Source organism: Ruegeria sp. CDSA033 (assembly GCF_059612305.1).
In genome coordinates, this window is the sequence record NZ_JBXWQI010000013.1 from 53862 (window position 1) to 111301 (window position 57440).

53 protein-coding genes (2 of these 53 cut by a window edge) are annotated in these 57440 nt (G+C 57.2%); 25 read left to right on the plus strand and 28 right to left on the minus strand.

Annotation, left to right across the window (positions count from 1 at the left end):
• The 6 genes from AC2FLA_RS16210 to AC2FLA_RS16235 form a co-directional block, all read left to right on the plus strand.
• On the plus strand, nt 1-405 hold the end of the coding sequence (locus AC2FLA_RS16210; protein WP_496723516.1) for a FliI/YscN family ATPase. It extends 930 nt beyond the left edge of the window; 405 of the gene's 1335 nt are visible here — the last part of the coding sequence; its start codon lies beyond the left edge, outside the window; its stop codon occupies nt 403-405.
• Between the two features lie 87 nt (nt 406-492).
• Nucleotides 493-1329 (plus strand): flagellar motor protein MotB, encoded by an 837-nt coding sequence (locus AC2FLA_RS16215; protein WP_496723518.1) that lies wholly within the window; start codon nt 493-495, stop codon nt 1327-1329.
• A 99-nt stretch (nt 1330-1428) separates the two neighbouring features.
• On the plus strand, nt 1429-2724 hold the full coding sequence (locus AC2FLA_RS16220; RefSeq protein WP_496723520.1) for a flagellar hook protein FlgE: 1296 nt from the start codon (nt 1429-1431) through the stop codon (nt 2722-2724).
• Nucleotides 2725-2758: 34 nt separating this feature from the next.
• Nucleotides 2759-4210: a flagellar hook-associated protein FlgK gene (gene flgK / locus AC2FLA_RS16225; protein WP_496723522.1), complete on the plus strand. Its 1452-nt coding sequence runs from the start codon at nt 2759-2761 to the stop codon at nt 4208-4210.
• A 2-nt stretch (nt 4211-4212) separates the two neighbouring features.
• Nucleotides 4213-5220 (plus strand): flagellin, encoded by a 1008-nt coding sequence (locus AC2FLA_RS16230; protein WP_496723524.1) that lies wholly within the window; start codon nt 4213-4215, stop codon nt 5218-5220.
• Nucleotides 5217-6311: a flagellar basal body P-ring protein FlgI gene (locus tag AC2FLA_RS16235; RefSeq protein ID WP_496723526.1), complete on the plus strand. Its 1095-nt coding sequence runs from the start codon at nt 5217-5219 to the stop codon at nt 6309-6311. The genes AC2FLA_RS16230 and AC2FLA_RS16235 overlap by 4 nt, the downstream gene beginning before the upstream one ends.
• Before the next feature lie 62 nt (nt 6312-6373).
• Here the strand turns inward: AC2FLA_RS16235 and AC2FLA_RS16240 are convergent, their stop codons facing one another.
• From AC2FLA_RS16240 to AC2FLA_RS16275, 8 genes are read right to left on the minus strand one after another with little or no spacing between them, the layout of a single operon-like run.
• Nucleotides 6374-7018: a DUF1523 family protein gene (locus AC2FLA_RS16240; protein ID WP_496723528.1), complete on the minus strand. Its 645-nt coding sequence runs from the start codon at nt 7016-7018 to the stop codon at nt 6374-6376.
• 11 nt (nt 7019-7029) lie between these two features.
• Nucleotides 7030-7296 (minus strand): hypothetical protein, encoded by a 267-nt coding sequence (locus tag AC2FLA_RS16245; protein ID WP_058276531.1) that lies wholly within the window; start codon nt 7294-7296, stop codon nt 7030-7032.
• Nucleotides 7297-8634: a DUF6638 family protein gene (locus AC2FLA_RS16250; protein WP_496723530.1), complete on the minus strand. Its 1338-nt coding sequence runs from the start codon at nt 8632-8634 to the stop codon at nt 7297-7299.
• Entirely contained in the window at nt 8631-9119 is a 489-nt protein-coding gene (locus tag AC2FLA_RS16255) for a hypothetical protein (RefSeq protein ID WP_496723532.1), read from the minus strand. The genes AC2FLA_RS16250 and AC2FLA_RS16255 overlap by 4 nt, the downstream gene beginning before the upstream one ends.
• Nucleotides 9120-9148: 29 nt before the next feature.
• Nucleotides 9149-11083 carry an AAA family ATPase gene (locus AC2FLA_RS16260; RefSeq protein ID WP_496723534.1) on the minus strand — a complete coding sequence of 645 codons (1935 nt, stop codon included), beginning with the start codon at nt 11081-11083 and terminating at the stop codon, nt 9149-9151.
• A gap of 22 nt (nt 11084-11105) precedes the next feature.
• Nucleotides 11106-12224 (minus strand): hypothetical protein, encoded by a 1119-nt coding sequence (locus AC2FLA_RS16265; protein ID WP_496723536.1) that lies wholly within the window; start codon nt 12222-12224, stop codon nt 11106-11108.
• Between the two features lies 1 nt (nt 12225).
• A complete protein-coding gene (locus tag AC2FLA_RS16270) occupies nt 12226-12561 on the minus strand; it encodes a hypothetical protein (RefSeq protein WP_496723538.1) in 336 nt (111 codons plus the stop codon).
• Nucleotides 12561-13640 (minus strand): hypothetical protein, encoded by a 1080-nt coding sequence (locus tag AC2FLA_RS16275; protein WP_496723540.1) that lies wholly within the window; start codon nt 13638-13640, stop codon nt 12561-12563. Before AC2FLA_RS16275 ends, AC2FLA_RS16270 begins: the two co-directional genes overlap by 1 nt.
• Nucleotides 13641-13924: 284 nt before the next feature.
• On the opposite strand from AC2FLA_RS16275, the gene AC2FLA_RS16280 reads away from it, so the two are divergent.
• The 3 genes from AC2FLA_RS16280 (at nt 13925) to AC2FLA_RS16290 (ending at nt 18306) form a co-directional block, all read left to right on the plus strand.
• Nucleotides 13925-15400, plus strand: coding sequence for an NAD-dependent succinate-semialdehyde dehydrogenase (locus AC2FLA_RS16280; RefSeq protein WP_496723542.1), 1476 nt, complete (start codon nt 13925-13927; stop codon nt 15398-15400).
• Between the two features lie 128 nt (nt 15401-15528).
• Entirely contained in the window at nt 15529-17712 is a 2184-nt protein-coding gene (locus AC2FLA_RS16285) for an esterase-like activity of phytase family protein (protein WP_496723544.1), read from the plus strand.
• A gap of 156 nt (nt 17713-17868) precedes the next feature.
• The gene (locus AC2FLA_RS16290; RefSeq protein WP_496723546.1) at nt 17869-18306 is read left to right on the plus strand and encodes a hypothetical protein; all 438 of its coding nucleotides are present in this window, start codon (nt 17869-17871) and stop codon (nt 18304-18306) included.
• A gap of 338 nt (nt 18307-18644) precedes the next feature.
• On the opposite strand, the gene AC2FLA_RS16295 is transcribed toward AC2FLA_RS16290, so the two are convergent.
• From AC2FLA_RS16295 to AC2FLA_RS16320, 6 genes are all read right to left on the minus strand, one after another.
• Nucleotides 18645-19112 (minus strand): Hsp20 family protein, encoded by a 468-nt coding sequence (locus AC2FLA_RS16295; RefSeq protein WP_113789186.1) that lies wholly within the window; start codon nt 19110-19112, stop codon nt 18645-18647.
• Nucleotides 19113-19234: 122 nt separating this feature from the next.
• Entirely contained in the window at nt 19235-20050 is an 816-nt protein-coding gene (locus tag AC2FLA_RS16300) for a trypsin-like serine peptidase (RefSeq protein WP_282152863.1), read from the minus strand.
• A complete protein-coding gene (locus AC2FLA_RS16305) occupies nt 20047-20841 on the minus strand; it encodes a trypsin-like serine peptidase (protein WP_496723549.1) in 795 nt (264 codons plus the stop codon). The genes AC2FLA_RS16300 and AC2FLA_RS16305 overlap by 4 nt, the downstream gene beginning before the upstream one ends.
• A gap of 118 nt (nt 20842-20959) precedes the next feature.
• Entirely contained in the window at nt 20960-22276 is a 1317-nt protein-coding gene (glcF, locus tag AC2FLA_RS16310) for a glycolate oxidase subunit GlcF (protein WP_496723551.1), read from the minus strand.
• Between the two features lie 4 nt (nt 22277-22280).
• Nucleotides 22281-23381 carry an FAD-binding protein gene (locus AC2FLA_RS16315; RefSeq protein ID WP_496723552.1) on the minus strand — a complete coding sequence of 367 codons (1101 nt, stop codon included), beginning with the start codon at nt 23379-23381 and terminating at the stop codon, nt 22281-22283.
• A gap of 25 nt (nt 23382-23406) precedes the next feature.
• Nucleotides 23407-24855, minus strand: a complete 1449-nt coding sequence (locus AC2FLA_RS16320) for an FAD-linked oxidase C-terminal domain-containing protein (RefSeq protein WP_496723554.1) — start codon at nt 24853-24855, stop codon at nt 23407-23409.
• A gap of 80 nt (nt 24856-24935) precedes the next feature.
• Between AC2FLA_RS16320 and AC2FLA_RS16325 the strand changes: the two genes are divergently transcribed.
• Together AC2FLA_RS16325 and AC2FLA_RS16330 are read left to right on the plus strand one after the other, a co-directional pair.
• Nucleotides 24936-25646, plus strand: coding sequence for a DUF599 domain-containing protein (locus AC2FLA_RS16325; protein WP_496723556.1), 711 nt, complete (start codon nt 24936-24938; stop codon nt 25644-25646).
• 35 nt (nt 25647-25681) lie between these two features.
• Complete coding sequence (locus AC2FLA_RS16330) at nt 25682-26029, plus strand: hypothetical protein (protein WP_496723557.1); 348 nt, start codon at nt 25682-25684, stop codon at nt 26027-26029.
• A 3-nt stretch (nt 26030-26032) separates the two neighbouring features.
• Here AC2FLA_RS16330 and AC2FLA_RS16335 read toward each other — a convergent pair whose 3' ends face one another.
• The 4 genes from AC2FLA_RS16335 to AC2FLA_RS16350 all read right to left on the minus strand — a co-directional run bounded on the left by AC2FLA_RS16335 (nt 26033) and on the right by AC2FLA_RS16350 (nt 28911).
• The gene (locus tag AC2FLA_RS16335) at nt 26033-26518 is read right to left on the minus strand and encodes a flavodoxin family protein (protein WP_282170872.1); all 486 of its coding nucleotides are present in this window, start codon (nt 26516-26518) and stop codon (nt 26033-26035) included.
• Nucleotide 26519: 1 nt separating this feature from the next.
• Entirely contained in the window at nt 26520-26990 is a 471-nt protein-coding gene (rlmH, locus tag AC2FLA_RS16340) for a 23S rRNA (pseudouridine(1915)-N(3))-methyltransferase RlmH (RefSeq protein WP_496723559.1), read from the minus strand.
• A 44-nt stretch (nt 26991-27034) separates the two neighbouring features.
• The gene (gene rsfS / locus AC2FLA_RS16345; RefSeq protein ID WP_496719492.1) at nt 27035-27394 is read right to left on the minus strand and encodes a ribosome silencing factor; all 360 of its coding nucleotides are present in this window, start codon (nt 27392-27394) and stop codon (nt 27035-27037) included.
• A 164-nt stretch (nt 27395-27558) separates the two neighbouring features.
• Nucleotides 27559-28911 (minus strand): mechanosensitive ion channel family protein, encoded by a 1353-nt coding sequence (locus tag AC2FLA_RS16350; protein WP_496723561.1) that lies wholly within the window; start codon nt 28909-28911, stop codon nt 27559-27561.
• Nucleotides 28912-29013: 102 nt separating this feature from the next.
• Between AC2FLA_RS16350 and AC2FLA_RS16355 the strand changes: the two genes are divergently transcribed.
• The 7 genes from AC2FLA_RS16355 (at nt 29014) to leuB (ending at nt 35269) form a co-directional block, all read left to right on the plus strand.
• Entirely contained in the window at nt 29014-29112 is a 99-nt protein-coding gene (locus AC2FLA_RS16355; RefSeq protein WP_108861670.1) for an isopropylmalate isomerase, read from the plus strand.
• A gap of 52 nt (nt 29113-29164) precedes the next feature.
• Nucleotides 29165-30568 carry a 3-isopropylmalate dehydratase large subunit gene (leuC, locus tag AC2FLA_RS16360; RefSeq protein WP_496723563.1) on the plus strand — a complete coding sequence of 468 codons (1404 nt, stop codon included), beginning with the start codon at nt 29165-29167 and terminating at the stop codon, nt 30566-30568.
• Between the two features lie 37 nt (nt 30569-30605).
• Nucleotides 30606-31160 carry an HdeD family acid-resistance protein gene (locus tag AC2FLA_RS16365; RefSeq protein ID WP_282152873.1) on the plus strand — a complete coding sequence of 185 codons (555 nt, stop codon included), beginning with the start codon at nt 30606-30608 and terminating at the stop codon, nt 31158-31160.
• A gap of 42 nt (nt 31161-31202) precedes the next feature.
• A complete protein-coding gene (gene leuD / locus AC2FLA_RS16370; protein WP_058276554.1) occupies nt 31203-31808 on the plus strand; it encodes a 3-isopropylmalate dehydratase small subunit in 606 nt (201 codons plus the stop codon).
• A gap of 332 nt (nt 31809-32140) precedes the next feature.
• Nucleotides 32141-32971 (plus strand): hypothetical protein, encoded by an 831-nt coding sequence (locus tag AC2FLA_RS16375; RefSeq protein ID WP_496723566.1) that lies wholly within the window; start codon nt 32141-32143, stop codon nt 32969-32971.
• On the plus strand, nt 32968-33999 hold the full coding sequence (locus tag AC2FLA_RS16380) for an endonuclease/exonuclease/phosphatase family protein (protein WP_496723568.1): 1032 nt from the start codon (nt 32968-32970) through the stop codon (nt 33997-33999). The genes AC2FLA_RS16375 and AC2FLA_RS16380 overlap by 4 nt, the downstream gene beginning before the upstream one ends.
• A 166-nt stretch (nt 34000-34165) precedes the next feature.
• Nucleotides 34166-35269: a 3-isopropylmalate dehydrogenase gene (leuB, locus tag AC2FLA_RS16385; protein WP_108861675.1), complete on the plus strand. Its 1104-nt coding sequence runs from the start codon at nt 34166-34168 to the stop codon at nt 35267-35269.
• Nucleotides 35270-35317: 48 nt separating this feature from the next.
• On the opposite strand, the gene AC2FLA_RS16390 is transcribed toward leuB, so the two are convergent.
• Complete coding sequence (locus tag AC2FLA_RS16390; RefSeq protein WP_496723570.1) at nt 35318-37504, minus strand: transglycosylase domain-containing protein; 2187 nt, start codon at nt 37502-37504, stop codon at nt 35318-35320.
• Nucleotides 37505-37763: 259 nt separating this feature from the next.
• Here AC2FLA_RS16390 and AC2FLA_RS16395 point away from each other — a divergent pair, with 259 nt between their 5' ends.
• Together AC2FLA_RS16395 and AC2FLA_RS16400 are read left to right on the plus strand one after the other, a co-directional pair.
• A complete protein-coding gene (locus tag AC2FLA_RS16395; RefSeq protein ID WP_058273036.1) occupies nt 37764-38102 on the plus strand; it encodes a P-II family nitrogen regulator in 339 nt (112 codons plus the stop codon).
• A gap of 33 nt (nt 38103-38135) precedes the next feature.
• Entirely contained in the window at nt 38136-39446 is a 1311-nt protein-coding gene (locus AC2FLA_RS16400) for an ammonium transporter (RefSeq protein ID WP_496723572.1), read from the plus strand.
• A 53-nt stretch (nt 39447-39499) separates the two neighbouring features.
• Here AC2FLA_RS16400 and AC2FLA_RS16405 read toward each other — a convergent pair whose 3' ends face one another.
• The 3 genes from AC2FLA_RS16405 to sseA all read right to left on the minus strand — a co-directional run bounded on the left by AC2FLA_RS16405 (nt 39500) and on the right by sseA (nt 41982).
• Nucleotides 39500-39796 carry a YciI family protein gene (locus AC2FLA_RS16405; protein WP_496723574.1) on the minus strand — a complete coding sequence of 99 codons (297 nt, stop codon included), beginning with the start codon at nt 39794-39796 and terminating at the stop codon, nt 39500-39502.
• A gap of 147 nt (nt 39797-39943) precedes the next feature.
• Nucleotides 39944-41128 carry an amino acid aminotransferase gene (locus AC2FLA_RS16410; RefSeq protein WP_496723576.1) on the minus strand — a complete coding sequence of 395 codons (1185 nt, stop codon included), beginning with the start codon at nt 41126-41128 and terminating at the stop codon, nt 39944-39946.
• The gene (gene sseA, locus AC2FLA_RS16415) at nt 41128-41982 is read right to left on the minus strand and encodes a 3-mercaptopyruvate sulfurtransferase (protein WP_496723578.1); all 855 of its coding nucleotides are present in this window, start codon (nt 41980-41982) and stop codon (nt 41128-41130) included. The genes AC2FLA_RS16410 and sseA overlap by 1 nt, the downstream gene beginning before the upstream one ends.
• A gap of 606 nt (nt 41983-42588) precedes the next feature.
• Between sseA and AC2FLA_RS16420 the strand changes: the two genes are divergently transcribed.
• Nucleotides 42589-43695, plus strand: coding sequence for a peptidoglycan-binding protein LysM (locus AC2FLA_RS16420; protein ID WP_496723580.1), 1107 nt, complete (start codon nt 42589-42591; stop codon nt 43693-43695).
• 131 nt (nt 43696-43826) lie between these two features.
• Here AC2FLA_RS16420 and AC2FLA_RS16425 read toward each other — a convergent pair whose 3' ends face one another.
• Nucleotides 43827-44381 (minus strand): helix-turn-helix domain-containing protein, encoded by a 555-nt coding sequence (locus AC2FLA_RS16425; RefSeq protein ID WP_496723582.1) that lies wholly within the window; start codon nt 44379-44381, stop codon nt 43827-43829.
• A gap of 106 nt (nt 44382-44487) precedes the next feature.
• On the opposite strand from AC2FLA_RS16425, the gene ilvD reads away from it, so the two are divergent.
• Entirely contained in the window at nt 44488-46320 is a 1833-nt protein-coding gene (gene ilvD, locus AC2FLA_RS16430; protein WP_113789217.1) for a dihydroxy-acid dehydratase, read from the plus strand.
• A 115-nt stretch (nt 46321-46435) separates the two neighbouring features.
• A complete protein-coding gene (locus AC2FLA_RS16435) occupies nt 46436-46885 on the plus strand; it encodes an NUDIX hydrolase (RefSeq protein ID WP_496723584.1) in 450 nt (149 codons plus the stop codon).
• Nucleotides 46886-46894: 9 nt separating this feature from the next.
• Here AC2FLA_RS16435 and AC2FLA_RS16440 read toward each other — a convergent pair whose 3' ends face one another.
• Complete coding sequence (locus AC2FLA_RS16440) at nt 46895-47713, minus strand: sulfotransferase family protein (RefSeq protein WP_496723586.1); 819 nt, start codon at nt 47711-47713, stop codon at nt 46895-46897.
• A gap of 144 nt (nt 47714-47857) precedes the next feature.
• On the opposite strand from AC2FLA_RS16440, the gene AC2FLA_RS16445 reads away from it, so the two are divergent.
• Nucleotides 47858-49435, plus strand: a complete 1578-nt coding sequence (locus AC2FLA_RS16445; RefSeq protein ID WP_496723588.1) for a DUF5928 domain-containing protein — start codon at nt 47858-47860, stop codon at nt 49433-49435.
• 45 nt (nt 49436-49480) lie between these two features.
• Here the strand turns inward: AC2FLA_RS16445 and amaB are convergent, their stop codons facing one another.
• Together amaB and AC2FLA_RS16455 are read right to left on the minus strand one after the other, a co-directional pair.
• Nucleotides 49481-50977 (minus strand): L-piperidine-6-carboxylate dehydrogenase, encoded by a 1497-nt coding sequence (gene amaB, locus AC2FLA_RS16450; RefSeq protein WP_496723590.1) that lies wholly within the window; start codon nt 50975-50977, stop codon nt 49481-49483.
• Between the two features lie 18 nt (nt 50978-50995).
• Entirely contained in the window at nt 50996-52102 is a 1107-nt protein-coding gene (locus AC2FLA_RS16455; RefSeq protein WP_496723592.1) for a saccharopine dehydrogenase family protein, read from the minus strand.
• A 418-nt stretch (nt 52103-52520) separates the two neighbouring features.
• Here AC2FLA_RS16455 and AC2FLA_RS16460 point away from each other — a divergent pair, with 418 nt between their 5' ends.
• Nucleotides 52521-56156 (plus strand): flavoprotein, encoded by a 3636-nt coding sequence (locus AC2FLA_RS16460; RefSeq protein WP_496723594.1) that lies wholly within the window; start codon nt 52521-52523, stop codon nt 56154-56156.
• Here the strand turns inward: AC2FLA_RS16460 and AC2FLA_RS16465 are convergent.
• Nucleotides 56153-57316, minus strand: coding sequence for a hypothetical protein (locus AC2FLA_RS16465; RefSeq protein ID WP_496723596.1), 1164 nt, complete (start codon nt 57314-57316; stop codon nt 56153-56155). The genes AC2FLA_RS16460 and AC2FLA_RS16465 overlap by 4 nt on opposite strands.
• 16 nt (nt 57317-57332) lie before the next feature.
• Nucleotides 57333-57440, minus strand: partial view of an adenylate/guanylate cyclase domain-containing protein gene (locus AC2FLA_RS16470; protein ID WP_496723598.1) — the 3' end only. 3156 nt of this gene lie beyond the right edge of the window; only the last 108 of its 3264 coding nucleotides appear in the window; its start codon lies beyond the right edge, outside the window — the gene reads right to left on this strand; the stop codon is at nt 57333-57335.

Genomic DNA, 57440 nt, shown 5'->3' on the forward strand with positions numbered 1-57440 from the left:
TTCAGTGTTTTGGTCGCAGGATCGGACATGGATGAGCCAATCGCCGATATCCTGCGCGGTGTTCTGGACGGCCATATCGTCCTGAGCCGCGAGATTGCCGAACGTGGGCGGTTTCCGGCGATCGACCTCAGCCGCTCTGTCTCGCGCAGCTTGCCCGGTGCGGCCACAGAGGAAGAAAACCAGTTGATCTCGCAAGCCCGCCGACTGGTTGGCAGCTATGAACAGTCCGAGGTGATGATCAAAGCCGGGATCTATTCCGAGGGTTCCGATCCGCTGTTGGATCAGGCCGTGCGCGTGCATGATGAGCTGGACGCCTTTTTCGCCAAGCCCGAAACGGATGGAATCAAAAACAGCTTTGATCGCCTGCAACTGATCCTGCGCCGCGCCGGAGCCGCCTTGGTGTAGCAGCGATATCGCGACAGTTTTAAACGTTAAGCCCGCCTTAAGACCTGCACTGCTACCCCGGTAGCGGGTGATAAAAAGGTGGTGGAGATGGGTGCGCAATCCAATGCGGCGCCAATCATCATCAAGAAGAAACGTGTGTCCGGTGGCGAAGGTCACCACGGTGGCGCGTGGAAAGTCGCGTATGCCGACTTTGTCACGGCCATGATGGCGTTCTTCATGTTGATGTGGCTATTGAATGCAACGACGGAAAAACAACGCAAAGGGCTGGCGGATTATTTCTCGCCAACGATTCCCGTAAATCCGGTGTCAGGCGGTGGTGACGGCGCCTTTGGCGGCAATAACATGTTCTCGGAAAAATCCATGGTGATGGATGGCTCGGGTGCCAGCCAGAAAAGCCCGACGGTCGCCCGGCAGGCCCGCGGATCGGTTGGCGTGAACGCAGACGGCGGCAAAGAAAACCTCGAAGATTTTTCCTCTCTCGAGGCCAAGCTTTTGGGGCGCACGGGTGAAAGTCTGGTATCGGACAAGATCCTGAAACATATCGTCACGCGGGTCACCGACGAAGGCCTGGTTGTCGAGCTGTTCGATACCGAGGATCAGCCGCTGTTCGAATCGGGTACCGACAAGCCAACGGCCATGATGCGCGCGCTCGCGTTGCTGGTGGCGCGATCTTCGGACCTGGTGCAGAACTCCATTGCTGTCGAGGGACATGTGCGTGCCTCGCCGGTCGTTCTGGCGCAAAACCCGTCCTGGGACCTGTCAACGACCCGCGCTCAAACCGTGCGCCAGATGTTGCAGGGCAAGGGTTTGGCCGCCAAAAGACTGGATCGGGTCACGGGCCACGCTGACCGCGAACTGACAGCCAAAAACCCGATGGCAGTTCGCAACAACAGGATCGAGATCATTTTTCTGCGCACGCCTTAGAATTCAAAAGGGTAGAACGCATTTTACTTGTTAGCGTGCTGTTAAGGGCCAGTACGTTAGCTGTTGCATCACGTTTTGACGCAACAGAAGGGCGTGCCAATGACAATTTCCTCTTCGCTGAATGCCGGTGTGGCCGCTTTGAAGGCCAACGCGAACCGACTGGCGACCATCTCTGACAATATCGCCAATTCGTCCACCTTTGGCTACAAACGGGTCGAGACCGACTTTCACTCGATGGTCACGTCAGGTCAGGGCGGGAGCTATTCGGCAGGCGGTGTCAGAACCACAAGTCAGCGCATGATCGACCAGCGTGGATCGCTGGTCACAACGAACAATTCAACCGACCTGGCGGTGCGCGGCCGTGGCCTGTTACCCGTGCGGCCCAGCTCTCAGGTTGCATCCAACTCGAACGAAATGTTGCTAACCACAACCGGTTCGTTCCGTACCAATGAACAGGGTCATCTGGTCACGCAATCCGGACTTGTTTTGCTGGGTTGGCCCGCCGATCCGGACGGATCGATCCACAATGTGCCAAGGGATACGCCAGCTGCGCTGGAACCCGTCAAACTCAGCGTCAATCGATTGACCGGCTCGCCGACCACAAGCATGAACCTGCGCATGAACCTTCCGGCCACGGCGACAGATGCGGGCGCGCCGGGTGATGCACAGCCTTTGTCGGTCGAGTATTTTGATAATCTCGGCAAATCAGAGTCCGTAAACATTGAACTGGTCCCGACCGTGCCTGGAACAGGTTCCAGCAATGAATGGACCATGACGTTGCGCGATACCGCGTCGGGCGGTGCTGTGATCGGAGAGTACCGCCTGACCTTTACCGACAGCCGAACCGCAGGCGGCACGCTGGCCAGCGTGACTACCATTTCAGGTGGTGCTTACGATCCGGCAAATGGCAGTTTTGTGGTAAACGTTGATGGCGGGCCGATGGAGATTAATATCGGTCAGATTGGCGACAAAGATGGGATTACCCAGCTGTCGGATACATTTGCCCCCGTATCGATCACGCGCGACGGTGCCCCCGTTGCAACGATGACTGGCGTGAAGGTGGATGAAAACGGATATGTCTACGCGCAATACGACAGCGGTGTCAGCCGGCGCGTGTACCAGATACCGCTTGTCGATGTTCCCAATCCAAATGGGTTAACGGCGCTGGACAGCCAGACTTACGCCCCGTCCCGCGATAGTGGAACGTTCTTCCTGTGGAACGCGGGCGATGGGCCGACCGGCGATCTGGTATCCTTTGCACGCGAGGAATCCACGACCGATGTCGCAACTGAACTGACCTCGATGATCCAAACGCAGCGGGCGTTTTCCTCCAGCGCCAAGGTGATCCAGACAGTCGACGAGATGCTGCAGGAAACCACAAACATCAAACGTTGATCCGGGGCTTTGAGCTAGGGAAAGGACCTGTCCGATGAACATGACGACAGCATTGAACAACGCGTTGGGCGGTCTGACCGCCGCAAGCCGCGGGGCCGCAGTTGTCTCGGGCAATATCGCCAACGCCCTGACACCGGGCTATGCGCGTCGCTCGCTGGAATTGGCAACAAGTCCGATATCAGGCAACGGCGTGCGCACCGTCGGCGTGACGCGCCATCAGGACCCGGCCCTGATCGCCAACCGGCGCGATTCCGACGCAAATCTTGCTGGTACAAGCGCAATCTCAGAGTTCTACACCCGTTTTGAAAAGGCCGTGGGTTCGGTTGATGACCCCAAATCCATTGCCTCTCGGTTGACCGAATTTGAGAACGACATGACAACGGCCGCCAGCTTGCCCGATTCCAAAGTGCGGCTGGATCAAGCGGCCCGCGCTGCCCGGGATTTGGCGGACAGCCTTAACGCGGCATCCGAAGGTTTGCGTCAGGCGCGGTCGGACGCAGACAGGGCCATCGGCAAGCAGGTCAACCGCCTGAACCAGTCCTTGCAGGACATCGAAAACCTGAACAACAAGATCCCCAACATCAATAATTCTGGAGTCGATATCAATGCCTTGCTGGATCAGCGCCAAGTATTGATTGATCAAGTGAACGAGCTGATGCCGGTCAATGTCGTAGCGCGGGATAACGACCGTGTGTCGCTATATTCAAACGGCGGCCTGATCCTTTTAGAGGGGCAGGCAGCAGAATTCAGTTTTACGACTACCGGCGAAACCAAGCCGCACATGACAATTGCCAACAGCCTCTTGTCCGGTCTTGAAATGAACGGGCAGCCTGTGCGCACCGGCGGCAATAGTGCGCAACTTAGGGGCGGCGCGCTGGCGGCTCAGTTCGAGATACGCGATGAACTGGCGGTTGAGGCTCAAGTACACTTGGACACCGCCGCCCAAGACCTGATCGAACGGTTCGAGACCGCCGGTCTTGATCCGACCGTCGCGGCAACTGATCCCGGCGTGTTCACCGATGATGGCAATCGCTACGACGCAACTGCGGCAATCGGATTGGCTTCGCGCATACGCTTGAACGTGACGGTGGACCCCGATGCTGGTGGTGACAGCTGGAAATTGCGGACGGGCCTCGGCGCCGCCACTCCAGGGGATCCGGGCGATGCAACGCAGCTGAGGGCCTTTAGCGCGGTCCTGAACGATGCTCGTCCCGTTGTCGGGGCGGTATATGGCACCGGCAATATGCGAGCTGCGGAAATTGCCGAGGCACTGCTGTCTAAGGCCGGGGCAAACGCCCATGCCGCCGAGGGGCACATGACATTCGCCAAGCACTCACAACTAGAAATGGCCAAGATCGAAGCCGAACGCGGCGTGGATACTGACACCGAACTGCAAAATCTGATGCAGATCGAAAAGACATATGCCGCGAATGCGCGGCTCATCTCGACCGTGGATGAGATGATGGACACTCTGCTGAGGTTATGACGATGAATTTGACATCCATAGGTGATCTGGCGCGCGGATTGACGCTGAGAACCCGGTCGACCGAGATCAAAAATCAGATCGAAACACTGTCCTACGAATTGTCATCCGGACGGGTTCAGGACTTGTCTGGCCATTTGGACGGTGATTACTCTCATCTACTGGATCTGGATCGCAGCCTTTCCAGACTGGATGCGTTCAAAGTATCGACCGCCGAAGCCGGGTTGTTCACGGATGCGATGCAGCTGAGCCTGAACACAGTTGCCGGCGCTGTTGAGGGGATTACCGCCTCACTTCTGTCCTTTGGCACCTCAAATCAGGCAGTAACCCATGAAAACGCATCGGCTCAGGCCAAAAACGAACTGGACGCGATCGTATCCGCTTTGAATACGCGTGCCGGGGGGCGCAGCCTTTACTCGGGCACTGCAACGGATGTTTCTCCGCTTCCATCCGCAGACACGCTGATCACCGCGCTAGAGGCCGAGTTGACAGGCGCAGCCACCGTCGCGGACATCCGGCAGAGGGCAGAGGATTGGTTCAACGATCCTACCGGGTTCAATGCGGTAATTTATCAGGGATCCGGCACAAAACTGGCCCCCATGCAGATATCCGAGAATGAAAGCGTTTCAATTCCTGTGACAGCGACCGACCCAGCAATCAAAGCCGCACTTCGCGACATCGCAGTCGCAGCCGTGGTCGCGGACAGCGGCCTGAATGTCCCGATGCAACAAAGAACGGCCTTGTTCAAACAATTGGGCGTCGATCTGGTCAACGCCAAGGATCAGTTGGTGGGGCTGCGCGCCGATGTCGGCGCGACCGAGGCCCGAATCGAACAGGCGCAAACGCGAAATAATGCGGCGCGGACTAGCCTGCAAAGCAGCCGAAGCACACTGATCGCCGCGGATCCTTATGAAACCGCCACTCAGTTGCAAACCGTACAGTTCCAGCTGGAAAGCCTGTATTCGCTCACCGTTCGCAACGCGAACCTGTCGCTGGTGAATTTCCTGAGATGAGAGTTCTTGTTTTTCTTCTGATGTTGCTTCCTGGCCTGACCTCTGCCGGCGCTATCCGACTGAAAGATCTGGTGGATTTCGACGGGGTTCGCGGAAACGATCTAGTCGGCTATGGTCTGGTTGTGGGGCTGAATGGAACCGGTGACGGGCTCAGGAATTCGCCCTTTACCGAAGAGATCATGTCCAACATTCTCGAAAGGTTGGGCGTCAACGTCAACGGCGAGGATTTCCGCCCCAAAAACGTGGCCGCCGTTCTGGTGACATCAAGCCTACCGCCCTTTTCGCGCGTTGGAGGTCAGATCGACGTAACGGTCTCTGCCATCGGGGATTCCAAAAGTCTGCTGGGCGGTACGCTGATCATGACGCCATTGAACGCTGCTGACGGGCAGATTTACGCCGTTGCGCAAGGTACCGTTTTGGCAGGCGGCGTGTCGGCTGAGGGAGAGGCCGCCTCTGTTGTGCAGGGCGTTCCTACATCCGGCGTGATCCCGTCCGGGGCAAGGGTGGAGAGAGAGATAGACTTTGAACTTTCGGCGCTTACCCAGATGCGCCTTGCTTTACGAGAACCCGATTTTACAACGGCAGGCAGGATCGAGCTTGCCATCAATACCGAGTTCAACAGCGCAGTGGCCATCATGCGCGATTCCGGGACGGTTGAGCTGAACATCGCGGCAACGCAGGCAATTTCGACCGCCCACGCGCTTGGGCGGATCGAGAACATTCTGGTTGAACCCGAAACCAAGGCCCGCGTCGTCGTTGATCAGCGTTCGGGCACGATTGTGATGGGGCAGGAAGTACGGATATCCCGCGTGGCGGTCTCGCAGGGCAATCTTACGCTCACGGTCGAAGAGGCGCCGATTGCGGTTCAACCCAACCCCTTCGCGCGTGGCGAAACTGTTGTGGTGCCCAGAACAATCGCGGGAATAGAAGAAGAGGAAGGCACCGGGTTGGCTGAAATACCCGAAGCGGCAACCTTGTCCGAAGTCGTGGCGGGTCTGAACGCGCTTGGAGTGTCGCCCCGCGACATGATCGACATTCTGAAAACGATCAAAGCCGCCGGAGCGTTGCACGCCGAATTTATCGTACGCTGAGGAACTCAGATCAGCAGGTCACTGCCAAGACTGGCGGAGGGGCCAAACGGCCGCTCAAAAACTTATTTGGATTTCCAACTGTTCAGCCATTTTCGGAACCTGCCGCCCTGCTCTTCTATGGCGTCGCCGGCGGCATATAGGCCATCTTCCATATTCTCGATCACGGGATCGACCCGCGCCTCGCGAAACCGACGCCAGCGAACCCAAAGGGCCCAAACAATCGCGAAGAAAACGGTCAGGAAAATGATATTGAACCAGGGAATGATCCGAACGTCAGGGCTGTCGACTGCCCAGATCTTTACTGCATTCGGGAAAATCGAAAGGAACTCACTGCGCCAGCCATAATGGCGCACGACAACCCAACGGGGCGCCTCGGTCGTCGATTTCTGGTCCGCCGCTTCGGCTTGCAGGTTCGAGGAATTCAGCTTGAAATAGGGCGGCCAGCCCCAGCCCGTGTCTTCGTTCCGATACACCATGACCTTGCCATTGGTCTTGCGGGTCTGAATGAAAAACACATCGCGGTTTGGCGTTGTCGCATCACTGCCGACGTCATGAACCGACCAGAAGATGCTGTTCTCACCGGGGTCGATCCGTTTTTCATAGGTATCCGAAATCCGAACCACATCGTGCTGCGGAAGGGTGTAATTCAACACCGCCGCAATCGTGCCCCAGAACAGGATGATGATAGCCCATTTGACGTAACGCATCAGCGAAACCCTCACATGAAATTCGTAACATAAATCAGGATTGCGATCAGGCCCAGCGGCACCACGTAAATCCCAAGGATCAGTTTGCGTCGAAACGATCCGTCGTATTTTTTTAGCCCGCGCTGGACAAAGGCATCGCGGTCGCCAGTCAGACCCTTTTTCTCCCAATGGGCGATCAGCTTACTGCGCCGTACCCAGCGGGAATAGATTGATACGCCCACATAAATGACCGTCAGAACGACCAGCAACGGGATCAAAAAGCGCAGTGCGACGAACATTTAACTTCTCCCTACTGCGCCCCAGGGGCCGACGCGTGCGATGATGTCTTCGCTGATCCGGTCGTTACCGCTCATATCCGGTTCGTGGCCGAATAGTGCGGCCCGGGCGCCAGCCTTATCCACCTGATACTCGCGCGCAAGGAAGTCGGCAACATAGGCTTTTTTGGCCTCGGGCCAAGTCGCATAGGTGCGGTAGAACAGTTCCTTATGGCAAATGAACACCTGACGTGGGTCCAACGGGGCCAGTTCCGCCAGCAGCATGTTCACCAAGTCGCGGTTCGGTGTGTTGGTCGCCCGCAGCGTATAGAAATAGGCCGGGTGATCCGAGGTGATGCGCGGCCACGGCCCGCCATCCTTCGCCCAGCGCAGCAGTCGCGCCAGACCGTGATAGGCGTCGGGCAGACGATCCGAATGGTTTCGCGCCAGCCGTCGCATGTCACCACGATCCAACCCTGTCAGGTCAACGCCTGCATCGGCTGCGGCGTCTACGGTCAGAAAATCCATCTTTTGCTGCAAGATTGCGGCGGAATTGACACCGCGCGCCTCGATGATCGTTTCGACCAAGCCGTTAAGCCCGAGGAACTTGGCGATCTGGTTCCGCTGAGATGGGTCAAAAACGTATTTGATCGGCAAATCGTCGGTCTTTTCGCCCATACAGATCGCCGCCGGATGATCCAGATCGGGGAACAGGTAAAGCCCGCCGAAGTGCGCCGTCCAGAAGTTGCGTTGCTCGAATGTGGTGTGGCGCAGGCGGACGGGGTTGCGGGTCACGTCGCCTGTTTCCTTGGCGGTCTCGATCATCTTGGCAATCAGCACATCGTCGAACCAGGCGTCCTCTTCGGTTTTGAACTGTTCGACCATGCCCGCCAGTTGTTGCGCTTTGCGCAGAGTGCCCCCTGCGGTGTCGGCCTCGACCTCGATCTTGCGCAGGTTCAGTAGGTCGCTTGGGGTGGTGAGTTTGATGACCGAGTTCACCAGTTCTCCAGCCACCGCATCGGTGGCGGTCAGGGCAAACAGCTGCGCCTCGTTCATCTCGATGAATTCGCGCAGGATATCGCGCGAGGTCGAGAATTTGACGTTCAGCAGAGGCGCGCGTTTCTGTTCGGTCGTCAGCAGTATGAACTGCCGGTTGACTCCGTTGGGGTTGAGGTAGAGTTCGTCCTCCAGCTCAATCCCCACCTCCGGCGAATAGCCCGAGATATCGACATGGAAATCCGTCAGCGCCGTGGTCTTGCCCGTCAGATGCTGCAACGCACGGTTATACCGCTCGACCAGAGCCGGGCTGGATATATGGACGAGGTTGCCAAACATCAGGCCTTTTTTGATGAGGCGGATCATTTATCCTCCTTCTTCCTATACGGCCATCTTTTCGCCCTGCTGAAAGGATCATCCCAACCCAAAGAAAGCGCCTCGTTTCTTAGAAACTCGCTTGCATCCCAACACGAGTTGCTAAAGTGCTCGGCGTCGCTCGCACTGCATCCACCTTTGCCATGTGCAATGTCGTTTCTCAGCTTTATCGCTTTATCTATTTCTTTCCATAGTTCATGTTTCTTGTTGTCTTTGAACCAGTCACTTAGGCTCTGGCCATTCGGGCAGAAGAATTTCCACTTTTTTCTAAGCTCGTGAAAACCACCAAAACCGACCACGTCCTCAAAAAGAGTACGATCCATATCGGTTTGCATCGCTGCGGAACGCAATAAGCGATAACACACCGTTTCAAGAGAAATCGCACTATAAACAAAGCTCTCCCGAACAAACCCTAAGTCGCGTAGTTCGTCTGCACGATTTTTTGCCGCCTCGAATCCGGGACCTATTGCGTACATTAATCAACTCTCCGTCTTTGAAAATCTTACTACTCTGATCTATTGCTTACATACCGCCGCTTGGCCTCTTCCATCCGGCCCATCTCACGCACCGCGTTCTCAATGGCGACCTCGTCGCTCTTGTCGGCATAGCGGAACTCGCTGTCGGCGTAGCGGTTGATCTCTTGCATCACCATTTCCACTGTGATCGGCTGGCGCAGGTCTTCGATCATGGCCCTCTTAGAGTCGTAGTCGCGGAACAGGAACAGGTCGGGGTTTTCCATCCATTCGTCGGGCAGTTCGAAATCCATCGCGCGGACCTTGACGGCGTCGGTAATGTTCTTGATCGCGCGGCCGGTAAAGCGCTCATCCGCCTGCTGGATTGCCTTGAGATAGGTGCCCATCTTGGCAATCGTATCCATCTGGCCGATATCGCCGGAGACCCGGTCATAGACCTGCAGAAGAGCCTCTTCGTGCGGGCGGGAATGACTTTCGAAACTGGCAGCGACAGCCTTTTTGATTTCCTGCGCGGCATAGGCCTCGTGTTCGCCCAGCGGGATGTCGTGGTTGCGGCCCATCAGCAGGTGCAGGATGTCGATGTAATCCTCGCGCGTCTGCGGCCCGTCGACCAGGAACCGAGCGCCCGCCCGCTGGCGCAATGCGTCGTCCACATTCTCGGGGTAGTTCGAGAACATGCCAAAGGTGCAGTTGCCGCGCACGACGGTGTTGGCACCTGCAAAGCTCTCCATCAGCACGGCGGTGATTTCCAGTTGTCCGGCCGAGGACTGCCGGTCGCCGCGTTTGCCTGCCAATTGGTCGATGTCGTCGATGGTGCCGAAGCCGATGACCGAGGGGTCGATGATCGTGTTGATGAAGGCCTTGGCGTTCTGGCCAGACTTGCCCTGATAGCTGTCGATATTGTCGGTGCTCAGGTTCTGATAGCGGAACGGATAGCCCGCGTTCTGGCAATAGTCGTTGATCAGCCCGGCCATCATCTGGATCAGGGTGGTCTTGCCGGTGCCCGGTTTGCCGTCGCCCATGAAGGTGAAAATGAACCCGCCAAGTTCCGCAAACGGGTTCAGGCGGCGGTCGAAATCATAGGCCATGACCATCTTGGCCAGCTTCATCGCTTGATATTTGGCGATATGGTTGCCGACCACCTCATTCGGTTTCTTGAACGTCATGGTGAGGGTGGTGGATTTGGCCTTGGAGGCCGGTTCGAACCCCCGGATTGTCAGATCATCAACCTCTATATGCCATGCGGCGTTCTGGAACGGGGCCAGATGCCCTGCGGATTGGGCGCGCAGAGCGGCCTTTTCCATCAGTTGTTCGGCATAGGCGCTGGTGGCGGCAATCAGGTGGGCATCGTCGGGGGCATGTTTGGCGAGGGTCTGGTCCAGCTCCCACAGCGCGCCATGCAGGGCAAGTTGGCCATTGTCGGTCAAAACCTCTTCGATCTCACCGATATCGGCGGTGGTTTCACCCAAATGCGAGGACATCAAGTATGCCAGCGCATTGCCAAACGTGTGCGAGGTGATCAGAGCCTCCGCCGTCAGCAGTTCCGAGAATTCGGTCTTGCGCGCGGCGGGCAGGTCTCCGGCAAGATTCGCGCGTTTCAGATCAGCCAGCGAGGTCTGTTCCGCATAGGTCTCAGCCACAGCCAAGGCGATGGCAATGGCGCGGCGGATGGCCTGCTGCGTGGTCGCCTGAGGCGGCGAGACCAGTGTATCGCCATCATCTGAGGCCTCGATCCGTTCGACCAGATGCACTCCGGCTGCGCGCACGGTTCGGCGTGTCACCAGCCCCGGCGTCGTGGAGCGAAACCGCCGCCCGGTCGACACACCCGGAGACCGCTCGGTCGCCACCTCAACCGCTTTGGCTATCCGCGGCGCGTGTTCAAAACCGTTCAGCAAGGCGGTCGCTGCCGGATAATGCTTGCGAATATCGTCTTCGCGCAATTCCATCTGATCTGACGTCAAACTCATTTCAAAATCGCCTTTGCTTTCTTTAATACCTCAACACCTGCCCAGCCTTGCTGACAACGAACTTGCGCACATCGGCAAATCCCGGCGGGTTACGCTCAGCCAGCACCTGAAACGGGCGCTGGGGCAGAATGATCGACCTCTGAGTACGGGTGGCCCCGGTTTCGGCCCCCTGCCCGCCGAACGGGTCGAGCGCGAAGACCTCGCGCTCGACTGTGGAAAACCACCCGGCACGCTCTTCGATCACCTCTTCGCTTTCCAGCTCTTCTGTGGTCCAGGCCAGTGCCCAGTCCTGACCTTGCGGTGCCTGTGCGTCCTCAAGAACCTGCCGCAACGGGCCGGTTTGCTCGGTGTAGGCCGAGGAATACATCGGACCTACGTGGATGCGGCGCAGGTGTTTGGGATGCAGGTCGTCGAAATCCTGATCGAAGCCTTTGGCAATTGTCACCAGTTTCAGCCCACCTAAGCTTTGCGCCATCAGATGCGCCTGCACTTCGGGCCAGCGGCGCTGGTCTTTAGGCAGGGCGGTTTTGCCGCTGTCCTCCAACTGCATCAGGTAGATGACCGGCAGGTTGATCTGGCTGTCATAAACTGCCCAGTGGATCATGAACTTGCGCCGTTCGTCCTCATTTCCGATCCAGTGGCATTCGGGATCGTTGCGAGCCCAGAACAGCTGACCTTTCAGCAATTCCTCGTAATAGAGCCTTTGGGACAGCGCGAATTGCAGCTTGGTGGGGATTTCCTGATCGCCAATGATCGTCCGCACCATGTCGGTTTTCAGGTCGTCTTCCGAGGGCATATTCGCCAGATGCACCTGCGCCTGCTGCGCGTCATTGGCCATAGTCAGCAGCTCGGCCGCCACCGGAAAGCCGCTGTCGCGCTTGTCCATAGCGAGGCTGCCAAAAAACCGCCCCGTATCACGCCCGACCAGCAGGTATTTCATGGAGAGCGCGCGAAAGGTGTAGAGCAACCCCGAGAGGTAGCGCGACACGATCCGCACCTCTTGTTTACTGATCGCGCCCTCCGCCTCCATCGTCGCGGCCACGCGCAGGAGGTGGACGGTGATCACCTCGAATTTGCGGAAATAGCGGCGCGAGGCGAAGGTGTCGGTCAGGCCGACATGGTCTTGGGTGGGGTCGGTCATTTCATCTTCCCAAATCCAAATCGTTCTGCAACCACGTATCAAGTTGAGCAGTTTTCAGACCAAGCCAAGGCCACCAATAACTAAGAACGCGAAGGAAAAGCGGTGCAAAACGCACGACAAATGGTGTTGCGAAAGCAACGAAAAAACCCAATGCGCCAACCAGTTGTAGCAGCTTCACATTGACGACGTTACCTATCCACACCACGACTAAAAATGGGAACCATGAAAACACTGCCCAAAAACAGATTTTGAACCATCTTGGTGTTGCCTTCGGTTCAAGGTCTTTGAGGCTTTTAATTCTAGTGGGCTGATTTGAGTTCTTGAAATCGAACAGCATCACCCACCATACAAATTCTTATCATGCTTCTCGACAATCGAGGCAAACCGGCGGGCAAAGCGTTCGTCCGCCTTGGCCTTTTTCTCCAACACGTCGCGGGCGAAGACCATGTGGTCTTCATGCGCCTCTAGCATGTCGGCCATCTTCTGGTTGGTCGCGGTGCCGATGGCGGCCATGGCGGTCTGCGCCTCCTGGTCCGTCTGCACGCCGATCTCGTTGATGCGGTGGGCCACGTCCTGCTGCTGCGCGGTTTTCAGCGATTTGGTCAGGGCGTCATACAGAACCACGCGCTGTTGCGTGTCTGTCTGCAGCTTGTTGATCAGCACCATCTGCGTCGCCGCCTGGTTCTGTAGGGAATCGACCCAGGTCTTGCCCTTTTCGATATAGCGCTCCAGCGTTTGGCTTTTGGCCAGCTTGACCTGCTCTTCCTGAACCTTGGCGTTGTATTGCTTGTTCAGCTCGGCCAGTTCGGTTTCCAGCTGGGTGCGCGCGGCCGCGTCCTGTTCGACACTGATCTTGTTTTCCAGAGTGATGATCGTCGGATCCATATCTTGAATCTCAGCCCGCAGCGCCTCTAGTTCAGCAACAGTAGCCTCGCGGTCGTCCAGCGTACCGGTTAGGTTTTCCTCGACCTTCACCCGCTGTTCTTCCAGCACGGATAGCTGCCCTTGCAGCAATTGAACGATTACGTCGGATTTGGCGATCAGGTCCTGCAGCTTATCGTCGATATTGGCGGTGCGCATGCGCTCCTGCCGCATCGACTCGGATTTTCCTTTCGAGAAGATGCCGACAAACGTCTCCCACCCGGATTTCGAGCGCATCTCGTCGAAATCCTTGGAAAAGGCGCTGGTGACGTCGTCCAGACCCATGATCAGCTCAGCGATATTGGCGTTCATCACCTCGGTATGGGCGTGCACATCCTCAAGCGTGGCGTTTTCGATGTCGATGTCGGCCCCGGCAGAGCCGATCTTAGAACGCGCGGCTTCAATCCGGGATGTCAGCCCTTCGATCTGAGACTGGCTTTCGCGCACTTTTTGCTGCGTTTCCTCAATCAACGCATCAAACTGCTTGTTCGACATCTGTCCTATTCCTTTTTTTAATTATGCACCCAACAAGATAGGAGATGTTACGATCATTTACATCCCCTTGGGCATCCAATCCTGTGGAACTTTGGCAAACTCCGCGAAAAAAAGATAGGCGGGTTGACACTTTGGCCTCAGATCGCATGAATGCGCCCCGGTAGGCAAAAAACGTCACGTTTACCATACGAAAACTGGATTGATCTGACCCCACGGGTGGCCATAGACAATCCGGGAGGCACATGTTTGAGTGCTAACAAATTTTTATTGCCGGAGGCTGACCCATGCTGGACGCGACAACCGACCTGAAATCAATCCTGAAAAACCCCGATCTGCTTGTAACCAAAGCCTATATCGGCGGTCAGTGGGTCGACGGGGACAATGGCACCTTTGCCGTGACCAACCCGGCGCGCGGCGACGTCGTAGCCGAAGTCGCGGACCTGAGCCGCGCGCAGGTCGCCGGCGCGATCGCACAGGCCGAGGCCGCGCAAAAGGAATGGGCCAAGCTGACCGGCAAGGAACGCGCCGTGATTCTGCGTCGCTGGTACGACCTTATGATGGAAAACGCCGAAGATCTGGGCAAAATCCTGACCGCCGAGCAAGGCAAGCCGCTGGCCGAGGCCGTTGGTGAGATTGGGTATGGTGCGTCGTTCATCGAGTTTTTTGGCGAAGAGGCAAAGCGCGTTTATGGCGAGACGATCCCGGGCCATCAGCGCGACAAGCGGATCATGGTGTTGAAACAGCCGATCGGAGTTGCGGCCTCGATCACGCCGTGGAACTTCCCCAATGCGATGATCACCCGCAAGGCAGCTCCGGCGCTGGCGGCAGGCTGTGCATTTGTCGCACGTCCGGCCAAGGAAACACCGCTGTCCGCATTGGTCATGGGCGTTCTGGCCGAACAGGCTGGCATTCCGGCTGGTGTGTTCAACGTATTGCCGTCCTCCAGCGCCAGCGAGATTGGGAAGGAATTCTGCGAAAACCCCGGCGTGCGCAAACTGACCTTCACCGGCTCGACCGAAGTGGGTCGTATCCTGCTGAAACAAGCCGCTGATCAGGTCATGAAATGCTCGATGGAACTGGGAGGCAACGCGCCATTCATCGTGTTCGACGATGCAGATCTGGATGCGGCAGTCGAAGGCGCAATGATGTGCAAGTTCCGCAACAACGGCCAGACCTGTGTCTGTGCCAACCGCATCTATGTTCAGGCCGGTGTCTATGACGAATTTGCTGCCAAACTGAAAGCCGCTGTCGAGGCGCTGAAAATCGGTGATGGTCTGGCTGAGGGCACAACAACCGGCCCGCTGATCAACGCCGAAGCAGTGCTCAAGGTTGAAGAGCACATCAAGGACGTCACCGACAAAGGCGGCGCGGTTCTGACCGGCGGTCTGCCGCACGATCTGGGCGGCACCTTCTTTCAGCCGACTATCGTAACCGGCGTAACGCAGGACATGATGGTGGCGCAGGACGAGACCTTTGGCCCACTGGCGCCCCTGTTCAAATTCGATGACGAAGACGACGTGATCGCCATGGCAAATGACACGATCTTTGGTCTGGCGTCTTACTTCTACGCCAAGGACCTCAGCCGCGTCTACAAAGTGGCCGAGGCGCTGGAATACGGCATCGTCGGCGTCAACACAGGCATCATCTCGACCGAGCTTGGCCCGTTTGGCGGCGTTAAGCAGTCCGGCCTGGGCCGCGAAGGCAGCCACCACGGTTTGGAAGACTATCTTGAGATGAAATACGTCTGCTTGTCGGTCTGATCTGAAAAGGCCCCGGTGCTGCGTGCCGGGGCCATTACGTTTGTCACAAAACTGCAAACAAACCGTCACATCCCTGCAATGACCCGCGTTCATCCCCCTCTCATCCAAGTGAGAGAGGATACCACCCGATGTCATTGCGCTGTGTCTGCCTGACATCTGCCCTTGCCCTGACCGCCGGTCAGGCAGCGGCAGAAATGAATTTCAACCGAATTGCGTCTTTCCCCGTCGTCAAAAACATGGCCGAGGGGGCGGATACCACCCGCGAAACCTCGCCCGAGATCATCGCGGCGACAGCGGACGGCATGACGCTGGTCTATACCGACAGCCCGCTGGGCATGATTGGCATGGTCGATATCACCGACCCCGCGAACCCCGCGCCGCTAGGTGCGATGGACGTGGGTGGTGAGCCGACATCCGTGGGGATCGTTGGCGCGACGGCTTTTGTGGGTGTGAACACATCGGAAAGCTATACTGCCCCTTCGGGCAAACTGATCTCGGTCGATATCTCGGGAAAGGCGGAAACCGGCGCTTGTGATCTGGGTGGTCAGCCCGACAGCGTCGCCCTTGCGCCGGATGGCAGCTTTGTCGCCGTGGCGATCGAGAACGAGCGCGACGAAGACCTGAACGACGGGGTCCTCCCGCAACTACCCGCCGGAACTCTGGCGCTGGTGCCATTGAAAGACAGCGCACTGGATTGCGTAGGCATGAAGATGGCCTCGCTGACAGGTCTGGCCGACGTTGCCCCCACTGATCCCGAGCCTGAGTTTGTCGACATCAATACCCTGGGTGAAACCGTCATCACCCTGCAGGAAAACAACCACATCGCCGTCGTCGACAAGGACGGCAACGTGATCAGCCATTTCTCGGCCGGCGCGGTTGATCTGGAAGGCATCGATGCCACCGACGAACGCGGCGCACTGATCTTCACTGAAAGCCAAAAGGGCCGCCTACGCGAGCCTGATGCGGTGAAATGGATCGACGACAACCATTTCGCAACCGCCAACGAAGGTGACTACAAAGGCGGCTCGCGCGGCTGGACGATCTTCCACAAGGACGGCACCGTTGTTTACGAGAACGGCACCGACTTCGAGAAAGCCATCATCCAGATCGGTCACTATCCCGACAAACGCTCGGACGCCAAAGGGGTTGAGCCTGAAAGTGTTACCGCAGCGACCTTTGGTGACACACCAATGATCTTTGTAGGGGCCGAGCGCGCCTCGGTCGTGGGTGTTTATGACGCCACCGACCCGGCCAACCCCGTGCTGAAACAGCTGCTGCCCTCGGGCGTTGGTCCCGAAGGTTATGTTGCGATTCCGGAACGCAACCTGCTGATCTCGGCCAATGAAAAGGACCTGATTGAAGACGGCGGCCCGCGCGCGCATGTGATGATCTACGAATATCAGGACGCCCCGGCCACCTATCCGCATCTGACGTCCGCAGGCACGGATGAGCTGATCGGCTGGGGGGCGCTGTCCGGTCTGGTGGCTGATGAGGACGGCATGATCTATGCGGTGAACGACAGCTTCTACGGCTTCCAGCCTTCGATTTTTAAGATCGACCCCAGCCAGAAACCCGCCCGCATTGTGGATGTGATCTGCATCCACCGTCAGGACGGCAACCCGGCGCAGAAGCTGGATCTGGAAGGCATCACGCTGGACGGTAAAGGCGGGTTCTACGTCGCCTCCGAAGGCCGCACCGACCGTGTTATCCCGCATGCGATTTACCACGTGTCCGCTGATGGCCTGATCAAGGATCGCAAAGGCGAGATCGGCCTGCCACCTGAACTTATGGCGGTCGAAAAGCGCTTTGGGTTTGAGGGCATCACCCGCGTTGGCAACACCCTGTGGATGGCCGTTCAGCGCGAATGGAAGGACGACCCTGAAAACCACGTGAAACTGGTGGCCTACAACCTTGAGACCAAAGAATGGGGCGCGGTGCACTATCGCAAAGCGGACCCGGAAAAGGGCTGGGTCGGTCTGTCGGAAATCGTGGCCTTTGGGGATCATGTCTATGTCATCGAACGCGACAATCAGCACGACCACCGCGCGGCAACCAAAAAGATCTACCGTATCCCGCTGTCGGAAATGACTCCGACGCCGCTGGGCGGTCCCCTGCCCGTGGTCAACAAGCAAGAGGTCCGCGACCTTCTGCCCGATCTGACTTCGACCGGCGGTTACGTTCTGGACAAGATCGAAGGTCTGGCCATCCTGCCCTCGGGCGAAGCGTTTGTGATGACCGACAATGACGGCGTCGACGATGCCTCGGGCGAGACGATGTTCTGGTCGATTGGGTCGGTGACAGCTGGGAATTGATCCAATTGCAAAACACTTAATGACCCCGCACGAAATTGTGCGGGGTCATTCTACTTCTTACGTCAGCTTTGTGCCGATAGTATCACTTTACGAATTGTGGCTTTTGATTTTTTTGATTTGAGTAACCGAGACTTTCATTGTTTGTAGGAAAGGAGAATGGCCAAGTTGATGGATGAGTTTGCTAACCTTCAAAGAAAACTCCATAGGCAGTGTAGCTACCATTCTAGGCACTACGGGCATCTGAAGGCGCTTATCGAAAACGATGATTGGTCTCGAATGGTAGATGGCTCAATGTTAGGGCGCGTTTTGCTACTCGGAAACAGTGAGATTACCAACGCTCTAGCTCTGTTCAATACCCGAATGTTTGATACAGGGCCTGATGCGATCACAATTCGCAGGCTAGGTAAAAAAGTACCGTCCGAAGAGGAAATCGAGCGGCATCAAGCTGTGAGAATGAGCAAAATCGGGATTACATATTCTGTTGATCGCCATTTAACCGCTAGGGAAGAGTTCATCGAAGCTTATCGGGAACTGAAAAAAAGACGGCACAAGTTCGAAGCTAAGGTCTTTGCGGGACTACAGGCTAGCACATAACATCGAACCGGAGGCTGAACCGGAGAAAGCGACACTTAACGATCTCCTTGAGTTAACAGACGCTGTTTTCAATTTAGTGGACTTGGCAGGATACATTGTGGAGAGCTCTCGGGGAGTTTACCGAGATTCCTCAGATCAGGCTGAGAAAGAAACCAGGATGATATATGCAGCGCTTCCGAAACTCGCGACAGCAGAAAACTAACGGAACTAAATGGCAGCAAAACCCGATTATCGGACGTCCCTTTACTATAAAAACAACGCCCCGCGTCTGGAGGAACGCGGGGCGTATGGTGCGATAATCCAGAGAGGAACGATTATCGCGGCGTATAGCGGTCGCCCTAATTCACGGCTTTAGCGTCGACCACGTCCTTTTCGATGGCGTTCGCCGAAGAAATCTCAATCCGGCGCGGTTTCAGGGCTTCGGGCACTTCGCGCTTCAGGTCGATGTTCAGCATGCCGTCTTCGTGGTTGGCGCCGGTGACGCGCACGTGATCGGCCAGCGCAAAGCGGCGTTCGAACGCGCGGGTGGCGATGCCGCGGTGCAGGTAGCTGCGCTCTTTGTCCTCGGCGGCTTTCTTGCCAGCAACGATCAGGGCGTTTTCTTTCATCTCGACCGACAGGTCATTTTCCGAAAAACCGGCGACTGCAACCGATATTCGATAGGTGTCGGCATCGGTCTTTTCGATGTTGTAAGGTGGGTAGCTCGGCTGAGCCACATCATTGGTCAGCACGCGATCCATCATGTCAGCGATCTGGTCGAAACCAACGGTGGCGCGGTGCAGCGGTGCAAAATCAAAACTACGCATGTGTCATATCCTCATATCAGAGCGATCTGTGTTCTGCCCTCCGTTCGGACGGGCATCTGGTTGATACGGGCCCCGTTCGTGGCGACCCGACACATTTCACATGGGTAGCAGTTTGACCGAGTTCAACCCCCGCCCGAGCTGATGAATTTCGCGCCGGAATTCGACTTGTCGGACCCGACCTGCAACCGGCGGATCGTTGCCTGTGGACGCGGGGCATCGCGCCGCAAGTCCGCCTTGAGTTCGGCAACGATTCCAGACAGTTCCATCCCGTATCCGGCCACACGACCCCCGTAGGTTCCGATCGCTGAAACAACTGACAGGATCTGCCAGCGCGGTCCATTTCTGGCCAGCAATGCCGAACCGGACGAGCCAAAAGTGATGTCGCAGTTGAAGGTAATCAACCCTTGCTGGCGACCCAGGATACGGCAGGATCTTTCCCGCGTGATCGCCTCGGACCGGCCGCGCCCATATGAGGCCAGGCTGACCTCGGTTCCAGCAACGCGCCCCTTATGCAACGCAAACGGATTGGCGATGGAATAGGGGATAGGCTGTTCCAAACGCATCAGCGCAACGTCAGCGCGGACAGTATCCGGTGACAACGGGGCATTGCTGACATATTCCGGGTTCACGGCAATCTGCATGACTTTGCGATCTGCCAGCGCCTCACCATGGCTCAAACCGGCGCGAAACGTCACCTTTCCCGGCTCGTAGGGTTTGCCGCTGGCCTTGTCCACCGCACAGTGCGCAGCAGTCAAAACCAGATCCTGCGCAATCAGGGTGCCGGTGCAAAACCCCTGATCGCCTACGTCCAGACGTCCAACCGCCTCCCATCCGTAAAGGTCATCGCGATCCGTCAGCTTGCGCTTGGCGGTCTGGGCGTAAGTTGCGGTGGCGGAAATTGAAAGGAACAAAAGAAAATTCAGAAATAAACGACTCATGGTTTTATGAACCTTGCTCCAATATTGCGGCGTGTCCCACCCTGAGAGGGAGACACGCCAAATCCGCGACCAGCCGACAACTCTGCCTGCAGCAGTTCCAATGAATCCTCGACCGCGGTGCCGATCGCCACGCGCTGCCCGTTGAATTCAGCCTTGGCTGCAACGACCGAAACGATGCGCGGCCGGTCCCCTTCAAAGGAAAAGACCGGCGCGCCGGACGACCCGAATTCGACGTCACAGGACAACACCAAAACGTTGGATGTGCGCGTCATGACCGAACACACTTCTTGCAGCGAGGGGGCCTCGGCCCGGTCCTGCGCGTAGGACACGACCCCCACCTCGGCACCTCGGGACGGGCGGTCTCCGGTCTCGAACGGAATTACGCTTGTATTTCGGATCGGTTGCCACAGTTCGATCAGCGCAATGTCATTGTATAGCCGCGAGGCCGTTGCCTCTGTGCTGTATTCGTAGTCCGGGTGAACAACAGCGCGACGCGCGGCCCGATAGGCCGATGCACGCCCAAGACGCCAGGCGGCCAGAAACTCGACCTCTGCCAGGTCAATCCGCTGACCGGTCACCTTATCGAACAGACAATGGGCAGCCGTCAAAACCTGTGTCGGAGAAATCAGCGTCCCGGTGCAAAACCCGGCGCCGTCGTTGATATCCAGGCGCCCTACCGCCATCCACGCGCGCCCCGCATCGGTGGTTTCCAGGCTTTTCAACCCGGTATCCTGGGCTGCGGCGGACAACGGCGTCAAAGCCAGCACCAATGCTGTGATCCAGTTTCGCAAACGGCACTCCGGCTTTGCTGTTGACGTATTTTCCTACGTCTCCGGTGCGGCAAAAATAGGGCGATGACGCCCGCGCCCGTTTAACGGGGCGAGTGGTGCCCAGTTGCATCAGCATGGCCTATCTAAGGACCGGAACCTTAGGTTTGGCTGGTTCACGCAATGCACGCGGCACCGGCCCGCCGGTTGCCCAATCCAAAAGCTCGACCGTGTGCAGCACGGGAATGTCCGTGCCAGAGCCGATCTGCATCATGCATCCGATATTGCCCGCCGCGATCACGTCCGGCTTTTTGGCTTCCAGCGTTTTGACTTTGCGGTCCTTCAGCTTGCCCGAAATCTCGGGCTGCATCAGGTTGTAAGTTCCCGCGCTGCCGCAGCACAGGTGACTATCTGTAGGCTCTAACACGGCAAAACCGACCTGTTTCAGTAGGCTTTTGGGGTGCGTTTTGATCTTTTGACCGTGCTGCAAAGAACAGGCTGCATGATATGCAACGGTCAGGCCCTTGTTTTCGTCCTGTGGCAGCTCCAGCTGGATCAGCAGTTCGCTGATATCCATTGCAATCGACGACACCTGCGCCGCGTCTTCGGCCATGGGATCATTGTGAAACATATGGCCATAATCCTTGACCGTCGTACCGCAGCCCGAGGTATTGATGACGATGGCGTCCAGCCCGTCGCCGTGCATTTCTGCGGTCCAGGCCCTGATATTGGCCTTTGCGGCCTCATGGCTTTCACGGGTCTTGCCCATGTGATGGGTCAGCGCGCCGCAGCACCCTGCCCCTTCGGCCACGACGACCTCGCATCCCATCCTGGTCAAAAGCCGAATAGTTGCGTCGTTAATGTCAGTATTTAAAGCTTTTTGCGCACAACCCGTCATCAGTGCAACACGCTTGCGCTGCGGTCCTTTAGCCGCAAATCTCTGCGGGTCGTCATTGCGGCTGACGGGCGGGATGTGTTTGGGGGCCATATCCAACATGGCACGCAACCGGGCGTCGGGCATCAGAAAGCGGAATGGCCGCCCCAGCCTCGCCCCGATCAAAGCCCAGCGCAACCGCATCGGATAAGGCAGAATCTGTGCCAGCACCCAACGCAATGCACGATCCGAGAAGGGGCGTTTATAGTTCTCTTCGATGTATTCGCGCGCGTGATCGACCAGATGCATGTAGTGCACGCCCGATGGACACGTGGTCATACAAGCCAGACACGACAGGCAACGGTCGATATGCTTGACCGTTTTCTCATCCGGCACACGCTCGTTTTCCAGCATATCCTTAATCAGGTAAATGCGCCCCCGTGGACTATCCAACTCGTCCCCCAGCACCTGATAGGTTGGGCATGTGGCTGTACAAAACCCACAATGGACGCAGTTTCGCAGGATTTCATTTGATCTTTGGATCGCGGGATCTTGCAACTGCTTTTCGGTGAATGTCGTCTGCATCGCCTTACCCCATCAACCCCGGATTAAACAAACCGCGGGGGTCAAATCTTTGACGAATACCCCTGGTTAGAGCCGCAATACCGGGCGCCTCCGGTTGAAAACGCCCCAGTTCGGCCATTGTTTCGAACCCGGCTCGCACGATGTTTGCGTGACCGTCAAACGCGCCTAATTGCGCCCGCAGATCAGTACCAACCGGCACCAAGGCCCAGATCAACCCACCGCCCCAATCAAACAACGTCCGATCTGCCCGGATGCGCGCAACAATGTCCGGCGCATCCGAGGGTTTGACCGAAATGCGCCAGACGTCACCGCTTTGTTCGTGGAAACCGGCTGCATCACGCAGGTCGGCCCACAATGTGCCGGGATGCTCAAATTCGGCAACCTCGCCGAAACCAGACAGTAGGGATTTCAGTTGATCCGACCGGTATGTCACCGAACCCGCAAATCCTTCGAGACGCAGTAAGGCGCTTCCCATATCCGGGTCGTACGCCGCTCCGCTGACTTCAAAAGGGGACTTCATTGCGGCGGACAGCGCTGCAATTGCGGTGGTCACATCGTGCACCTGAACAGACAGCGTTGCGGCGGCTTCGGGCTTGGGCAGTACCTTCAACGACACTTCGGTCAACACACCCAGAGTGCCCCAGGATCCCGCCATTAGTTTGACCAGATCATAGCCGGTGACGTTCTTCATGACCCGGCCGCCATTCTTGACGACCTGCCCCATGCCATCGACATAGCGGACGCCCAACAGAAAATCGCGGCATGCCCCTGCCTGTACCCGCCGAGGCCCAGATACGTTGGCCGCCACAACGCCTCCTATTGTCGGTGTGCCACTGGTTCCCAGCAATCCCCGGTGATCCATCGGCTCAAAGGCCAATTGCTGACCTTCAGCGTCTAACGCGGCCTCAATCTCTCCAACCGGCGTGCCGGCCTTCGCCACCAACGTCAGCGCGCCGGGTTCATACAGCGTGATCCCGGTCAACCCGTTGGTTTGAATCGCCGTGTCCGGCCCCGCTACGCCACGCGTACCGCCCCCAGTAATTCGCACTGGTTCATCTAACCCGGCCACCATCTCGGCCAGTTCGGCTTCTGTCTTTGGTTTCATAACAATTCTTCTTTGTTAGAGCCGATTATTCTGCGGCGATCCGCGCGTTGCGTCGGGACTTCGACGCCTGCAATGGGAACACTTTGGCCGGGTTCAGCAGCCAATTCGGGTCGAACACATCCTTGATGACCATCTGAGCCTCAAGGTCCGCAGGCGCGTATTGGTGGGACATCAGATCGCGCTTTTCGATCCCAACCCCGTGCTCACCTGTCAGGCAACCACCCACGTCTACGCAAAGCTTCAGGATATCAGCTCCGAACGCCTCGCATTTCTCAAGATCACCGGGTTTGTTGGCATCGAACAGGATCAATGGGTGCATGTTGCCATCGCCTGCATGAAACACATTGCCGACCGGCAAGCCGTATTCTTCGCTCATTTCACCAATCCGGCGCAGCACTTCCGGCAAGGACGACACCGGGATCGTGCCATCCAGACACATGTAGTCGTTCAACTGCCCCATCGCACCAAAGGCTGACTTGCGCCCCAGCCAGATTTTCGCGCTTTCCTCGGCGGATTGGCTTTCGCGCAGTTCGACCGGATTGTGACGCTTGGCAATTTCGATGATTTTTGACAACTGATAGTCCATCTCGGCCTCAGACCCCTCGACCTCGACAATCAGCAAAGCGGTGCAATCAGGGTAGCCTGCATGGGCGAAGTTTTCGCAGGCTTTGATGCACAGGGTATCCATGAATTCGATCGCCACCGGCAAGATACCCGACTTGATAATGTCCGAGACGCATTGCCCGGCAACCTCGTTGTCATCAAATCCCATCAGCACGGGTCGGGCACCTTCGGGTTTTCGCAAAATCCGCAGCGTGGATTCGGTCACCACGCCCAACTGCCCTTCTGACCCGCAGATGACGCCCAACAGGTCCAAGCCGCCAGAGTCCAGATGCGCGCCGCCAATCTCGACCACGTTGCCATCCATCAGCACCATCTTTACGCCCAACAGGTTGTTGGTGGTCACGCCGTATTTCAGACAATGCGCCCCGCCTGAGTTCATGGCGATGTTCCCAGCAATGGCACAGGCGAGCTGTGAGGACGGATCTGGCGCATAGAAGAAGTCGTCTTCCTCGACCGCTCCTGTCACGCTCAGGTTCGTGCGGCCTGATTGAACGCGAATGAAGCGGTTGTCATAGTCGACCTCCAGCACCTCGTTCATCCGGGCGACTCCAAGGATGACGCAATCCGCTGTTGGCAACGCGCCACCTGCCAAGGAAGTACCCGACCCGCGCGGAACGACTGGGACGCCTTCCTCGTTGCAAATGCGTAGAACGTCCGAGACCTCTTGCGTGGTCGACGGCAGCACCGCCAGCATCGGAGGGCACCTATACGCCGTCAGTGCGTCGCATTCATAAGCACGTGTCTCGGACGGTTCATGAATAACCGCCTCTTCGGGCAAGACCTGCAACAAACGTTGAAGAACCACGGCCTTGCGGCGCAGAACGTCAGGATTTGGCGTTGGCATTTCCATGGCTGATCCTCCATTTGGTAAAATAATATTACCAATTTCTCCATCTGGCAAGTTCTCATGTCTGGCCCTAAGGTCGCCGCATGACGTGGATTGATCGGGCACAACTTTTTTCACCGCTGGACTATGCGGCAATTGCCGTGCTGCTGATTGCTTGGCTCTGGATCGGGTGGCGGATCGAAAATCCCTCCCCTACCAAGAGCTCTGTCACGATGATGATGGATGACTATCGTCGAGAGTGGATGCGGGAAATGGTCACTCGGCAGCCCCGAATGTTCGATGCGCAGGTGGTCGCGGCGATGCGGCAGGGCAGCACATTCTTCGCCTCGACTACGATGATCGCTGTCGGGGGCGGTTTGGCTTTGCTGGGCAATACCGAACGCCTTGCCGGCGTCGCCAATGATCTGGCCATCGGCAGCGCACCGGCCATGGTGTGGGAGATCAAGATTCTGATCATCATCCTTTTTCTGGCCAATGCATTCCTGAAATATGTCTGGGCGCACCGGTTGTTTGGCTATTGCGCGGTTCTGATGGCCTCGGTGCCCAACGAACCGTCAGACCCACAAGCCTATCCGCGCGCAGCACAAGCGGCCGAGATTTGCGTCACCGCGGCGCGCAGCTTTAACCGCGGCTTGCGCGTGACTTATTTTGCCCTGGCATCCGTTGCCTGGATACTTGGGCCTGTGGCGCTGTTACTGGGCACGGCGATCACGTTTGGTGTCCTATACCGGCGCGAGTTTGCGTCGCATTCCCGGCTGGTCCTGCTGTCCCAACCGGGCGACACGGATTCGTGATCGCGAAGCCGACGGACACAGCCTAGGATCGCCACATGCGGTATATGATTCTCAGCCTTCTTCTCGCCAGCCCGGCGCTTGCCGACCCTTCTGTGATTGAAAAAGTGGCGGCCAGCCAAAGCGGTGACACGTGGCGATTCGACGTGACGATCCGCCATCCCGATACCGGGTGGGATCACTATGCTGATGGCTGGCGCGTTCTGGACATGGACGGCAATGAACTGGGCATGCGCGTATTGCATCATCCACATGAGAACGAGCAGCCCTTTACACGCTCACTATCCGGGGTGGCGATTCCAGATGGCGTGTCTCAGGTTCAGATTCAGGCGCGGTGCAGTGTCGATGGCTGGGGTGACGAGACGACGTTGGTCACACTGAACTGATCTTCAGAACACACCCAGCGCCAGACCCGCACCCAACGCAGCCCCAATATCACGGCACTCATCCAGTTGGTTTTGCGGGATGGTCTTTTCGGCCAGAATAGCCTCGGGCGTTTGCGCATGGGTACAGATGATTAGCGGCGACTGAACCTCTTTCAAGCGCCAACCAGTGGCGATCCGCGCAGTTTGGCGGGCCGCATTCTCGCCATCAGACCCGGCACAGATCATCTGGGCATAGGGCCGTCCTTCGATCTTGCCCAGCACAGGATAGTAGCAGCGATCAAAGAACTCTTTCATCAAACCTGAAATCGCGGCCAGATTCTCGGGCGCGCAGAAGATAAACCCATCCGCGGCCAGCAAATCCTCAGGGGTCGCCTGATCTGCAGTTTTCAGAACCGTTTCCGCTTCGTCCCGCGCTCCAGCCGCGGCGGCTTGGGCCATTTGACGGGCTCCGCCGGTGCGCGAATGGTAGACGATCAAAAGCTGCGCCATGTCAGACCCGGTGATAGGGACCGCCCGACAGGATGGTCGCGGCCCGGTAAAGTTGCTCGGCCAGCATCACACGGACCAGCATATGCGGCCAGACCATCGACCCGAATGAGATGGAAAAATCGGCCTCGGCCCGCAGATCAGAGTCTATTCCGTCCGCACCGCCAATGATCAATGCCAGATCCTGCCGCCCGGCATCGCGCCAGCCACCCAGTTTCTTGGCAAAATCAGGCGAGGACATCACCCGCCCGCGTTCATCCAACGTGCAGATCACCGCGCCATTGGGCAGGGCCTTGCGCAGCAACGCGGCCTCAGCCCCCATGCCTGCGTTTTTCTTGTCTTCGACCTCGACCACGCGCGCAGGACCAAGGCCCAGCGCGCGGCCGGTCCGGTCAAATCGGGTCAGATAATCGTCAAGCAGGGACTTCTCCGGTCCGGCACGCAATCGCCCGACCGCACAAATGCTTATACGCATATTTCTCTCGCCTCCGGCCTGTTAATGCAGGCCGGGATGGCGCCTCAGTTGGCCGAGGCGCTGCCGCCCTGAGGCAGCCACATCTTTTCCAGCTGATAGAATTCACGCACTTCGGGGCGGAAGATATGGACGATCACGTCGCCAGTATCGATCAGCACCCAGTCGCCGACATCCTTGCCTTCGACCTTCGAGGTGAAACCGAATTCCTGCTTGATGCGATCCGTCAGCTTTTCCGCCATGGCCGAGACCTGACGGGTCGACCGACCCGAGGCAATCACCATGTGATCCGCAACAGAAGACTTACCTTGCAGGTTGATCTGCACGACGTCTTCGGCCTTGTCATCGGAAAGTGAGGAAAGGATACGCTCAAGCAGCTTGTCGCTGATTGACTGAGAGTGGGCCATTACATTGGCCCCATCGTCGGCGGGCAAACCCGCCTGTGTATGTAGAGACAGGACATAGTCCTCCTTTGTTGCGCGCCGCCAAACCCCGGCGCAGGGGTACTAATAAGGTAACAAGGGGAATGCAACATTTCAATGAACGGGCGCTTTTGCGGCCGCACGGGTGCTCACTCTTTGGCGATCTGTTGCGAGTCTGCGCCGTCGGGCAGCAGCCGAACCTCGCGCTGGGGGAAAGGAATCGATATCTCCTCGGCCTTGAAAGCGTCCCAAAGGGCGAGGTAAACATTGCCCCTGATATTGGTAAGCCCCTTGGTCGGATCGCTGATCCAGAACCGCAGTACATAGTCCACGCTGCTGTCGCCGAACCCGGTGATATGGCAGACCGGCTCATGCGAACCGCCGCTGAGAACACGTTTCACCGATTTGACGGCCCGGATCGCGGTTGCGCGCACCAGGTGCGGATCGTCGTCATAGCTGGTGCCGAAATCCAGATCCAACCGCACATATTTGTCCGAATGCGACCAGTTCACGACCTGATTGGTGATCAGATCCTCGTTCGGGATCAGGTATTCACGCCCATCTCGGGTGACCACTGATACATAGCGCGCGCCCAGCGCATTGATCCATCCAAAGGTGTCACCTAACGAGATCACGTCGCCCGGTTTGATCGAGCGGTCCATCAGGATGATGATCCCAGAAATCAGGTTCGACACCACCTTTTGCAGGCCAAACCCGATGCCCACGCCGATCGCGCCTGACAACAGCGCGATGCCAGTCAGATCAAACCCAAGCGTGCGGATGGCCGCCATAAAGACAGCGCCGTACAGCAGAACCTGAATGCCTTTGGCCAACAGAACCTGCATCGAAGGCGTGATGTCGTCGTTCCTCTGCAATCCCCGCTCGGCCGTGCGGGTCCCGATGCGGGCCAATGTCAGCAGCACGCCGATCAGCAATGCGGCCTTGAGAATTCCCAGTGCCGAGATGTGCAAATCACCGATTGAGATCGCTACGCCGTCCAGAAACTCGGCCACATCATCGGTCAAATTCAGCGCAACCAGCGTTGCATAGACCCACATTGCCCATTTAAAGATCCGCCGCAGCGTACGGTTGCGGACAAGTCGCGCCACCAGCGCGATCGCCAGCCAAGCGGCGGCCAATGTCGCGATCACGCCGATAATGTAACTGTGCGACGGCCAGGTCACATTCTGCATGAACAGGTACAGCGTCCAGGACAACAAAACGAAATAGACCAGTGTTAGGCGCTGCATCAGCTGAACCAGAGTGCGCAGCCGCCATTTGGGCCAGCCGGTGCGGGCACGTGCCCAGGTTTCCCACCGGTTTTGCGTAACCAGTTTCAGCACATATGCCAAAGCCCACAGGGCGAGGATGATGATCAACTGGTGCCGACGCCAACCCGGCGTGACGATCAGATCAACAAGTTTGCCGAACTGCACGGAAAACCCCGCGACCATGTTTTCATAGAGTTCCGACAGCGAGCTGGGGATCAGGTCTTGGTTCATACAGGTCTCCTGACCCGCAGCTTGGACAGCAACTCGGGGTGATGCAAGCCCGAGGCCGGATTGAACCTTGATTGACGGGCACACGCGATATATCTGAAGCGCATGAGAGTCTATTTGGCCCCTGCTCCGACACTGCAAGACCGCACGCGCCTGCGTGAACGGTTCTTTGGGGCCGCCCGCACGGTTCTGGCCCGCCTATAAGCGGCACCCAGCCACTCGCCAGCTATTTCTCATTACATACGGGAGAGGACCAATGTCCCCCAAAACACTCTATGACAAGATCTGGGATGCCCATGTCGCGCACGAAGCCGATGATGGAACCTGCCTGCTTTATATCGACCGCCATCTGGTGCACGAAGTCACCAGCCCGCAAGCCTTTGAAGGGCTTCGTATGGCGGGTCGTCCGGTGCGCGCGCCGGAAAAGACCATCGCTGTGCCGGATCACAACGTGCCGACCACTGCGGATCGCGTAAACGGCATCGAAAACCCCGAATCGCGTATTCAGGTCGAAGCACTGGACAAGAACGCCAAGGATTTCGGCATTCACTATTACCCGGTGAATGACGTTCGTCAGGGCATCGTGCACATCGTCGGCCCCGAACAGGGCTGGACCCTGCCTGGCATGACAGTTGTATGTGGCGACAGCCACACGGCCACTCACGGCGCGTTTGGTGCTTTGGCCCACGGCATCGGCACATCCGAGGTTGAACATGTTCTGGCCACGCAAACCCTGATCCAGAAGAAGTCCAAGAACATGAAGGTGGAAATCACCGGCAAATTGCAGCCCGGTGTGACCGCCAAGGACATCACTCTGGCTGTGATCGGTGAGACCGGCACTGCCGGCGGAACCGGCTATGTCATCGAATATTGCGGTGAAGCGATCCGCGATCTGTCGATGGAAGGTCGCATGACCGTCTGCAACATGGCGATCGAAGGCGGTGCACGTGCGGGCCTGATCGCGCCGGACGAGACCACCTATGAATATGTCAAAGGTCGCCCGCACGCCCCGAAAGGTGCCCAGTGGGAAGCAGCACTGACATGGTGGAAAACGCTGTTTACCGACGATGGCGCGCATTTCGACAAGGTCATCACCCTGCGCGGCGAAGACATCGCACCTGTCGTGACCTGGGGCACCAGCCCCGAGGACGTACTGCCGATCACCGCAACTGTACCGAACCCCGAAGATTTTGAAGGTGGCAAGGTTGACGCAGCCCGCCGCTCGATCGAGTACATGGGTCTGGAAGCCGGTCAAAAGCTGAGCGACGTCGAGATTGACACTGTTTTCATCGGGTCCTGCACCAATGGTCGCATCGAAGACCTGCGCGCTGCTGCCGAGATCCTGAAGGGCAAAAAGGTCAAGGACGGCATGCGTGCCATGGTCGTGCCAGGTTCGGGTCTGGTTCGGGCGCAGGCCGAAGAAGAAGGTCTGGCCGAGATTTTCAAGGATGCCGGTTTCGAATGGCGTCTGGCCGGATGTTCGATGTGTCTGGCGATGAACCCCGACCAACTGCAGCCGGGCGAACGCTGTGCAGCGACCTCAAACCGCAACTTCGAAGGCCGTCAGGGCCGGGGCGGACGCACCCATTTGCTGAGCCCTGCAATGGCTGCCGCAGCGGCAATCACAGGACGGCTGACAGACGTCCGTGAATTGATGTAAGGTCCCATCACATCTAGATATTTGAGGGATTAAAAACATGAGTGACTGGGTCAAATGGCTCCTGCTGGGGCTTCTGTCCATAGCGTTCGGTATCTTTGTACTGGGCGCGCCAGTTGTGGCGTCTGTCGCCGTGACGGTGGTAACCGGTGTGTTGCTGCTGGTCTCGGGCGCGCTGCAAGTTGTTGGCGGCTTTACGGTTGAAGGTACCGGCAACAAAATTCTGTCACTCATCATGGGTGCGGTGATGCTGTTTCTGGGCTGGTCCTTTCTGGATCACCCGCTGCAGGGAACCCTGACACTGGCAACCGTGATGCTGATCCTGTTCATGGCAGGCGGCATCGCGCGGGTCATTCTGTCGTTCCAGATGAAGGGAACACAGTTTTTCTGGCCCACGATGATCTCGGGCGTCTTGTCGATCGTCCTCGCGGGCATCATCTGGACATATGTGGGAAGCGATCCTCAGGTGCTGCTGAGCATTTTGGGTATCTTCCTGGGCATTGAGATGCTGTTCAACGGGTTCGGCCTGGTCTTTATGGCGTTCTTCATCCGGAACGCACCCAACGACGCAACAACAGAAGCGAAACAAGCTTAAACGCGGGATACGGGCGCGGCCCTCTCTCGCAGGAGTGTAGACATGGAAAAGTTTGACAAAGTCCATGGGGTGGCCGCCCCAATGCCGCTGATCAATATCGACACCGATATGATCATTCCGAAAGTGCATCTGAAAACCATCAAACGGTCCGGCCTTGGTGTCGTGCTGTTTGATGAGATGCGCTACCATCAACATGGTGGCGAAAACGAAGACTTCGTGCTGAACAAACCCGCCTATCGTCAGACAGAGATTCTGGTTGCTGGTGACAATTTCGGCTGCGGCTCGTCGCGCGAACACGCGCCCTGGGCGATCAAGGATTTCGGCATCAAGGTTGTGATCTCGACCAGCTTTGCCGACATCTTCTTTAACAACTGCTTCAAGAACGGCATCCTGCCCATCGTGGTCGAAGAAGAACACCACGCGATCTTGATGGAAGATGCGCATAAAGGCGAAAACGCCCGCATGACCGTGCATCTGGAAGATCAGCAGATCACCACCTCGGATGGCGTTGTGATCGAGTTCAGTGTCGACCCACATCGCAAGCATTGCCTGCTGAATGGTTTGGACGATATCGGCCTGACGATGGAGAAAGATCATCACATCGACAAATTCGAAGATCACGCAAGTCAGGCCCGCCCCTGGGTGTGATTCCAAGAACGAATCTGTGGATACTCAACCTATCGGGGTCGCCTGGGCGGCCCCTTTCGCGTTCTTGGGGTTGAAGTTCTGGCAACCACAACATGTAGCTGCAGCACCCCAATACACGTCGAATTTGCGACAGGGATGATGCAAAGGCGCACCAGTTTTGCCATCATTTTGCCCAAAATCACATGTTTTCTACGCCTTGGCTTGAGCGGATTGTCGCTTATCGTCAATGTTGGCGGTAATGGTGGTCTCCGGCAAAAATACGTCGGATGCAAGATGGGACAAAGCCGTCAAAGAAAAAGAAACGGTCAATCCGTTTTGAAAGGGTTTGGATAGTGATTGCGCGCACAACAGGGGCGGCGATTCGGGGATTATTGGTCGCACTAATGGTGCTGACACCTGCGTTGTACCTGCCAGTAACGTCTACGAATGGGACCGAGATTGTCGTCTTTCTCGCCATTCTTGCGTTTTTCCTGACATTCGCTGAATACAACTCTGCTTTTCCCAGCTTTATCGAATTCCGCGATGCGCCGCCTGTGAACCGTTTGCGCTTTGTCGGGCTGATGTCGATGATCACGTTCCTGACGTTGATCTGCAAGAATGCATATACGCCGACCGGCCTGACGACGACCTTCTATTCCTTTGGCCTGGGCGTCGCGAATGTGGTCGACTTTCCCTATTCGCCAGTACGGCTGATCATCCTGATGCTACCGACTGATGCAAGCGCGCCCTTGATCGAACTTGTCCGTATTTCTGCCAGCGTCGCGTATGTCGCTGCTTTGGTGACGATCGCCAGCTTTGCCTATGCGGTGAAAGTGCGCGGCTGGCCGACCGGAAACGGCGCCTTCAATGTCTGGACAAATCTTCCGCTGTTCGACCCCACCAAAGGCGGTGACGTGGTCACGCGCCTGCAGCGCGACGGACGGCTGAACATTTGCATCGGCATTCTGCTGCCGTTCCTGATTCCAGCGCTGATCAAACTGTTGACCGACTATGCCGAACCGATCTCTCTGAGCAATCCTCAGACCCTGATCTGGACGCTCAGCGCCTGGGCCTTCCTTCCGGCAAGCATGATCATGCGTGGCATGGCGACCCTGCGCATTGCCAATCTGATCGTTGAAAAACGGCGCGCCTATTCCACAGCCGAGTCTACCCAGACCGCATGATCCGCATTCTGATCCTGCTGCTGTTGCCCGTTGTGGCACAGGCAGAGACGATCCGTATTGCCACCTACAACACAGAACTCAGCCGCGATGGTCCGGGATTGCTGTTGCGGGATATTCACCGCGGTGATGATCAGGTGATGGCGGTTGTTGCCGTTTTGGCGGACACCCGCCCCGACATCATTGCGTTGCAGGGGATCGACTGGGATTTCGAGGGGCTGGCGCTGGCGGCGCTGGCAAATCGGTTGCGCGAGACCGGATTGGATTACCCCTACACTTTCGCAGCCCAACCAAATTCCGGCCTGGAAACGGATCTTGATCTGGACGGAGATGGTCGCACCAACGGCCCCGGTGACGCGCAAGGCTGGGGTCGATTCACCGGTCAGGGCGGGCTGGCCGTGATGTCCCGCTACCCCATCAATTCGGATCAGGTTCAGGACCTGTCCGACCTGCTGTGGCTGGAACTGCCCGGTGCTGAACTGCCCCAACATGACACAGGCCCCTACCCGTCAGAACAGGCGCAGAACGTACAGCGCCTCTCATCCGTGTCGCATTGGATTGTGCCCATTGAAACTCCGGCGGGGCAGCTGGATTTGATGACTTTTCATGCCTCACCCCCCGTGTTTGACGGACCCGAGGATCGCAACGGCCTGCGAAACCGGGATGAAATTCGCCTTTGGTCCGCAGTCATGGATGGGGCAGTCGGGCATAAACCCGATCGTCTGTTTGTCATCGCGGGTGATGCCAATCTGGACCCAGAGCGGGGTGATGGACGCAAAGAGGCGATTCGAGAGTTTTTGAACGACCCGCGCCTTCAGGACCCTTCACCCGAAGATCCCTCAGGCGATTTGACCACGGTCGTTTGGAAAACGGTTGGTCCAATGCGGGTCGATTACGTCTTGCCATCGGCCCAATGGCAGGTGGTGGATTCCGGGGTGCACTGGCCCGCCGCGGGCACCGAAGAACGCAAAACCGCCGAAAGCGCCAGCCGTCACCGGCTGATCTGGGTCGACCTGACACTGCCTCGCTAATAGGGCCCTTTGCGCCATGATCTGGCCCGCAAAACAGGCCTGACGCAATTTTCAGACGCTAACGGAAACAAACCTGTATTTTCCTAGCTCTCAGGCGGGATCGTCTCATTGACCCGATGCCGCGCAGGCGCTAGGGCCTGTGCTGTAAAACGCAAGGAGATCCTTCATGTCCAACCCCTCGCTCCTCATCCTGCCCGGAGACGGAATTGGCCCCGAAGTCATGGCCGAAGTGCGCAGAGTCATCGACTGGTTCGGTGCGAAACGCGGTCTGGAATTCGACGTGAGCGAGGATCTGGTCGGTGGTGCCGCGTATGACGCGCATGGCAAGCCCCTGTCGGACGAGACGATGGCCAAAGCGCAAGAGGTCGACGCGGTTCTTCTGGGTGCTGTTGGCGGCCCGAAATACGACGATCTGGATTTCAGCCTCAAGCCCGAGCGTGGCTTGCTGCGTCTGCGCAAGGAAATGGACCTGTATTCAAACCTGCGCCCGGCACAGTGCTTTGACGCGTTGGCTGATTTCTCGTCGCTGAAGAAAGACATCGTTGCCGGTCTCGATATCATGATCGTGCGCGAGCTGACCTCGGGTGTCTATTTCGGCGAGCCGCGCGGCATCTTCGAGGAAGGCAATGAACGTGTTGGCATCAACACCCAGCGCTATACCGAATCTGAGATCGAACGCGCAGCGCGCTCAGCATTTGAGCTGGCAATGCGCCGGAACAAAAAGGTCTGCTCGATGGAGAAGGCCAACGTCATGGAATCGGGCATCCTGTGGCGCGAAGTTGTGAACCGTGTGGCCAAGGATTACCCCGAGGTCGAGCTGAGCCATATGTATGCCGACAATGGTGCAATGCAGTTGGTGCGTGCGCCCAAACAGTTCGACGTCATCCTGACAGACAACCTGTTCGGCGACATCCTGTCGGATTGCGCGGCGATGCTAACCGGCTCGCTGGGAATGCTACCGTCGGCCTCGTTGGGTGCTCCTATGGCGAATGGCCGCCCCAAGGCGATGTACGAACCGGTCCATGGTTCGGCCCCGGATATCACCGGTCAGGGCAAAGCCAACCCGATCGCCTGTATCCTCAGCTTTGCCATGGCCCTGCGCTATAGCTTTGATCAGCTTGAAGAAGCAGATCGTCTGGAAGCCGCGATCGAGAAGGTACTGGCCGACGGTGTCCGTACTGGTGATCTGCTGGCCGATGAAGGCGTCACACCGGTTTCGACCACGGAGATGGGCGACGCCATTTTGGGCGCACTCGACGACAGCCTCTGATCGGACCCACATTCAATTGAAAAGGCGGTGCCCAGCGCACCGCCTTTTTTAGTTTCCACCGAAAATGTTGTTCAACAGATTGTTGATGGCCCGGTCCAACCCGGTTTGGTTCTTTCGGCGCTGTTGCTGAGGTTGCGCTGTTCTGACCGGTGGGTCCGGGGCCAGCATCGGCAGCGGCGTCGGCGTCATACCTTCGGTCACGCGCAGCATGGTTTCTTTCCAGATTTCCGCAGGCAAACCGCCTCCGGTCACACCGGACAGCGGCGTGTTGTCGTCATAGCCCATCCAGATGCCCGTCACGTAATCGGCCGTGAACCCGATGAACCACGCATCCCGCGCAGCCTGCGTTGTGCCGGTTTTACCCGCCACCTGCCAACCGGGCAGTTGCGCCCGTGCGCCGGTGCCTTCGGACACCACCCGCTCCATCATCCAGGTCAGTTGTTTGGCGGCTTTGTCGTTGATGACCCGCTCACCAATGCCGGTCGTCGTCACCATGACCGGGGTAACATCGCCTAACAATTTCAGTTCGGTCAGCCCATACGGTTCCACCGCCGAACCGCCATTCAGGATACCCGCATAGGCCCCTGTCATCTCGATCAACGTGCTTTCCGACGCGCCCAGCGCCAGAGCGGGGCCTTGCGCCAGATCACTATCGATACCGAATTCGCTGGCCACCGTGCGGACATTGTCCAGCCCGGATATCTCGGCCACTCTGACCGCCGGGATGTTCAACGAGTTTTTCAATGCATCTGCCAGTGTTACGCGCCCGTAAAACTTGTTGGTGTAGTTCTTGGGACACCATTGGCCAGACCCCGGAATATTCACGCAGTAGGGTTCGTCCACCACCGTATCCAGCGGTGAATACCCCAGTTCCAGCGCAGTGGCATAAACGAAGGGTTTGAAGGAAGACCCCGTTTGCCGCAGCGCCTGCGTGGCGCGGTTGAATGCGCCGGACACGCGGGTCTTGCGCCCGCCAACCATGCCGCGCACGGCCCCGTCCGCCGACATCACCACGATCGCGGCCTGCGCCTTTGATCCTTCGCGGACCTTCTCCTGAAAGATGAATTGCAGCGCTTCTTCTGCTGATTTCTGGATACGTTGATCCAGCGTGGTGCGGATCACCACATCTTCGGTCGTGTTGCGTGTAAAGAACTCGGGCCCGCTGGCCATCACCCAATCGGCGAAATAACCGCCCGCCCGCGCAGCCGCGGCTTCGGACAGTTGCGCGGGATTGCTGCGCGCACTGCTTGCTTGTGCCGAGGTCAGATACCCCTGTGCCTCCATCAGGCCAACCACCAGCCGTGCCCGATCCTGCGAACGTTGCAAGTTATTCGTCGGTGCATAGCGCGTCGGGGCCACCAGTAGACCAGCCAACATCGCAGCTTGCGAGGGGCTGACCTCAGCCGCCGAGATCCCGAAATAGCGTTGGCTTGCGGCCTCGAACCCGCGCGCACCCGCGCCCAGGAAGGCCCGGTTCAGGTAGATGGTCAGAATCTCGTCCTTGGAATACTTGACCTCCATCGCCATCGCATAGACCGCCTCTTTGGCCTTGCGCCAAAGCGAGCCCTGACGGCAATCGGACTCATAGGCAGCCTCGGATTCCCAATCACTGGGCTCATAAGGCACACCCAGGCACAACAGCTTGGCCGTCTGCTGCGTGATGGTCGACCCACCATGTCCCGACAGCGGTCCGCGCCCTTCGCTCAGGTTGATGCGCACAGCGCTTGCGACACCGCGCGGGCTGACACCGAAATGGCGATAGAACCGCTTGTCCTCGGTCGCGACGACGGCGTTCTTCAGATGCGGCGAGACGGTATCGGCGGTGATCACCCCACCAAATTGGTCCCCACGCCAGGCAAAAACTTTGCCATCCCGATCCAACAGGGTCACCGATCCGCGCGCCCGACCGTCCAGCAAGGCATCGACGTCAGGCAGAGAGGAGTAGACAACCCCAACCGCCAAAGCCAACAGCATGGCGGCCACCGCGCCCACACGCCAGGTCACACCCCAAATCAACCGCCAAATCCAACGGAACATGCGGCGAAAGAAGCCACCACCGCCACCGGACGTCTTGCGGGTTTTCTTCCGGGCGGTTTTGCGAGTCGACGTCTTGCGCGCCGTCGCCTTCTTGCCGGCGGGCTTTGTCGTCCGCTTTGTTGCAGCGGGTTTGCGCCCTTTGGAAGGGTATCTTTTGTCCGCAACAAGCGATGTCTTGCGGCGCTTGGACTCAGTCATGCTCAAACTCTGCCCGGTTATCGTTTTGAGGCACCATACCCTGCCACTGGCGCGAAGTAGAGGTATGAAATTCCGCTAACCGGCCTCTATAGTTCGCCCGATTTTTTGGCAGAAACGTTTTTTTGTGCAAAAATTGTGCACCTCACCCCCCTTTTCCCCTGCGTTCACCCGCCCTGACCGTTTCTAACAGCGGTCAGTCACGCTCTCTTTCTGCAGGTGCAAACAAACCGGTTCCGCCGGACAGGAAGAGGGGACAGACGTGAAACTGATCATTGCGACAATCAAGCCGTTCAAGCTGGAGGAGGTGCGCGAGGCACTGACCGAAGCCGGCGTGCGCGGCATGATGGTGACCGAGATCAAGGGCTTCGGCTCGCAATCGGGCCACACTGAAATCTATCGTGGGGCCGAATACGCGGTGAATTTCGTGCCCAAGATCAAGCTTGAAATCGTGGTGCCCGCCACGATGGCCGACCAAATCGTCGAGACCATCACCAAAACCGCCAAGACCGGCAAGATCGGTGACGGCAAGATTTTCGTCCTTGATGTCGAGCAGGCGCTGCGCGTGCGGACCGGGGAAACGAACGAAGAGGCGCTGTAAGCGCCGCCACTCCAAAGCATTCGAGGACTGACAATGAACCTGATGAAATCTCTCATCCCAGCCGCCGCGCTAGTCGTGCTGCCGCAGATGGGCCTGGCGCAAGAGGCCGCCGAGGGCGAAGCTGCGCTGCACACCCAGTATATTTTTACCACCCTGCTGTTCCTGATGGCAGGCTTCCTTGTCTTCTTCATGGCAGCAGGATTTGCCATGCTCGAGGGCGGTCTGGTGCGGTCCAAGAACGTGGCCATGCAGATGATCAAGAACATCGCGCTGTTTTCGATTGCCGCGATCATGTACTGGCTGGTCGGCTTCAACACGATGTACCCGGGCGATTTTAATGGTTTCTTTGCTCTTGGCGGCCCGACCGTGCTTGATGCCGTGGGTGTTGCGCCCGCGGACGCGGCGTTAGATTACGCGTCTATCGGTTCGGACTTCTTCTTCCAGCTGGTCTTTGTGGCGGCAACCGCGTCCATCGTGTCCGGTGCCGTGGCCGAGCGCATAAAGCTGTGGCCCTTCCTGATCTTTGTCATCGTTCTGACCGGTATCCTCTACCCGATCTCGGGGTCCTGGAAATGGGGCGGCGGCTGGCTGGATGCGCAGGGATTCTCGGACTTTGCCGGATCGACAATCGTCCACTCGGTCGGTGGTTGGGCAGCACTGGCAGGTGCCCTTATCCTTGGTCCCCGTATCGGCAAGTACAAGGACGGCAAGGTTCATCCGATGCCCGGTTCCAATCTGGCGCTGGCGACTCTGGGTACGTTCATCCTGTGGCTGGGCTGGTTCGGCTTCAATGGCGGCTCGCAACTGGCAATGGGCACCGTGGGCGACGTATCCGACGTGTCGCGCATCTTTGCCAACACCAACATGGCGGCGGCCGCAGGCGCGGTTGCCGCGCTGATCATGACGCAGTTGCTGTACAAAAAGCCCGACCTGACCATGGTTCTGAACGGAGCACTGGCCGGTCTGGTGTCGATCACGGCAGAACCGCTTGCCCCGACTCTATTCGGAGCATTGTGGATCGGCGCTGTGGGCGGCATCATCGTGGTCTTCGCGGTCCCGATGCTGGACAAGTTCAAGATCGACGACGTCGTCGGTGCAATCCCCGTTCACCTGTTTGCCGGTATCTGGGGCACCATCGCAGTAATCTTCTACGGTGAGGCCAACCTGGGCACGCAGTTGCTGGGCATCGCGGCCTACGGTGTTTTCACCTTTGTCGGAGCCGCAATCCTTTGGACAATCCTGAAGGCCACGGTTGGCATCCGCGTCAGCGAAGAGGACGAGATCAACGGTCTGGATATGGCGGAGCTGGGCATGGAAGCCTATCCGGAGTTTTCCAAGGGTTAAGCCTGAGAAAAACGTCCAAAAGCCGGGTGTTCGCACCCGGCTTTTTCTGCCCATCACAGCACCGTCGTCTGATCCTCGAGCAGCTTGCCCCACGCGTAGATCTCAAAACTACGGAACTCGGGCACATAGAACGGATCGTTTAAGATCAAATCGACGACGTCATATTTTGACTGTGCCTCGACGATCCACAGCGCACCGCAGAATTCGGCGTTTTCATCGGGTTTAAGACCTCCACCGATCAACAATTCAGGATGTGCCTTGGCATAGGCTACGTGCGCATCCCGCAAATCGTTCCGCGCACGGATCGAGAACATCTCTTCCACATCTTTAAAAATGACTGCCCAACGCATGTTCACCTCACTCTCGAATAACTTCGAAAACGTTATGGGCGAGGATCATCTGAACTTAGGGCCAGTCAGGCGAAATACAGCGTCCAGACTTGGGACAAAAAAAGCCGCACTGGAAGGTGCGGCTTTTGTTAGTCGATGAATGGTCGATCAAACCCCGACGTCGACGATCGCCTTGGCCAATATCGGCACGGTTGTCGCGTTCAGTCCAGCGACATTCAGGCGGCTGTCTCCAACCATATAGATGCCATGATCCACACGGAGTTTTTCGACCAGATCCGGAGCTGCCCCAAGGCGCGAGAACATGCCGCGATGCTGAGCGACAAAACCGAAGCGATCCGAACCGCTCAGGCGCTGCAATTCGTCGGCCAGCTGCTGGCGCAAGCCCAGCATGGACAGGCGGATCTCTTCCAGTTCTGCTTCCCAATCGGCGCGCAACGCGTCGTCGTTCAGGATCGTGGTCACCACGCGGGCACCGTGATCGGGCGGGAAGGAGTAGTTCTGGCGGTTCAGGAACGCCAGAGTGGACTGGTTCAGAGCCGTTTGCGTCGGGTCATCGCTGATTGCCATCAGCAGACCTGTGCGCTCGCGGTAGACACCGAAGTTCTTTGAACACGACGCCGCAATCAGGCAGCGCTTGACGGACGAGGCGACCAGACGAACTGCCTGCGCGTCCTCCTCCAGCCCGTCGCCAAAGCCCTGATAGGCGATGTCGATCATGGCAACCAGACCGCGCGCGTTGATCAGGTTCACGACCTCTTGCCACTGCACAATGTTCAGGTTAGCGCCGGTCGGGTTGTGACAGCAGCCGTGCAGCAGAACCACATCACCTGCTTTCGCAGTCTTCAGGTCCTCGATCATACCGTCGAAATCGACGCCACGGGTTTCGCCGTCGAAGTACCGGTAGGGAACGGCCTCCATCCCCAGGTAGCTCAGGATCGACAGGTGGTTGGGCCAGGTGGGGTTTGATACGAACACGCGGGCCGACGGGTTGGCCATGCGGATCATCTCAAACGCCTGACGGCACGCACCGGTTCCGCCGGGCGTCGCGACAGCGGCGATGTTGCCACGTGGAACCGAGGTGCCCAGGATCAGGCCAATCATCGCATCCGCATAGGCCGGGTCGCCCGCCAATCCAGTATAGGCCTTGCTCTCCTGCTCTTCCAGAATACGCTTTTCGGCCGCTTTCACCGCGCGCATCACCGGGGTAACCCCTTCGGCATTCTTGTACACACCAACGCCCAGATCGATCTTTTGATCGCGCGGGTCTTCGCGGTACATCTGCATCAGCGCCAGAATCTTATCGGCAGGCTGCGGTTTGAGGTGTTCGAACATCAGTTCTCTCCGGTTGCGACGGGCAGGGTCGGGAAAGCACCCCATTCAGCCCAGGAGCCGTCATAAAGCGAGTGGTCTTTCTTGCCGATGCGCTCAAGCGCAAGGCTGAGGATCGCGGCGGTCACACCTGACCCGCAGGATGTGATGGCCGGTTTCGACAGGTCCACGCCTGCGGCCTCGAAGATGGCGCGGCATTCGTCGGGGGATTTCATCGTGCCGTTCTTGTTCAGCAGCGTGCCAAATGGCACGTTGCGCGACCCCGGAATACGGCCTGGGCGCAGACCTTCGCGCGGTTCTGTCCCGGTTCCGGCAAAGCGGTCCGCAGACCGAGCGTCGATGATCTCGTGATCGGTCAACTTGGCGGCGGCAGACACCTGTGTGACATCGCGGACAAGGTGGTTCTGGACCCGAACGGTCATGTGGCGATCGCGGATCACCGGCGGCAGGTCCTCGATCTCATGCCCTTCGGCTTGCCACTTGGGCAGACCGCCATCCAGAACGGCGATGTTTTCCTGCCCCATCAGCCGGAACAACCACCAAACACGGGCCGCGGACATCAGGCCAGCCCCGTCATAGACAACGACCTGATGGCCATCCCCTACGCCCATCGCCCGCAGCCGGGACATGAACTTTTCGACCGGAGGTGCCATATGCGGCAGGTCCGAGCGGTGGTCCGAAATATCGTCGATGTCAAAGAACCGTGCGCCGGGGATGTGAGCGGCATCGTATTCGGCCTTTGCGTCGCGTCCTTGCTGTGGCAGATACCATGACCCATCCAGCACCCGCAGATCCGGGTCCTTGAGATGGGCAGCAAGCCATTCGGTAGAAACGAGGGTTTTCGGATCGTCCTGCATAAAAGCCTCCCCTAAACGCGTTTGGTTTTTCCCTATACGCGCGCGCATGCGGGTTCAAGACTGGATGGGATGATGACGCTAACAGACGCCTTGGAACCTGCGGTTCCGGGCGATTGGGGCCATGTTGGGCAAAACCGACAGACGCGAGCGCTATCAGGAACCAGACCTAAACACGCACCCGTTTTGATCGCATGCATACTGTGGGTTGCAAACACCAGAAGTAGTCATGCGCGTAAGACTAAAGCCCCGCTTAGCGGGTTTATGTCTGTGTGTAATTTATCACTCTACCAAGAGTTGAACCCAAAAAAACGCACTTTCCGCCCCAAAAAGGTCGGTTTTCCCTACGTCAATGTACCCCGGAGTATCTGTGAAAGCGCCCGAGCTGAGGCCGTGGAAACAGCCAATACAAATCGGCGCTGAAGCAAAGGAAACGGGCAATCAGGAAAAGAACAAACGCTTTCCCCGCAGTCTGTAAAATTTTAATCGGCGCGGCACATCTTTCCTAACATTTAGTAAGCGAAAGAAAAAATGCAACTTCACTAGGGTGATAGAGCAAAAACCGGGACCCTGGTGCACGTTAAAATACTCACTCTACAGGAGAACGAAATGAACACCCCTGGAATAAAGTTTGGCCTCATGACCCTGGGTCTGGCTGCCTTGATCTCACCGATAAGCGCTGCGGCGCAGGTCGCGTGCGAATCGTATACAGTAGAAGCAGGCGATACGCTGGCGACTATTTCCGAAACGGCATATGGCTCTCGGGACTACCAGATCATCTTCAACGCAAACAGAAACGTCATTGCCGGAAATCCGAACAATCTGACCCCTGGTGCCATTTTGAACTTGCCATGTGCTGACGGCCGACTGACCGCCACATCGCAGTTCAACGAAGTTGTTGAGCGAGAGGAAGAAAAAGCCGCAAAAATCAAACCCAGAAACGTTTACGAACCACCGATTCGTCTTTTAGCCGGTAACGATTGGGCGCCCTATACGGACGAAGGTCTTTCGGGTGGCGGCTTTTTGATGCGGTTGTCGACAACTGCCCTGCATCGTGCTGGCAACAAGCGCGAATACAACCAGGGTTGGGTGAACGATTTCAACTCGCATCTTTATACACTTCTACCCGCCGGAGCGTATGACATCGCCGTTGCCTGGGTTGTGCCAGATTGCGCAAAAAACCCCGATGCCATGGGCGAAGACAGCCTTTATCGCTGTAACGGGTTCTACGCATCACAGCCATTGTATGAATCGGTCGTTGGGTACTTCACACTGCCCGACAGCAAATATGCCGGCGCAGCCTCCATCGAAGAGCTGGAAGGGGCCGTATTCTGTCGTATGGACGGGTTCTTTACCAATGACCTGGAAGAGGCCGGCCTGGTCGAACCCAAAATCACGCTTGTTCGCCCCCGCACCCCGGAAGAGTGCATCGAGGCGGTCATGAACGGAACCGCGGACGCCACCGGGATGGCCATCCAGCAAGCCAATGGTGCGATTGCGGCTTTGGGTTTGGAGAACGAGGTGGTTCAGAATGAGAACTTCACCCATCTGTCCACCATTCGCCTGCTGGCCCATAAATCCAACCCGTACGGGCTGCAGTATATCTCGATGCTGAACAATGGCCTGAACGAAATGCGGCAGTCGGGCGAGTGGTACGATATCGTTTCCAGCTCGCTGTCCGAGTACAGCTCTAAGCTGCAGTCTGCGTCGAACTGATCGGTTCGTACAAAAGAACCCGTACACAGCGTGCCCTGCGCTGTGTACCACCTCGACATAAAGTCATTAGCTTTGTACCGGGGTTACAAATTTGAGTCAGATCGCCCACCCTTTCCAGCAAGCGCGCTTCCTCAGGTGACCTCGGCTGGTTGCGCATAGTGATGCATGTTCAAAAACGCAGCGCCATTCGTCCCGGCCCTGTAGCCATGCGGCAGATCGGCTGCAAAGCGCAGACCTTGCCCGGCCTGCAGCGGCACCCAATCCCCGTCGCGCAGAATCTCAAGTGATCCGTTCAGCACAAACACCTCTTCGGTCACTCCTGAGGCATGGGCTGCGGATTCGTGGCTTTGGTTTGGGGCAAGGTCGACGTGAAACGTTTCGGCGCCCAGCGCCGGATCAAAGGGAAAGACGATCTTGACCTCGATACTGCCGGGAAAGGTCACGGTCCGGAACACGCCATTGCTGCCGGTGTCGCGCAGGGCGGCTGATCCGATCAATGCGCTCAGCGGCAGTTGAAACCCTTTGGCAATCTTCCACAGCGTGGCAATGGTCGGGCTGGATTCGCCGCGTTCGATCTGGCCCAGCATGGCCTTGCTGACCCCGGTCATCTCGGCAACCCGGGACAGGCTCAGCCCCGAGGCCGCGCGAATATCCCTTAGTTTCAGCGTAATTTCGTCGGGTGCCATTTTGTCGTCTCTCGAATCCTCTTGTGCGTTATAGCGCACATGTGGTACGTGCGCTATAACGTACGCAACCCGAATATCGCAACCGGGGCAAAAGGGAAACAGCATCATGCCATTGTACCGATCCAGAACCTCTACCCATGGCCGCAACATGGCCGGTGCCCGCGGCCTGTGGCGCGCCACCGGAATGGGTGACGACGATTTCGGCAAACCGATCATCGCCATCGTCAACTCTTTCACCCAGTTCGTCCCCGGCCACGTACACCTGAAGGATCTGGGCCAGATGGTCGCGCGTGAGGTCGAGGCCGCAGGCGGAGTTGCGAAAGAGTTCAACACCATCGCTGTGGATGACGGTATCGCCATGGGTCATGACGGCATGCTGTATTCCCTGCCTTCGCGCGAAGTGATCGCGGATTCGGTCGAATACATGGTCAACGCCCACTGCGCTGATGCGATGGTCTGTATTTCGAACTGCGACAAGATCACCCCCGGCATGCTGATGGCCGCGATGCGCCTGAACATCCCGGCGATCTTTGTCTCGGGCGGGCCGATGGAGGCGGGCAAGATCGACATTGCTGATTTGGACGCCAAGAAAATCGACCTGGTGGACGCGATGGTCGCTGCCGCTGATGACCGGTTCACCGATGAGCAGGTTCAGCATATTGAAGAAAACGCCTGTCCGACGTGCGGGTCATGTTCGGGCATGTTCACTGCGAATTCGATGAACTGCTTGGCCGAGGCACTGGGACTGGCGCTGCCGGGGAACGGTTCCACGCTCGCAACGCATGCCGACCGTAAAGAGCTGTTCCTTGAGGCCGGTCGCCGGATCGTTGAGATCACCAAGCGTCACTATGATCTGGACGAAAAAGGCTTCCTGCCACGCGAAATCGCAACGTTCGACGCGTTCGAGAACGCAATGTCGCTGGATATCGCCATGGGCGGTTCGACCAACACGGTGTTGCACCTGCTGGCCATCGCACATGAGGGTGAAGTGCATTTCACCATGACCGATATGGACCGCCTGAGCCGTCAGGTGCCGTGTCTGTGCAAGGTCGCGCCCAACACTGAGAATGTTCATATGGAGGACGTGCACCGCGCCGGTGGCATCTTCTCGATCCTCGGTGAACTCAGCCGCGCCGGACTGCTGCACGAAGATTGCAGCACCGTGCATTCGGCCACGATGGGCGAAGCGATTGCCAATTGGGATATCAAGGTCGCCAACAACCCCGCAGCGCAGGACCTGTTCAAGGCCGCGCCCGGCGGCGTACGCACGACGCAGGCGTTCAGCCAGTCGAACCGGTACAAGGAACTGGATACCGACCGTGAAGGCGGAGTAATCCGATCCAAGGAGCACGCGTTCAGTCAGGATGGCGGTCTGGCGGTTCTGTTCGGCAACATCGCGCGCGAAGGCTGTATCGTGAAAACGGCAGGCGTTGATCCCAACAGCCTGACATTCACCGGCTCTGCCTATGTCTGCGAAAGCCAGGATCAGGCCGTGAACGACATCCTAACCGGCAAGGTCAAAGAGGGCGACGTGGTTGTGATCCGCTATGAAGGCCCGCGCGGCGGTCCGGGGATGCAGGAAATGCTGTATCCGACATCCTATCTAAAATCCAAAGGTCTGGGCAAAGCCTGCGCCCTGCTGACTGATGGGCGTTTCTCGGGTGGCACCTCGGGCCTGTCGATTGGCCACGTTTCACCTGAGGCCGCTGAGGGTGGAGAAATCGGGCTGGTCAAGCAGGGCGACAAGATCGAGATCGACATCCCCAACCGGACCATTCATCTGGCCGTGTCTGACGAAGAACTGGCTGCCCGCCGTGAAGAGCAGGACGAAAAGGGATGGGTGCCCGCCGCACCGCGCAAGCGCAAGGTATCTACCGCGCTCAAAGCCTATGCCAAGCTAGCGACAAGTGCCGCGAAAGGTGCCGTGCGCCAAGTCTGACGAAGCGGTTTCCAAACCACCCAATCTGCAATAACTTCAAAGGTCTCGCTAGTTCGTTTAGCGAGACCTTTTTCTTTTGTATTCAACGACATCTATAACACAATCGGTGAGAAGCATGACATTCTGGCGCCCGCATAACGGTATCCGTGTCAAAGCCATCGGCTTGCATTGGCGGGGGGACCGCCTTCTTGCTGCCGAAGTCCCAAATGACGACGGTCGCATCAAGGGTGTTCGTCCTTTGGGCGGATCGGTCGAATTCGGCGAAACATGGCGTGACGCGCTGAAACGTGAGTTCCGGGAAGAACTCGATGTGACGGTTGAAGTCAGTGGGCAACCGCTGGTGATCGAGAACCTGTACCAGCATGAAGGGCATCAGGGGCATGAGATCATCTTTGTGGCCGAGATTCAGTGCCCCGAGCTTTTGAACTGGCCCGACGCGCCGATTTCATTCACCGAAGACAATGGCCTGAATTGGACGGCAAGATGGTTCAGTCTGGATGCTCTGGATACCGGCGGCCCAGAGCTATACCCGACCGGCCTGAAAGAGTGCCTGATCGATCGCTGACCCGTTCGCCTAGTCGCCCAGTTTGGCGTGAACCTCGTCCAGATCAATCTCACCGATTGGCATCTTGTTGCCCGGGTTTTCAAAATCGTATTTGAACAGTTCGAAATCGTGTTTGTAGATTTCGTAGACTAGGTGCATCGACAGGTCGTCAAAGTAGTCCTCGACCGGATGCGCGCGTTTTGGCCCGTGGCCTTCGGATTCATTGAATCGCGGGATTTCGGACAGGTTCACGGCGTGCGGTGTCTCTAACCGATCAAGGACACTTTGCATTCCTTCATTGAACTGCTCAGTCCAGAAAATCTGATCGTACTGCCCACCATTCACGATGAAGGTCGAGACATGGCCGGACATGGCCGACCAGTGAATGTCAGGGTCCATCGGACGCCGCCAGCGGATCGTATCACGTGCAAACAGTAAAAACCGGCGGAAACTGGCGACCTGATCGAACTCACCCTTGCCATCGTCTCCGCCAACTTCGATCCCGTAGTTATAGATAAGCGTGGGCACCAGATTGCCCCGATACCGCTTGCCGTTGCGCTGAATGCCGCAGATCTTGTCGAAGAACGAGCTTAGAATTCGGGTGTAGGGATTGCGAACGCATGTAAACGCCAGGGATTTGTGGTCCCGCACATTGCCCGAGATCTGATCCTGACTTGGACCGAAGGCCCATTTGTGCATCCCGTCCTTTGCGTCATGGATATCACCGTCAAAAAACTGCCCGTGATCCGAATAAAACATGATCTGACCAATGGTCGAACAGGCGCATTTCGGCACCACACGGTAAACCATGCTTTCGCTCTCGGTCATCCATGTACCGGGAAAACCCATCTGCTGTGCCTCCTTTGCTGATCTGGTCTCAAAATTGACGCGCCAGCATTTGAAACCAAAAAACCAAAAATATTCTATTTATTCAATCGCTCATCCTCAGTATCACGGTTGGAAACGGGCAGAAACGGAAAACAATAGGCCGATATGGCAAGAATTGCCTACATATTGCTTTGTCACAAAGACCCTGACGCGATCATCGCGCAGGCCGAGCAACTGACCGCAGCCGGGGATTGCATGGCGATCCACTTTGACGCGCGGGCCAGTGCGGCCGCCTACGCACGCATTCGCGAGGCTTTGAAAGACAACCATAATGTCACCTTTGCCAGCAAGCGCATCAAATGTGGCTGGGGGGCGTGGTCACTGGTTCAGGCCACGCTGAATGCCCTGCAGGCCGCTGTGGATGCGTTTCCCCGCGCCACTCATTTCTACATGGTGTCGGGTGACTGCATGCCGATCAAATCGGCTGAATACATCCACGACTTTCTGAATCAACACGACGTTGATTTTGTCGAAAGCCATGATTTCCTGGAAAGCAACTGGATCAAGACCGGCATGGTTGAGGACCGGCTGATCTATCGGCACTATTTCAACGAACGCACACAGGCCAAGCTGTTTTATGGGTCGTACAATCTGCAAAAACGGTTTGGTCTGACGCGCGAGATTCCGTCAGACGTTCAGATAATGATCGGCAGTCAATGGTGGTGCCTGCGCCGCAGGACCATCGAAATGATCCTGGATTTTCTGCAAAAGCGCCCGGATGTGAAACGGTTTTTCTCGACCACCTGGATTCCGGACGAGACCTTTTTTCAGACTTTGGTGCGCCATCTGATCCCCAAGACTGAGATCGACAACCGCACGCCCACGTTCCTGATGTTCTCGGATTATGGTATGCCGGTGACGTTCTACAACGATCACTATGACATGCTGCTATCGCAAGATTACCTGTTCGCCCGCAAGATCAGCCCCGAAGCCCATGAGCTGAAGGACAGGCTGGGGCAGATGTACGCAACCGAAGGGATGACTTTTCACATCTCGGACGAAGGGCGCAACCTGTACAGCTTTCTGACCGGGCGCGGCCGGGTGGGGCGGCGCTATGCGCAGCGGTTCTGGGAGGCAGGCAATTCACTGGGCCCCGAGCGCGAAGTGTTTCTGATCGTGAGCAAGAAATGGCATGTTGCCAAGAGGTTGGTGGACCAAATCGTCTCGGAAACCGACATTCCATGCGTGGAATACCTGTTCAACGAAGAAGACACTTCTTTGCCTGATCTGGGTGGCATTGAATCGTCTCTGGCCAAGCGCTCGCGGCACAGACGCGCGGTGGCCCGCATGCTGTTTGAAAGTTTTGATTCCAACAAGCTGGTCTTGTGCGTGGATCCCGCAGATCTGGATATCATACAAGATTTCTGCTCGGTTCAGGCCCGCAGCCATGTTCTGGAAATCGAGTGCGAGTACTCCGACGATTATCTGATCGGCCACGCCCGCCGCGTGGGGTTAGCCGGAGAAAGCAGTCCTCGGGATTCCGTGGCCCGTCTGATCCCGGCGCTGCGCAGTTCACTGGTGCACGAATCCGAATTGATCCGCGAGGCAGAGTTTGACGGATACCTGCGTATCCGCGAGACCAACTCAAATATTGAGAATGAGACCGCGATTGCCGAGTTTCTGGGCGTGTCGCTGGACAAGGCGCAAGCCATCATGAGCCTTGATTATCTTTTTGCTGATTAACGCGGATCGTCCAGCGGCGCGCCGAGGCGCCGCTGGATAATTGGTTTAGATGTCGAACTTTACGCCCTGCGCCAAGGGCAGTTCAGCCGAGTAGTTCACCGTATTCGTCTGACGTCGCATGTAGGCTTTCCACGCGTCCGAGCCGCTTTCGCGCCCACCGCCGGTTTCCTTCTCACCGCCGAAGGCTCCGCCGATCTCGGCACCTGACGGGCCGATATTGACGTTGGCGATGCCGCAATCCGACCCGGCTGCGGTCAGGAACTGCTCGGCTTCGCGCATGTTCAGGGTAAAGACGCAGGAAGACAGGCCTTGCGGAACGTCATTCTGCAGCTCAATCGCATCATCAAAATCGTCATAACCCATGACATACAGGATCGGCGCAAAGGTTTCGGTTTTCACAACAGCCGTTTGGCCTGGCATTTCGACAATGGCAGGCTCCATATAGACACCAGCAGGCATACCCTCGGTCACGCGACGACCGCCGTGCACGGTGCCACCTTCGGTCTTGGCGGCCTCTAGTGCTGCGGTCATGGCCGTGCCCGAGGCTTCGTCTACCAACGGGCCAATCAGCGTGCCTTCGACCAGCGGGTTGCCGATGGGCAAGCCCGCATAGGCTTTTTTCAAACGGCCCACTAACTCCTCGCGGATCGAGTTGTGTACGATCAGGCGGCGCAACGTTGTACAGCGTTGACCGGCCGTACCTACTGCCGAGAACACAACCGCACGGACAGCCATTTCCAAATCGGCCGAAGGACCAACGATCATCGCGTTGTTGCCGCCAAGCTCCAGAATGCACTTGCCAAAGCGTTGCGCCACGATGGGTGCCACGGCGCGACCCATGCGGGTGGACCCTGTGGCCGAGATAATCGGAATGTCTTCGCTCGCGACCAAGGCCTCGCCCAGCGCTGCACCACCGATCAGCGTTTGCAGCAGATTGTCCGGCGCATCGCCAAACCGGGCCAGCGCGCGTTCGAAAATCTTCTGGCAGGCCATCGCGGTCAGCGGGGATTTCTCGGATGGTTTCCAGATCACCGGGTCACCACAAACCAGCGCCAATGCCGCATTCCACGACCACACTGCAACCGGGAAGTTGAAGGCCGAGATCACTCCGACCGGACCTGCCGGATGCCACGTCTCCATCATCCGGTGACCCGGACGTTCCGACGCAATGGTCAGACCATACAATTGACGCGAAAGACCAACCGCAAAATCGCAGATGTCGATCATCTCTTGCACTTCGCCCAGACCTTCCGAGGTGATCTTGCCAGCCTCCCAACTGACCAGAGCACCCAGATCGTCCTTGGCGGCGCGCAGTTCCTCGCCCAGCAGGCGGATCAGCTCACCTCGACGCGGTGCCGGAACAGTCCGCCATTCTTTGAACGCCGTTTTAGAACGGGCAAATATGGCGTCCATGTCGGCAACGGGTGTTTCATGCACGTCGGCCAACACGCTGCCATCAATCGGAGACGTCACTTTGAGCGTGCCGCCGGTCAGTTCGGCCTCGGTCAGATCCAGATTGGCGAGGGTTGTTTGGGCTGTCATCACGATGTCTTTCATATCTCAGGCCGCCTTGTTCTGTTCGGTTACGTCGCCGGCGCGATAGAGCCGGCCAAATTCGGTGTTCAGGAAATCGGACAGGTTCACCTGTTCTTGCCGGACAAAGCCCTTCGCAGGCAGTGCGCCGGTCCGCATCAAATCAACCACGCCCAGAACGCCTGCGGCGGTGGTGACCTGAATGGCACTCCAGATCTGCCCGTTAATCGTGCGGGCAAAGCTTTTGTTGATCAGGGATTTCTCGCGCAGCGCGCCGTCGATCATGCCCTTTGCGGTGCAATAGACCAAAACCACATCTTGGTCGGTGCGCGGCAGCGCGGTCTCAAAAATATCCTTCAACAGGTCGCGGCGATGTTCCAGGCCAAGGTCCTTCAGAAGCAATTTCAGGATATCGCAATGGCCCGGGTACCGGATCGAACGGTAAGACACCGCCCGCGCTTTGCCGTCCAGCGTTTCGGGCAAGGTGCCCAAGCCACCGGACGTGTTGAAGCATTCGTATTCCACCCCGTCATGACCAAGAAGCTCATAATCCTCCAGCGGAGCGGTCTTGACTCGTTCACCATTCACAATGGCATCGCAAGGGTTGCAGTATTCGTTGATCAGACCATCCGTGGACCACGTCAGATTGTACTTCAACGCGTTGGTCGGGTAGAGCGGCAGCGCCCCAACCCGCATGTGCAGGCTGTCGATTTCATCAAACTCCGCCGCCAGCGATGCGCCAGCAATACCAACAAAACCCGGCGCCAAACCACATTGCGGCATGAATGCGGTTTCACTGTCCTGCGCCAGTTCCCTCACGGCATTGGTGGCCGCGACGTCTTCAGTCAGGTCAAAATAATGTGCACCAGCGGCCTTGGCCGCCTTGGCAATTTTCGGCGTCAGAAAGAACGGGGCCGCCGAAATCACGGCATTGAACCCACCCAATCCTTCGGTCAGTTGCGCTTCGTCGCTCACATCGATTTGCCGGGTCGAAATGCCCTGCTTGTTCAATACTGATAACGCAGCCAAATCCCGGTCGGCCACTGTGACCGAGTAATTGGCCGATGACTTCAGCAAGATCGCGATCATCTGACCGATCTTGCCTGCTCCGATGACACAAATGTTCCAGCTCAAAACGCGCCTCCTCTTTCGTTTTTAAAAGTATGAGGCCGCTTCTGTCCGAAATGCAGGGGCAATCTTGACGAAATCGCGGTCATGCTTGTCATATTGACGATAACTTTGTCAATTCGTCGTACCACTTGTGCGAGCTTCCGTACTCGGCGGTACGATGAACGTACGTGATCACCCCATAGCAGCAACGCAATTGGCCCAATCAACAACGCCAGTGATTTTTATATTCAGATATTATACAGTGCGCTCAATTGGACCCTTTTGTTCGCGCATATCAATGTGTTCAATCGGTCCGCCCAGCGCGGGAAATTACGTCAGGCCGGTCTTTTATTCAGTATGTCCGATGGGTGCCTGACCCAAAAACAAGCTTCTGCGTTGGGTCTTTGACAATTTTCACGGCGAAGTTCAGGGGGGACAAGACGTGCCTAAAGATCCAATTGAAAGCTCACAATCATTCAATCCATCCCAAGACGATCTGAAATTGATAGATGAGGTCCTGCCATCCAAGGACCCATCAGTCATTCATTCGAAATTCGAATTCTACGAAGTATCCGAAGAGACGGTCCTGCCCTCTGAGGGTATGTTTGTGGTCCTCGGCGGCATGGTTCAGCTTCGGCAGGACAAAGCGGTTCTGGCGACCGCAGACACCGGGGACTATTTTTACGAAGAACATCTCGAAATCGAGGACATTCCCGTCAGTCTTCAGGCGCTGGCCACTCCGGGCACCCGGTTGGCCTATCTGCCCAAACACCAATGGAAGGCAATCCCGAAAAAGATCAAAGATGCCTGTGAAGATACGCTATTTGGCGATCTGGTCAGTGTGCATCTGAAGAACTATCAACAGCCGATCAATTGCTGCAGCGTGACTGCGGCAGCCCTTAGCATGTCGGCGCTTGGGTTCAGTTACGAAGTCAACGACATCTTTCGCGAATGCGGCTTGCCAACCTCGTTTGTCGTAAACGACGGAATATCGCTGGGCGAACTTTTCGATGTTGCCTGCACATTCATCCATACCCAGGACCTGCGCGATGTCATTCAGGTGCAGGCCTATTTCATGGATGAGGCCACGACATCCGTGGATCTGTTGCTTGAGGCAATAGACGAATCCAATCGACTGGGTGGGAAAAACGATATCCTTGTGGCGAACTTTCAAGTCGGTGTCGCACATGGCAAGGAAAACATGCCGGGCGGCCATTTCGCCATAATCGCAAAGTGCAACCCAAGCACCGGCCTTGTTCACATGATGGACGTTCACCCGGAAAAGTACGGCAAGCTATGGGTGACAACAATTGATCGACTGTGGGCCGGGATGACCGACCGCGATGGAACATCGATGCGATCACGGGGGATGCTGCGGTTTTCGGCGCTAGACGCTGTCAAAACATACCTGCAAACCCTGAAGCAGGACTGCAATTATGTCGACAGTACGGAATACTTGGCCAAAGACCCCAAAATGCGGCGGAACCTGTTCCGGCGGGCCAGCCCGAACATGAATTCGATGGGCGTTCTTGCCGAAAGCCTGGCCATCCTTGGGGATGAACAGGTTGACGAGGATAAACTGCTGAGGGCAACGCAAACCGATCTGGCCGAGGCGCTTAGCCGCGTGTCGACAGCGCGGCAAATGCACGCGATGGCGCAACGGTACCTCAGTCAGGAACCGGACGTGCATCTGGGCAGCACTTTCCGCAGCTATACCAATCGTTCGGACAAAAGCATCAAATCTCCTGAAGACTGGTTCCACCACCAATTGCTTAGCCTGAACGATGACAAAGGTCGTCATCTGATGATCAATATCGATTTCAACAAGGTACTGGGGTCTGAGGTCATTCGCCCCCCAAAAAACGCGTTCCGCGAAACGGCCCTGTTGGAGGAGTTCTGGTGCCTGTGTATCGCATATAAAGAGGCCACCGATATGGTGACGGTTTTGGACATGAGTCCCGCAACCTCACAAGTGTGGCAAGCGCCGCGCGGACATTTGTTCCGCGGTCTTCGGGACATTACGAAACCTGCGTTGCTGGTAATCGAAGAACGTGAAGCCCCCAAAGATCCGTCCGACGTGGACCATATCACCGAAAAAAACCCGCTTGTTCTGTTTTATGCGGATGAAGACCCCTGGTCCTACATGCTGCGCAGTATTCTGGCCAATATCGGCATCACCGACATCAAGCTGGTTGATGTCGAGGGGCACGGGGCAAATGTCATGAAAATGCGCAGGCAACTGATCGCAAGAACCGGCAAGGAAACGGTTCCCTATCTGTTTTTCCAGAATGTGTTTCAGGGCACGCGCAAGGACATCGTAGACAGAATCCTTAATGGTCAATTTCAAAAGGACATCAAGAAGGCCGGATTGCCGGTTCTGCTGCGCAATGAATCTCCCAGCCTGGACAAGAACATCTTTGGCTATCCCAAGGGTGGGCTGACCGATGCCCCCAGCGAGAAACGCAACGTATTGCTGTGTGCCTGCGGATCTTCTGCCGCAGACAAGGTGCCGCAACTGGTGAAGAAAATTACCGCCGCTGGCCACAACGTGAAACTGATCCCTTCAGTGTCCGCTGAAAGGTTCTTTCGCGATATTGAGATTGAAGCGGATGTCGAGATTGAAAGGGGGTATGAGCCCGAGAAGGTCGAGGACTATATCTCTCACAACGACTATTACCGCGACGACGACGAATGGAACTTCCGCTACACTAAGTTTGGCATGCCGCTGCGCGCCTCGCATCTTGCGTTGTGCGATTGGGCCGACTGCGTGATCGTGGCGCCCGTGACCTGCAATACAATGGGCAAGATCGCCAATGGGATTGCCGACAACCTTCTGACCTCGGTCTTTGTCGCCTGGCAGTACCGGAACAAACCGGCGATCCTTTGCCCGGCGTGTAACACCAACATGTGGAACAACGTCACAACCCAAAGGAATGTCGAAAAGCTGCGCGATCTGGGTGTTGATCTGGTCGGTCCCCGCAAAGGGCGGCTGTCGAACGGCATGATGGGGATCGGTATGATGGCTACCCCGGACCAGATTATGGAAGTTCTGGACGAAGCGTTCGAGGAACTAGCCGATCAGGAGCACAACATCTGCAAATGGGCGCAAGAAGCCGCAGCTTCGGATGAGTTCGCGCAATGGCGCCGTGTTTTCGACGCGATTGAAAACGGGATGGCCGGGATCGACATCGTGGATGAGCACAATGGCGATACGCTGTTGCATTACGCAGCTGGCGGCGAAGGTGAGTTGCATGAAAACGGAAAGGGCTTAGGCAAACCTGACATTGAGGCCGCGCAAGAGCTGATACGGCGCGGCATCAACGTGAATGCGACCAACGACCATGGGTTTACCAGCCTGCACGTGGCGGTGATGAACAACTCGGTTGATATGGTCAAAACACTGTTGGCCGCAGATGGCATTGACGCAAGTTCGTGCATCCACTTCCTGCAAAGCCCCAAAAACGCCGAGGACGTCAATGAAGCCAAAATCTCGAGTAAAGTGCTGGCCATGCTGGATGACTGGGCCAACAGCCACACGCTTGCGGAGATCGAGGAGGAGAGCGAAGACGATGTCGTAGATGACCGTGAACGTACCTATCTCTACTTCACCTATGGCTCGTTAAAGAAAGGCTTCCCGAACCATGAGGCCCACACAGATGTGCTGGATGATTTCGTTGGCAAGGCCGTGACCCGACAGCGAATGCCCCTGATCGTGCCGCATGAGCCGCATTGCGACAATCCGAATTGTGGTTACCTGCATCGGATGGCCACGCTGGTCGACCAGAAAGGCCGTGGCAAGCCAATTCGTGGAGAGGTGTATCGGGTGACTTCGTCCGGTATGAAAGAACTCGACAAGCTCGAAGGTTTTCACGGACCCGGATCACCTGAGAACGTCTACGTCCGTAAGCGGATCAACGTGCTGATCGAGGGCGTAATGAAACCCGCATATGCCTATGTGATCGCGCAGCCCACCAAGTATCTGGATCAGTTGGAGAAAGGCGCAGCCGGGGTTGTCGGGGAATACACGCTGGACATGGCCACAGGCACATTAAAACCCGGGTGGCAGCCACCCGCCTAGTTTTGAACCTGTATCCCGACCTCATCCTTAGGGCTGTCCTTGAGGCTGAGGTTATAGGCCGTGATGATCACCATGCACGACAGGACAAAGGGCCAGAAACAGGCCTTGGGAATCAGGTTGTCTTTATAGTGGATGAACCACAGGGACGGCACGGCCTCGGCTGCAAAGAAGTAGGTGTTTACCGACACTGCCAGCAGCAGGAAATACATCAGGAAAAAGAACGATTCCATGTAGATCACAGGAGATCCGGCGAAGCCTTCGCGCAATTGCACATGCGCCAGCAGGATCACGAAAAACAAGACTGAGCAGGTGCCGATAACGCTGGACGTACTGAAATCGTGCCGTTCCACCAGATTGGGGCGTCGCGTGACTGTCATGACAGCCCCGAACAGCAGCATCGTCACAACAATCAGCGGGATCATGTGGACGATAAAAGCATTCGCAAAGTTCCGTTTGATGACGAAATTATAGTGCAGTTCAGGCAGGTTGGTCTGATATTCGTTCTTGCCAATGCCAAGGGTCGTATCCAGATCGGACAGCCGGTAGTCGAAATAGGTGTTTTCACGCTCCCACGTTCCCATGACGATCCGGTTGTCGATGCCAAAGATATCGTTCGGCCCCGTGGCCGGATAGGCCGAAAAGTCAGGGATTAGAGCCACATTTACGTCAAACTCGCCCGGCCAGAAACGGACCCAGACGGTTTTGTGGTCAAACGGATAACTGGTATAGTCAAAGGCCTGGCGCAAGGTCTGTTCAAAATACCAGCCGATCAACTCGGACCCGCCCTCATCTATCCTGTAGGCTTCTTCAATCAGGCCACTCGCTGCCTCGGCAGCTTCCGGCAGGATGAACCCCACTTCGCCTTCGGCTGGTTTGATGGCGTCATGCACACCGTCCTCATAATGCTGCCAGATATAGCCGCTGACATGCACATCACTGGCACCGGTAAAACTGAAGGATTTGATAAATATGCCAGTTTTGACCTGATAGCCTGGCAAATTTGGAAGGTCTTGCAGGTAAGCGTCGACCGACGCCTGATCTGGCAGTTGCGTCGGATCCTCGTCGAAATGGTTCAGTTCAATCCAGAGTTTGAACAGAACAAGGGCCAGACCCAGCGTAACAAAACCCGAGATCAGCCAGACTTTCTTTTCTATACTCATTCAGCCCCTCACCTGATTAGTCCAGCGGCCCGACCAGCGATTGCCTGATGCCCAGGTTCTGAAACCGCGCCTTCAATTCATCGAACCCTTCATGTGCCGTCACAGGAATGCCCCAACCCCCGCA

Excerpts from the sequence above, each read along its gene's own strand:
- AC2FLA_RS16215 (WP_496723518.1), top strand. The coding sequence starts at position 493 with ATGGGTGCGCAATCCAATGCGGCGCCAATCATCATCAAGAAGAAACGT.
- AC2FLA_RS16220 (WP_496723520.1), top strand. The coding sequence starts at position 1,429 with ATGACAATTTCCTCTTCGCTGAATGCCGGTGTGGCCGCTTTGAAGGCC.
- flgK (WP_496723522.1), top strand. The coding sequence starts at position 2,759 with ATGAACATGACGACAGCATTGAACAACGCGTTGGGCGGTCTGACCGCC.
- AC2FLA_RS16230 (WP_496723524.1), top strand. The coding sequence starts at position 4,213 with ATGAATTTGACATCCATAGGTGATCTGGCGCGCGGATTGACGCTGAGA.
- AC2FLA_RS16235 (WP_496723526.1), top strand. The coding sequence starts at position 5,217 with ATGAGAGTTCTTGTTTTTCTTCTGATGTTGCTTCCTGGCCTGACCTCT.
- AC2FLA_RS16240 (WP_496723528.1), bottom strand. The coding sequence starts at position 7,018 with ATGCGTTACGTCAAATGGGCTATCATCATCCTGTTCTGGGGCACGATT.
- AC2FLA_RS16245 (WP_058276531.1), bottom strand. The coding sequence starts at position 7,296 with ATGTTCGTCGCACTGCGCTTTTTGATCCCGTTGCTGGTCGTTCTGACG.
- AC2FLA_RS16250 (WP_496723530.1), bottom strand. The coding sequence starts at position 8,634 with ATGATCCGCCTCATCAAAAAAGGCCTGATGTTTGGCAACCTCGTCCAT.
- AC2FLA_RS16255 (WP_496723532.1), bottom strand. The coding sequence starts at position 9,119 with ATGTACGCAATAGGTCCCGGATTCGAGGCGGCAAAAAATCGTGCAGAC.
- AC2FLA_RS16260 (WP_496723534.1), bottom strand. The coding sequence starts at position 11,083 with ATGAGTTTGACGTCAGATCAGATGGAATTGCGCGAAGACGATATTCGC.
- AC2FLA_RS16265 (WP_496723536.1), bottom strand. The coding sequence starts at position 12,224 with ATGACCGACCCCACCCAAGACCATGTCGGCCTGACCGACACCTTCGCC.
- AC2FLA_RS16270 (WP_496723538.1), bottom strand. The coding sequence starts at position 12,561 with ATGCTGTTCGATTTCAAGAACTCAAATCAGCCCACTAGAATTAAAAGC.
- AC2FLA_RS16275 (WP_496723540.1), bottom strand. The coding sequence starts at position 13,640 with ATGTCGAACAAGCAGTTTGATGCGTTGATTGAGGAAACGCAGCAAAAA.
- AC2FLA_RS16280 (WP_496723542.1), top strand. The coding sequence starts at position 13,925 with ATGCTGGACGCGACAACCGACCTGAAATCAATCCTGAAAAACCCCGAT.
- AC2FLA_RS16285 (WP_496723544.1), top strand. The coding sequence starts at position 15,529 with ATGTCATTGCGCTGTGTCTGCCTGACATCTGCCCTTGCCCTGACCGCC.
- AC2FLA_RS16290 (WP_496723546.1), top strand. The coding sequence starts at position 17,869 with ATGGCCAAGTTGATGGATGAGTTTGCTAACCTTCAAAGAAAACTCCAT.
- AC2FLA_RS16295 (WP_113789186.1), bottom strand. The coding sequence starts at position 19,112 with ATGCGTAGTTTTGATTTTGCACCGCTGCACCGCGCCACCGTTGGTTTC.
- AC2FLA_RS16300 (WP_282152863.1), bottom strand. The coding sequence starts at position 20,050 with ATGAGTCGTTTATTTCTGAATTTTCTTTTGTTCCTTTCAATTTCCGCC.
- glcF (WP_496723551.1), bottom strand. The coding sequence starts at position 22,276 with ATGCAGACGACATTCACCGAAAAGCAGTTGCAAGATCCCGCGATCCAA.
- AC2FLA_RS16315 (WP_496723552.1), bottom strand. The coding sequence starts at position 23,381 with ATGAAACCAAAGACAGAAGCCGAACTGGCCGAGATGGTGGCCGGGTTA.
- AC2FLA_RS16320 (WP_496723554.1), bottom strand. The coding sequence starts at position 24,855 with ATGGAAATGCCAACGCCAAATCCTGACGTTCTGCGCCGCAAGGCCGTG.
- AC2FLA_RS16325 (WP_496723556.1), top strand. The coding sequence starts at position 24,936 with ATGACGTGGATTGATCGGGCACAACTTTTTTCACCGCTGGACTATGCG.
- AC2FLA_RS16330 (WP_496723557.1), top strand. The coding sequence starts at position 25,682 with ATGCGGTATATGATTCTCAGCCTTCTTCTCGCCAGCCCGGCGCTTGCC.
- AC2FLA_RS16335 (WP_282170872.1), bottom strand. The coding sequence starts at position 26,518 with ATGGCGCAGCTTTTGATCGTCTACCATTCGCGCACCGGCGGAGCCCGT.
- rlmH (WP_496723559.1), bottom strand. The coding sequence starts at position 26,990 with ATGCGTATAAGCATTTGTGCGGTCGGGCGATTGCGTGCCGGACCGGAG.
- rsfS (WP_496719492.1), bottom strand. The coding sequence starts at position 27,394 with ATGGCCCACTCTCAGTCAATCAGCGACAAGCTGCTTGAGCGTATCCTT.
- AC2FLA_RS16350 (WP_496723561.1), bottom strand. The coding sequence starts at position 28,911 with ATGAACCAAGACCTGATCCCCAGCTCGCTGTCGGAACTCTATGAAAAC.
- AC2FLA_RS16355 (WP_108861670.1), top strand. The coding sequence starts at position 29,014 with ATGAGAGTCTATTTGGCCCCTGCTCCGACACTGCAAGACCGCACGCGC.
- leuC (WP_496723563.1), top strand. The coding sequence starts at position 29,165 with ATGTCCCCCAAAACACTCTATGACAAGATCTGGGATGCCCATGTCGCG.
- AC2FLA_RS16365 (WP_282152873.1), top strand. The coding sequence starts at position 30,606 with ATGAGTGACTGGGTCAAATGGCTCCTGCTGGGGCTTCTGTCCATAGCG.
- leuD (WP_058276554.1), top strand. The coding sequence starts at position 31,203 with ATGGAAAAGTTTGACAAAGTCCATGGGGTGGCCGCCCCAATGCCGCTG.
- AC2FLA_RS16380 (WP_496723568.1), top strand. The coding sequence starts at position 32,968 with ATGATCCGCATTCTGATCCTGCTGCTGTTGCCCGTTGTGGCACAGGCA.
- leuB (WP_108861675.1), top strand. The coding sequence starts at position 34,166 with ATGTCCAACCCCTCGCTCCTCATCCTGCCCGGAGACGGAATTGGCCCC.
- AC2FLA_RS16390 (WP_496723570.1), bottom strand. The coding sequence starts at position 37,504 with ATGACTGAGTCCAAGCGCCGCAAGACATCGCTTGTTGCGGACAAAAGA.
- AC2FLA_RS16400 (WP_496723572.1), top strand. The coding sequence starts at position 38,136 with ATGAACCTGATGAAATCTCTCATCCCAGCCGCCGCGCTAGTCGTGCTG.
- AC2FLA_RS16405 (WP_496723574.1), bottom strand. The coding sequence starts at position 39,796 with ATGCGTTGGGCAGTCATTTTTAAAGATGTGGAAGAGATGTTCTCGATC.
- AC2FLA_RS16410 (WP_496723576.1), bottom strand. The coding sequence starts at position 41,128 with ATGTTCGAACACCTCAAACCGCAGCCTGCCGATAAGATTCTGGCGCTG.
- sseA (WP_496723578.1), bottom strand. The coding sequence starts at position 41,982 with ATGCAGGACGATCCGAAAACCCTCGTTTCTACCGAATGGCTTGCTGCC.
- AC2FLA_RS16420 (WP_496723580.1), top strand. The coding sequence starts at position 42,589 with ATGAACACCCCTGGAATAAAGTTTGGCCTCATGACCCTGGGTCTGGCT.
- AC2FLA_RS16425 (WP_496723582.1), bottom strand. The coding sequence starts at position 44,381 with ATGGCACCCGACGAAATTACGCTGAAACTAAGGGATATTCGCGCGGCC.
- ilvD (WP_113789217.1), top strand. The coding sequence starts at position 44,488 with ATGCCATTGTACCGATCCAGAACCTCTACCCATGGCCGCAACATGGCC.
- AC2FLA_RS16435 (WP_496723584.1), top strand. The coding sequence starts at position 46,436 with ATGACATTCTGGCGCCCGCATAACGGTATCCGTGTCAAAGCCATCGGC.
- AC2FLA_RS16440 (WP_496723586.1), bottom strand. The coding sequence starts at position 47,713 with ATGGGTTTTCCCGGTACATGGATGACCGAGAGCGAAAGCATGGTTTAC.
- AC2FLA_RS16445 (WP_496723588.1), top strand. The coding sequence starts at position 47,858 with ATGGCAAGAATTGCCTACATATTGCTTTGTCACAAAGACCCTGACGCG.
- amaB (WP_496723590.1), bottom strand. The coding sequence starts at position 50,977 with ATGACAGCCCAAACAACCCTCGCCAATCTGGATCTGACCGAGGCCGAA.
- AC2FLA_RS16465 (WP_496723596.1), bottom strand. The coding sequence starts at position 57,316 with ATGAGTATAGAAAAGAAAGTCTGGCTGATCTCGGGTTTTGTTACGCTG.